The organism is Nocardioides conyzicola (genome assembly GCF_039543825.1).
GTDB classification, from domain to species: domain Bacteria; phylum Actinomycetota; class Actinomycetes; order Propionibacteriales; family Nocardioidaceae; genus Nocardioides; species Nocardioides conyzicola.
Genome location: NZ_BAABKM010000002.1, coordinates 2,989,441 through 3,045,423 on the forward strand (window position 1 = coordinate 2,989,441; position 55,983 = coordinate 3,045,423).

51 protein-coding genes (1 of these 51 only partly in view) are annotated in these 55,983 nt (G+C 69.2%); 28 read left to right on the forward strand and 23 right to left on the reverse strand.

Going from position 1 to position 55,983, the window contains the following annotated elements; translation table 11 throughout:
* On the reverse strand, nucleotides 1–542 hold the 5' portion of the coding sequence (locus ABEA34_RS17570; protein WP_345522703.1) for an NADPH-dependent F420 reductase. Its footprint begins 70 nt before the window's first position; the window shows 542 of its 612 coding nt (coding positions 1–542); it begins with the start codon at nucleotides 540–542; its stop codon lies off the left edge, out of view.
* A gap of 41 nt (nucleotides 543–583) precedes the next feature.
* The gene (locus tag ABEA34_RS17575; RefSeq protein WP_345522704.1) at nucleotides 584–2,104 is read right to left on the reverse strand and encodes an MFS transporter; all 1,521 of its coding nucleotides are present in this window, start codon (nucleotides 2,102–2,104) and stop codon (nucleotides 584–586) included.
* Between the two features lie 131 nt (nucleotides 2,105–2,235).
* On the opposite strand from ABEA34_RS17575, the gene ABEA34_RS17580 reads away from it, so the two are divergent.
* Nucleotides 2,236–2,898, forward strand: coding sequence for a TetR/AcrR family transcriptional regulator (locus ABEA34_RS17580; RefSeq protein WP_345522705.1), 663 nt, complete (start codon nucleotides 2,236–2,238; stop codon nucleotides 2,896–2,898).
* A gap of 27 nt (nucleotides 2,899–2,925) precedes the next feature.
* Here the strand turns inward: ABEA34_RS17580 and ABEA34_RS17585 are convergent, their stop codons facing one another.
* A complete protein-coding gene (locus ABEA34_RS17585) occupies nucleotides 2,926–4,002 on the reverse strand; it encodes a glycosyltransferase (protein ID WP_345522706.1) in 1,077 nt (358 codons plus the stop codon).
* A gap of 688 nt (nucleotides 4,003–4,690) precedes the next feature.
* Here ABEA34_RS17585 and ABEA34_RS17590 point away from each other — a divergent pair.
* Complete coding sequence (locus ABEA34_RS17590) at nucleotides 4,691–5,080, forward strand: hypothetical protein (protein ID WP_345522707.1); 390 nt, start codon at nucleotides 4,691–4,693, stop codon at nucleotides 5,078–5,080.
* Nucleotides 5,081–5,169: 89 nt separating this feature from the next.
* Here the strand turns inward: ABEA34_RS17590 and ABEA34_RS17595 are convergent, their stop codons facing one another.
* On the reverse strand, nucleotides 5,170–5,952 hold the full coding sequence (locus ABEA34_RS17595; RefSeq protein ID WP_345522708.1) for an alpha/beta fold hydrolase: 783 nt from the start codon (nucleotides 5,950–5,952) through the stop codon (nucleotides 5,170–5,172).
* A gap of 504 nt (nucleotides 5,953–6,456) precedes the next feature.
* Here ABEA34_RS17595 and ABEA34_RS17600 point away from each other — a divergent pair.
* The 3 genes from ABEA34_RS17600 to ABEA34_RS17610 are packed head-to-tail and all read left to right on the forward strand — an operon-like array spanning nucleotide 6,457 to nucleotide 9,897.
* A complete protein-coding gene (locus tag ABEA34_RS17600) occupies nucleotides 6,457–7,326 on the forward strand; it encodes a 5'-methylthioadenosine/S-adenosylhomocysteine nucleosidase family protein (RefSeq protein ID WP_345522709.1) in 870 nt (289 codons plus the stop codon).
* Complete coding sequence (locus ABEA34_RS17605) at nucleotides 7,323–9,191, forward strand: hypothetical protein (protein WP_345522710.1); 1,869 nt, start codon at nucleotides 7,323–7,325, stop codon at nucleotides 9,189–9,191. Before ABEA34_RS17600 ends, ABEA34_RS17605 begins: the two co-directional genes overlap by 4 nt.
* Nucleotides 9,192–9,249: 58 nt before the next feature.
* Nucleotides 9,250–9,897: a nucleotidyltransferase family protein gene (locus ABEA34_RS17610; RefSeq protein ID WP_345522711.1), complete on the forward strand. Its 648-nt coding sequence runs from the start codon at nucleotides 9,250–9,252 to the stop codon at nucleotides 9,895–9,897.
* Between the two features lie 439 nt (nucleotides 9,898–10,336).
* On the opposite strand, the gene ABEA34_RS17615 is transcribed toward ABEA34_RS17610, so the two are convergent.
* On the reverse strand, nucleotides 10,337–10,882 hold the full coding sequence (locus ABEA34_RS17615) for a hypothetical protein (protein ID WP_345522712.1): 546 nt from the start codon (nucleotides 10,880–10,882) through the stop codon (nucleotides 10,337–10,339).
* 6 nt (nucleotides 10,883–10,888) lie between these two features.
* Complete coding sequence (locus ABEA34_RS17620) at nucleotides 10,889–11,953, reverse strand: hypothetical protein (protein ID WP_345522713.1); 1,065 nt, start codon at nucleotides 11,951–11,953, stop codon at nucleotides 10,889–10,891.
* Nucleotides 11,954–12,340: 387 nt separating this feature from the next.
* Here ABEA34_RS17620 and ABEA34_RS17625 point away from each other — a divergent pair, with 387 nt between their 5' ends.
* Entirely contained in the window at nucleotides 12,341–14,068 is a 1,728-nt protein-coding gene (locus tag ABEA34_RS17625) for an ATP-dependent nuclease (protein WP_345522714.1), read from the forward strand.
* Nucleotides 14,069–14,484: 416 nt separating this feature from the next.
* Here ABEA34_RS17625 and ABEA34_RS17630 read toward each other — a convergent pair whose 3' ends face one another.
* On the reverse strand, nucleotides 14,485–15,669 hold the full coding sequence (locus ABEA34_RS17630; RefSeq protein ID WP_345522809.1) for an ROK family protein: 1,185 nt from the start codon (nucleotides 15,667–15,669) through the stop codon (nucleotides 14,485–14,487).
* 192 nt (nucleotides 15,670–15,861) lie between these two features.
* Between ABEA34_RS17630 and ABEA34_RS17635 the strand changes: the two genes are divergently transcribed.
* Nucleotides 15,862–18,924 carry a glycoside hydrolase family 3 C-terminal domain-containing protein gene (locus tag ABEA34_RS17635; RefSeq protein ID WP_345522715.1) on the forward strand — a complete coding sequence of 1,021 codons (3,063 nt, stop codon included), beginning with the start codon at nucleotides 15,862–15,864 and terminating at the stop codon, nucleotides 18,922–18,924.
* A 63-nt stretch (nucleotides 18,925–18,987) separates the two neighbouring features.
* Here the strand turns inward: ABEA34_RS17635 and ABEA34_RS17640 are convergent, their stop codons facing one another.
* The 4 genes from ABEA34_RS17640 to ABEA34_RS17655 all read right to left on the reverse strand — a co-directional run bounded on the left by ABEA34_RS17640 (nucleotide 18,988) and on the right by ABEA34_RS17655 (nucleotide 23,608).
* A complete protein-coding gene (locus ABEA34_RS17640; RefSeq protein ID WP_345522716.1) occupies nucleotides 18,988–19,731 on the reverse strand; it encodes a succinate dehydrogenase/fumarate reductase iron-sulfur subunit in 744 nt (247 codons plus the stop codon).
* Nucleotides 19,728–21,746, reverse strand: a complete 2,019-nt coding sequence (locus ABEA34_RS17645) for a fumarate reductase/succinate dehydrogenase flavoprotein subunit (RefSeq protein ID WP_345522810.1) — start codon at nucleotides 21,744–21,746, stop codon at nucleotides 19,728–19,730. The genes ABEA34_RS17640 and ABEA34_RS17645 overlap by 4 nt, the downstream gene beginning before the upstream one ends.
* A gap of 26 nt (nucleotides 21,747–21,772) precedes the next feature.
* Nucleotides 21,773–22,474, reverse strand: coding sequence for a succinate dehydrogenase cytochrome b subunit (locus tag ABEA34_RS17650; protein ID WP_345522717.1), 702 nt, complete (start codon nucleotides 22,472–22,474; stop codon nucleotides 21,773–21,775).
* A 63-nt stretch (nucleotides 22,475–22,537) separates the two neighbouring features.
* Complete coding sequence (locus tag ABEA34_RS17655) at nucleotides 22,538–23,608, reverse strand: glycosyltransferase (protein WP_345522718.1); 1,071 nt, start codon at nucleotides 23,606–23,608, stop codon at nucleotides 22,538–22,540.
* A gap of 217 nt (nucleotides 23,609–23,825) precedes the next feature.
* Here ABEA34_RS17655 and ABEA34_RS17660 point away from each other — a divergent pair, with 217 nt between their 5' ends.
* Genes ABEA34_RS17660 through ABEA34_RS17670 form a run of 3 tightly spaced genes read left to right on the forward strand, consistent with a single transcriptional unit; the run spans nucleotide 23,826 to nucleotide 27,249 of the window.
* Nucleotides 23,826–24,608, forward strand: a complete 783-nt coding sequence (locus tag ABEA34_RS17660; protein WP_345522719.1) for a hypothetical protein — start codon at nucleotides 23,826–23,828, stop codon at nucleotides 24,606–24,608.
* Nucleotides 24,608–26,461, forward strand: coding sequence for a fumarate reductase/succinate dehydrogenase flavoprotein subunit (locus ABEA34_RS17665; RefSeq protein WP_345522720.1), 1,854 nt, complete (start codon nucleotides 24,608–24,610; stop codon nucleotides 26,459–26,461). Before ABEA34_RS17660 ends, ABEA34_RS17665 begins: the two co-directional genes overlap by 1 nt.
* Before the next feature lie 11 nt (nucleotides 26,462–26,472).
* The gene (locus ABEA34_RS17670) at nucleotides 26,473–27,249 is read left to right on the forward strand and encodes a succinate dehydrogenase/fumarate reductase iron-sulfur subunit (RefSeq protein ID WP_345522721.1); all 777 of its coding nucleotides are present in this window, start codon (nucleotides 26,473–26,475) and stop codon (nucleotides 27,247–27,249) included.
* Here ABEA34_RS17670 and ABEA34_RS17675 read toward each other — a convergent pair.
* The gene (locus ABEA34_RS17675; protein WP_345522722.1) at nucleotides 27,246–27,662 is read right to left on the reverse strand and encodes a hypothetical protein; all 417 of its coding nucleotides are present in this window, start codon (nucleotides 27,660–27,662) and stop codon (nucleotides 27,246–27,248) included. The two genes, ABEA34_RS17670 and ABEA34_RS17675, sit on opposite strands and share 4 nt — an antisense overlap.
* 21 nt (nucleotides 27,663–27,683) lie before the next feature.
* On the reverse strand, nucleotides 27,684–27,833 hold the full coding sequence (locus ABEA34_RS17680; protein ID WP_345522723.1) for a hypothetical protein: 150 nt from the start codon (nucleotides 27,831–27,833) through the stop codon (nucleotides 27,684–27,686).
* A gap of 178 nt (nucleotides 27,834–28,011) precedes the next feature.
* Between ABEA34_RS17680 and ABEA34_RS17685 the strand changes: the two genes are divergently transcribed.
* From ABEA34_RS17685 to ABEA34_RS17740, 12 genes are all read left to right on the forward strand, one after another.
* Nucleotides 28,012–29,673, forward strand: a complete 1,662-nt coding sequence (locus tag ABEA34_RS17685) for a methylmalonyl-CoA mutase family protein (RefSeq protein ID WP_345522725.1) — start codon at nucleotides 28,012–28,014, stop codon at nucleotides 29,671–29,673.
* 53 nt (nucleotides 29,674–29,726) lie between these two features.
* The gene (gene scpA / locus ABEA34_RS17690; protein WP_345522811.1) at nucleotides 29,727–31,838 is read left to right on the forward strand and encodes a methylmalonyl-CoA mutase; all 2,112 of its coding nucleotides are present in this window, start codon (nucleotides 29,727–29,729) and stop codon (nucleotides 31,836–31,838) included.
* Nucleotides 31,839–31,840: 2 nt separating this feature from the next.
* A complete protein-coding gene (gene meaB / locus ABEA34_RS17695) occupies nucleotides 31,841–32,812 on the forward strand; it encodes a methylmalonyl Co-A mutase-associated GTPase MeaB (protein WP_345522726.1) in 972 nt (323 codons plus the stop codon).
* A 113-nt stretch (nucleotides 32,813–32,925) separates the two neighbouring features.
* Nucleotides 32,926–34,014, forward strand: coding sequence for a ScyD/ScyE family protein (locus ABEA34_RS17700; RefSeq protein WP_345522727.1), 1,089 nt, complete (start codon nucleotides 32,926–32,928; stop codon nucleotides 34,012–34,014).
* A gap of 74 nt (nucleotides 34,015–34,088) precedes the next feature.
* Nucleotides 34,089–35,297, forward strand: a complete 1,209-nt coding sequence (locus ABEA34_RS17705) for an amidohydrolase (protein ID WP_345522728.1) — start codon at nucleotides 34,089–34,091, stop codon at nucleotides 35,295–35,297.
* Between the two features lie 153 nt (nucleotides 35,298–35,450).
* Nucleotides 35,451–36,545: a BMP family lipoprotein gene (locus ABEA34_RS17710; RefSeq protein ID WP_345522729.1), complete on the forward strand. Its 1,095-nt coding sequence runs from the start codon at nucleotides 35,451–35,453 to the stop codon at nucleotides 36,543–36,545.
* A 103-nt stretch (nucleotides 36,546–36,648) separates the two neighbouring features.
* Nucleotides 36,649–38,202, forward strand: coding sequence for an ABC transporter ATP-binding protein (locus tag ABEA34_RS17715; RefSeq protein WP_345522730.1), 1,554 nt, complete (start codon nucleotides 36,649–36,651; stop codon nucleotides 38,200–38,202).
* Complete coding sequence (locus ABEA34_RS17720) at nucleotides 38,199–39,293, forward strand: ABC transporter permease (protein WP_345522731.1); 1,095 nt, start codon at nucleotides 38,199–38,201, stop codon at nucleotides 39,291–39,293. The genes ABEA34_RS17715 and ABEA34_RS17720 overlap by 4 nt, the downstream gene beginning before the upstream one ends.
* Nucleotides 39,290–40,549: an ABC transporter permease gene (locus ABEA34_RS17725; RefSeq protein ID WP_345522732.1), complete on the forward strand. Its 1,260-nt coding sequence runs from the start codon at nucleotides 39,290–39,292 to the stop codon at nucleotides 40,547–40,549. Before ABEA34_RS17720 ends, ABEA34_RS17725 begins: the two co-directional genes overlap by 4 nt.
* Nucleotides 40,549–40,941 (forward strand): cytidine deaminase, encoded by a 393-nt coding sequence (locus ABEA34_RS17730; RefSeq protein WP_345522733.1) that lies wholly within the window; start codon nucleotides 40,549–40,551, stop codon nucleotides 40,939–40,941. The genes ABEA34_RS17725 and ABEA34_RS17730 overlap by 1 nt, the downstream gene beginning before the upstream one ends.
* Entirely contained in the window at nucleotides 40,913–42,076 is a 1,164-nt protein-coding gene (locus ABEA34_RS17735) for a cytochrome P450 (protein WP_345522735.1), read from the forward strand. Before ABEA34_RS17730 ends, ABEA34_RS17735 begins: the two co-directional genes overlap by 29 nt.
* Nucleotides 42,069–43,355, forward strand: coding sequence for a thymidine phosphorylase (locus ABEA34_RS17740; protein ID WP_345522736.1), 1,287 nt, complete (start codon nucleotides 42,069–42,071; stop codon nucleotides 43,353–43,355). Before ABEA34_RS17735 ends, ABEA34_RS17740 begins: the two co-directional genes overlap by 8 nt.
* A 122-nt stretch (nucleotides 43,356–43,477) precedes the next feature.
* Here ABEA34_RS17740 and ABEA34_RS17745 read toward each other — a convergent pair whose 3' ends face one another.
* A complete protein-coding gene (locus tag ABEA34_RS17745; protein WP_345522737.1) occupies nucleotides 43,478–43,930 on the reverse strand; it encodes a MaoC family dehydratase in 453 nt (150 codons plus the stop codon).
* A gap of 35 nt (nucleotides 43,931–43,965) precedes the next feature.
* Here ABEA34_RS17745 and ABEA34_RS17750 point away from each other — a divergent pair, with 35 nt between their 5' ends.
* From ABEA34_RS17750 to ABEA34_RS17765, 4 genes are read left to right on the forward strand one after another with little or no spacing between them, the layout of a single operon-like run.
* A complete protein-coding gene (locus ABEA34_RS17750) occupies nucleotides 43,966–45,057 on the forward strand; it encodes an adenosine deaminase (RefSeq protein WP_345522738.1) in 1,092 nt (363 codons plus the stop codon).
* A complete protein-coding gene (locus tag ABEA34_RS17755; protein WP_345522739.1) occupies nucleotides 45,054–45,530 on the forward strand; it encodes a DUF3592 domain-containing protein in 477 nt (158 codons plus the stop codon). Before ABEA34_RS17750 ends, ABEA34_RS17755 begins: the two co-directional genes overlap by 4 nt.
* Nucleotides 45,531–45,533: 3 nt before the next feature.
* A complete protein-coding gene (locus ABEA34_RS17760; RefSeq protein ID WP_345522740.1) occupies nucleotides 45,534–46,745 on the forward strand; it encodes a cation:proton antiporter in 1,212 nt (403 codons plus the stop codon).
* A gap of 16 nt (nucleotides 46,746–46,761) precedes the next feature.
* Entirely contained in the window at nucleotides 46,762–47,145 is a 384-nt protein-coding gene (locus ABEA34_RS17765) for an SHOCT domain-containing protein (protein WP_345522741.1), read from the forward strand.
* A 7-nt stretch (nucleotides 47,146–47,152) separates the two neighbouring features.
* Here the strand turns inward: ABEA34_RS17765 and ABEA34_RS17770 are convergent, their stop codons facing one another.
* The 5 genes from ABEA34_RS17770 to deoC are packed head-to-tail and all read right to left on the reverse strand — an operon-like array spanning nucleotide 47,153 to nucleotide 51,548.
* Nucleotides 47,153–47,599: a hypothetical protein gene (locus ABEA34_RS17770; RefSeq protein ID WP_345522742.1), complete on the reverse strand. Its 447-nt coding sequence runs from the start codon at nucleotides 47,597–47,599 to the stop codon at nucleotides 47,153–47,155.
* A complete protein-coding gene (locus ABEA34_RS17775; protein ID WP_345522743.1) occupies nucleotides 47,596–48,207 on the reverse strand; it encodes an ATP-binding protein in 612 nt (203 codons plus the stop codon). Before ABEA34_RS17775 ends, ABEA34_RS17770 begins: the two co-directional genes overlap by 4 nt.
* Nucleotides 48,208–48,262: 55 nt before the next feature.
* Complete coding sequence (locus ABEA34_RS17780; RefSeq protein WP_345522744.1) at nucleotides 48,263–49,135, reverse strand: aldehyde dehydrogenase family protein; 873 nt, start codon at nucleotides 49,133–49,135, stop codon at nucleotides 48,263–48,265.
* Nucleotides 49,132–50,568, reverse strand: coding sequence for an aldehyde dehydrogenase family protein (locus ABEA34_RS17785; RefSeq protein WP_345522745.1), 1,437 nt, complete (start codon nucleotides 50,566–50,568; stop codon nucleotides 49,132–49,134). The genes ABEA34_RS17780 and ABEA34_RS17785 overlap by 4 nt, the downstream gene beginning before the upstream one ends.
* 5 nt (nucleotides 50,569–50,573) lie before the next feature.
* Nucleotides 50,574–51,548, reverse strand: a complete 975-nt coding sequence (deoC, locus tag ABEA34_RS17790; RefSeq protein ID WP_345522746.1) for a deoxyribose-phosphate aldolase — start codon at nucleotides 51,546–51,548, stop codon at nucleotides 50,574–50,576.
* Between the two features lie 62 nt (nucleotides 51,549–51,610).
* Here deoC and ABEA34_RS17795 point away from each other — a divergent pair, with 62 nt between their 5' ends.
* Nucleotides 51,611–52,237, forward strand: coding sequence for a hypothetical protein (locus ABEA34_RS17795; protein WP_345522747.1), 627 nt, complete (start codon nucleotides 51,611–51,613; stop codon nucleotides 52,235–52,237).
* On the opposite strand, the gene ABEA34_RS17800 is transcribed toward ABEA34_RS17795, so the two are convergent.
* On the reverse strand, nucleotides 52,234–53,886 hold the full coding sequence (locus tag ABEA34_RS17800; protein WP_345522748.1) for a phospho-sugar mutase: 1,653 nt from the start codon (nucleotides 53,884–53,886) through the stop codon (nucleotides 52,234–52,236). The two genes, ABEA34_RS17795 and ABEA34_RS17800, sit on opposite strands and share 4 nt — an antisense overlap.
* Nucleotides 53,887–53,904: 18 nt before the next feature.
* Between ABEA34_RS17800 and ABEA34_RS17805 the strand changes: the two genes are divergently transcribed.
* Nucleotides 53,905–54,336 (forward strand): SRPBCC family protein, encoded by a 432-nt coding sequence (locus ABEA34_RS17805; protein ID WP_345522749.1) that lies wholly within the window; start codon nucleotides 53,905–53,907, stop codon nucleotides 54,334–54,336.
* Here the strand turns inward: ABEA34_RS17805 and ABEA34_RS17810 are convergent.
* The 3 genes from ABEA34_RS17810 to ABEA34_RS17820 form a co-directional block, all read right to left on the reverse strand.
* Nucleotides 54,218–54,967, reverse strand: a complete 750-nt coding sequence (locus ABEA34_RS17810) for a lysoplasmalogenase (protein ID WP_345522750.1) — start codon at nucleotides 54,965–54,967, stop codon at nucleotides 54,218–54,220. The two genes, ABEA34_RS17805 and ABEA34_RS17810, sit on opposite strands and share 119 nt — an antisense overlap.
* 4 nt (nucleotides 54,968–54,971) lie before the next feature.
* Nucleotides 54,972–55,454: a GNAT family N-acetyltransferase gene (locus tag ABEA34_RS17815; RefSeq protein WP_345522751.1), complete on the reverse strand. Its 483-nt coding sequence runs from the start codon at nucleotides 55,452–55,454 to the stop codon at nucleotides 54,972–54,974.
* Nucleotides 55,455–55,530: 76 nt separating this feature from the next.
* Nucleotides 55,531–55,983, reverse strand: a 453-nt coding sequence (locus tag ABEA34_RS17820) for an HNH endonuclease signature motif containing protein (protein WP_345522752.1), incomplete at its 5' end; no start/stop codon positions are given.

Consider the following 55,983-nt stretch of genomic DNA (forward strand, 5'->3'; position numbering starts at 1 on the left):
CCGGCCTGCTCGAGCAGCGGGGCTGCCTGCAGGCCGCCGGCGTCGAGCGGCCGCAGCTCCAGGCTGTCCAGGAACGCCCCGAGGGTGGCCTTCGCCTCGGCGCTGTCGCCCGCGATGAACGCGTCCAGCGGAGTGCCCTTCGCCAGCACGTGGCCGAAGATCGTGTTCAGGGCCTTCACCACGTGGGCGCTGTCGGGGGCGACCGCGGCCATCTCGTGGGCCGCCGAGGTCGGGGTCACCAGGCCGCTGGCGTCGGCGTTGAACGGGTTGGAGATGTCGACGAGGATCTTGCCGGCCAGCGCGTCGCCGTACGTCGAGACCGCGTCGACCACGCCGTCGTACAGGACCGCGACGATGACGATCTCGCCCTTCGGTACGTCGCCGTAGGTGCCGACCGTGGTCCCGTTGCCGATCTGGTCGGCGAGGGCCCGGGCCTTGGTCGCGTTGCGGCCGAGGAGCTCGACGGTGTGGCCGTGGTTGACCGCCCGGGTGCCGATGGCGGTGGCCATGTTGCCCGAGCCGATGATGCTGATGGTGGTCATGATGGGTTCCTTTGTGGTGGTGGTTGTGGTGGTGCTGGTGGTCAGATGAGTCCGCCGACGATCTCGTCGAGGGGCTCGGGCTCGCCGTCCTCCTGGTGGAAGCGGGTGCCGCCACGGATCAGGACGCCGGTCAGGATCGCGCCCGCCCAGAAGGCGCCTGCGGCCCACCAGAAGCCGACGCTGAAGCCGTGGACGGCGGCGTCGACTGTGGCGGCGCTGCCGTGGTCGGCGAGGTAGCCGCTGGTGGCCGTGGCGACGAAGGTGCTGATCACGGCGATCCCGAGGGCGGCGCCGATCTGCTGGGCGACGTTGTTGATCGCGCCGGCGGCTCCGGCGTCACGCGGTTCGACGCCCATCTGGGAGAGAGCGACCGCCGAGACGATCGCCGATCCGATGCCTGCTCCGGCCAGGACCAGCCCGGGCAGCACCCAGGCCGCGTAGTGACTGTTCGCGTCGGCCCGGGTCAGCAGCGCTGCTCCGGCTCCGCCGACGGCCAGGCCGCCGGCGACGATGGCCCGCATGGTCAGGTGCTTGACCAGCACGCTCTGGGTCACCGTGGCGACGACGGCGACGGTCACCATCATCGGCAGGAACGCGAGCCCGGTCCTGAAGGGGGAGTAGCCCAGGACGCCCTGGAAGTAGTACGTCAGGAAGAGGAACAGGGCGAAGACCCCGGCCTGGCCCAGCAGGAGCGTCAGGAGGCCGGAGCCGCGGTTGCGGTCGGCGACGACGCGCAGCGGGACGAGCGGGTTGCGGTCGATCTTCTGGAAGGCGACGAAGACGACGAGGAGCAGGCCGCCGAGGATGAGGGACGTCAGGGTGACGGCCGCGCTCCAACCGTCGGTGGCTGCCTTCGATGCTCCGAAGACCAGCCCGAAGACCCCCGCCGTACCGAGGAGGGTGCTCGGCACCGACAGCCTGGGCTTGTCGGTCTCGGCGGTGTTGTGCAGCAGGGTGAGTGCGCCGAGGATCCCGACGGCCGCGAAGGCGACGTTGACGTACATGGTCCAGCGCCAGCTGGCGTAGTCGGTCAGGACGCCGCCCAGCATCAGGCCGATGGCCGAGGAGCTCCCGGCGACGGCACCGAAGATCGCGAACGCCTTGTTGAGCTCCTTCAGGTCCGTGAAGATGATCATGATCAGCGACAACGCCGCCGGCGCCATGACCGCGGCGAAGCCGCCCTGGACAGCACGAGCCGTGATGAGCGTCGCGATGTTCGGAGCCGCCCCGGCGACGGCCGAGGCGATCGCGAACCCGACGAGACCGACGACGAAGACGGTCTTGCGCCCGAACGCGTCGGCCAGCCGCCCGCCGAGGAGGAGCAGGCTGCCGAAGGCGAGCAGGTAGGCGGTGACCACCCACCCGCGGGCGTCGTCGGAGAAGCCGAGGTCGGCCTGCATCGAGGGCAGCGCCACGTTCACGATCGTGGCGTCGAGCAGCAGCATCATCTGCGCGATGAGGATGACGCCCAGGGCCCACCACCGTCGCTGGTGATGGGGATTGTCGGGAGCGGCTGGTTGCGCTCCGGCGGCCACGGCCGGCTCGCTGGTGTTGGTGCTCATCGTGTTCACTCCTGGTCGGGTCGATGCGGAGCGCCAAGTCGAGGCACCCCTCCGGTATGTGGAGGGGTAACCGGAGGCATGCCTCATTCTATTCCGGAGGGGTGCCTCCGTACGCCGGGTAGACTCCTCGCATGAGCCCGTCCGACGTCCAGCAGGCGCAGCGCCCGCTGCGTCGCGACGCCCGGGAGAGCCACGACAAGCTCATCGCGGCGGCGCAGGCGGAGTTCGCCGCCGTCGGCGTCGAGGCCTCCCTGGAGAAGATCGCGCGCGACGCCGGCGTCGCCATCGGCACCTTGTACCGGCACTTCCCGGCGCGCCTGGACCTGCTCATGGCTGCCCTGCGGCCACGGCTGCAGGAGTTCGTCGAGGGCGCCGACGAGGCCCTGGCGACCGACGACCCGTGGGATGCGTTCGTCGCCTACCTGGAGAACCTCTTCGCCGTGCAGGCGGGGGACCGGGGCTTCAACGACTTCCTGTCCCGCCGCTTCCCGGGCAACGCCGAGACCGAGCACATCCACGACGTGATGTGCGACCAGATCGACGACGTCCTCGCTCGGGCCCAGGAAGCCGGCAAGGCCCGCCCCGACATCACCCGGGCCGACATCGTCAACCTCATCTGGTCCAACGGCCGGATCATCGACGCCACCAGCGCCAAGGCCCCGACGGCCTGGCGCCGCCAGCTCCACCTCATGCTCGACGCCTACCGCGCCGAGGGCGCCCACGCGATCCCCGAGCCGCCGATGACCGACGAGCAGCTCTACGACGCCATGGTCCACCTCAGCAAGGTGAAGTAGCGCTGCACCGGCGGTCGACCAGTCACGTCAGAATGCGAGTCCAGCCCACGCGGCGTCGGCGTCGGGCATCGCGGCGATCTCGTCGCGGATTCGTTCGGCAGCAGCTCGAACGGTCGGGTCGCCCGTGACCGCCGCGACCGCGGCCTCGATCGACTCGACGCCGTAGTCCTCCGGGGCGACCAGCACTCCGGCTCCGGCACGGACCAGGAGCGCGGCGTTGTCGGGCTGATCGGTCCCGCGGGGCAGGGCGACCTGGGGAACGCCGTACACGAGCCCTCCGAGCATCGTGCCGGACCCGCTGTGCGAGACGAGCAGGTCGGCTCGCTCGAGCAGCGAGGCTTGGGGCACGAACTCGGCGACCACCGCGTTCGCGGGTATCGGCCCCAGCTCGTCGGGGTCGAGCCGACGTCCCGTGGTGGCCACCACCAAGCCGTCGTACCCCGCGAGTGCACGCAGTCCCGTTCTGAAGTCCGAGGCGTCGGCGTTCTTGATGGTGCCGAGGGTGAAGTAGGCGACGGGGCGGTCCGACGCGAGCGCGTCGGCCAGGTCGGGTGGAAGAGGCTGGCGTTCGCCGGCGCTCGGTCGCACCGTCGTGACCTGTGGCCAGGGCGGTGACGCATCGGGTTGCAGCGAGGGCGGGCAGAGGTCAACGGCCTGCTCGGTCGAGAGCTGCGCCCACAGCTGCGGCTCGCCGATGGCGGAGCCCGCGGCGCTGAGGAGGGGTGCGTAGAAGGGGAACATGGGTCCGATGCCGTGCACGACGCCCGGGATCGCAAGCCTGTGGGCCAACAGGGAACCGGCCTGCTCGAGGACCTCGTGGACGACGACATCGGGCCGCCACTGCGCGGCCATGGAGGTCAGGTCATCGAGTCGCTGGACCGCAGGTGTGCCGAACAGAGCGACGACCCCGTCCATCATCTTCTGGTCCTCGGGGAGGCCCGGGTCCGCCCACACCGCCTCGTGTGCGGACCACGCGAATGCCCAGCTCGGCCCCACGGCGTGGACGTCCAACCCGCGAGCAGCCAAGGGACTGATCAGGTCCGGGCCCGTCGCCACCCGCACGTCGTGGCCGCCGCGCTCTGCCGCCCGGATCAGGGGCAGCATCGGCAGTACGTGTCCGTACGCTGGGCACGAGGTGAACAGCACTCTGGCCACGCTCACCAATGTGACACGCGCACCCTCGGCCGTACAGCCACCGGGTTGGCCACCATCTAGATCGGTACGGCGACGGCGGGCGATGCTCTTCCGCGATCGAACCCTAGGGCCGCGCCCTCCTACATGCGCGTTCCCAGGCGCGCGGTGAAGCGCTACGGTTTTCTCGCCCCGCCGGTTCCATGGGCCTTGGATGCGAGTGAGCCGGGCACATCAGTGCACCCGCCGTCGTGTCGTTCGGACGTTGAGCCGAGGCGCCACTCCAATTGGCCACAACATTGGAGACGCCGTGTGCACCAAGATCCCGTACGCCAACCGCTGGGTTGCCTACCTGATGCTCAAGAAATTGGCGCAGCAGGGCCGAGCCGTTCGCTCGGTCCACCCCTGTTTCACCGATCATCCAGGCGCATGGCACGTCTCAAGCGCGCCGAACCACAGGTGGTGAGGATCGCAGGCAAAGAAGCACGCCGGTCGTCATCCGACGGCAGCCGAGAGGCGTGGCTCGTCGGCGACCGAGGCGAATACGCGGCTGAATGCCTCGCCTCTCCAGCAGCTGCTGTTGCCGGCCTGGTCTAAGCCAGCGTCAGGAGAATTATCAGTTCGACGATGACACGATCGTTAAGCCACGACCATTCGTCACATGTGCCCCGACCTCACGCTTGTTCCGCTCTTGAGCGCGACGATCCAAACCCAGGATCGGCTCATCTTCGGGGGGATCGCGTTGACAGTTGCCGTGTTGACCGCTGCCTTCTTCTTCACCAAGGACGGTTGGAGGAGCGCTCCTCCGTCGCGGGAGGCATCAGTCGTCTTCATGGCGGTGATTTTTAGCCTGGTCATTCTCGCTCTCGCCGTACCGTATTTCTTAAACACTCAGGCGACCGTGGCCCTCCTGGGAGCCGTAATCGGCTCCACGCTAACGACACTCAGCAAGACGGAACCACGAGCGAGCCTCGATAAGACCGACCAGGTTGCCGATGATTCGGAGGTCAACCCGCCGACTAGCGGCGGCAGCAGTAACTCCGCGCCCTGAGGCGGCGTTAAGACGCAGTTCGACCCGTTCCGAATGTCGATCCGGCTAGGGCGACAAGCGCCCTCGTCGGACGGGCAGCGCGATCGACCTCAACTGGTGCTGTCAATGATCAGTCGGGTCGCCTCATGCGGTGCGTCCCATTGTGGAAAGTGGCCACACCGCTCGAACCAGTGCAGCACCGCGTCCGGAAACAGTTCCGTGGCACGTGCGGCCTGCCTCGGTACGGTCACCAGGTCACGACGACCCCAACCGATCGTGACCCGGCCGGGCACAGTGCCGGCAGGCGCACCCTGCTGCTTGGGCCCCTTGGTCAGGGCGTCCAAGGCCGCGCCAGTCGACGGGGACTCAGCCAGCCCGCGCACATCTGGCAGCACGGTCTCGCGCGAGAGTGCCCAGGGCCGCGCAGACAACTGCGCCAACAGCAGCGTCCTTCCCGCGGGATTGCCCAGCAGTGCTGGCAGCTTGCCTCGCAGCGCCCGGACCAGAGCGATCGATGGCCGAAGCGTGGCCCCGAAGACGGCGACCTCGCGGTCGCTCCAGAAACCACCCGGGTCCAACGCCACGGTGTCGCCGCCGACGCCTCGCCGTGCGAGCTCAAGCACCATTCGGCCGCCCATCGACTGACCGACCGTCGACACCCCGTCCAGACCCTGTTCGCGGATGAATTCTGCGACGGAGTCGGTCAGGGTGGCGATCGAGACCTCGCCGGTCAAAGGAGGCGACTCGCCGAAACCCGGCAGGTCGATGGCGATGACCTCACGGCTCTCGGCCAGCTCGTCGATGATCGGGGACCAGGATCGCCATCCAGCGCCCAGACCGTGCACGAGCAACAACGGCCGACCGCTTCCGCGGTGCGCATGGTTCAGCGTCATTTCTTGAACGCTAGCCCACGCGGAAATCTGTGCATCGCCACCGCAAGCCGATCCGCAACGAAACACACTCATCCACACCTCCACCGCTGCTAGATCCGGACGTTCGAATGCGACCGGCGCTGAGCGCCCTGACTTGCCGGTCCATGCAGACCGGGCTGCGTCGGCTGTCTGGCCCGCGCCGACAAGCGGCAAAAAGACGCATCTCGTTCGATGGCATGGCCGCGAAATTGTCTCCGCTGACCTGTATGTGTCGTAGGCGATGGCGGCATCGGAGTCTTGAGTTTGATGTCTCGCTCCACGACAGAGGCGAGGATTAACCTACGGAAACGCTCGTCATGAGTCGCCTTTGCCTACGTCGATGGATCCAGAACGACTCCATGAACCGTCTCAGCGGGTCTGAATCTCCCCGCAGGCGTCCAACGCATATCCTGCTGCGATGCAGCCGACGCCGGGCAGTCATTGCGGACACCCGCAGTGTTGAGGGGGCGGCGAGGTCACGCGCGAGTGGTCGTCCTGACTGTGATCGAAGAAGAACTATCCGCGGTCCTCGAGGAGTTCGGTGCCACACACGAGATTTCAGGCTCGGGGTGCTGGGCGCGCGAGGCCAGCGACGAGTCAATGTTCCCCGTGATCGTCACCCAGTGCGTGGACAGGTCGAACCTTCCGGCGATGGAGAGCGTCCGTGACCTAATCGAAGATTGGCAACCTGAGTACGTCCTGCTCGTCGGGATCGCGGGCGGGATAGTCCGGTCCAAAGATGGTGAGAATCTCTCTGGCCCGTCGCCCGGAGACGTTGTACTCATCGAGTACGTGCACTACGGCGAGTACGTCAAGCGCGTCGATAGCCAACGACTCATGCGGTACTACGCCGTTTCGCATCCGTCTGCGGACCTGCTTCATAGACACGCGAAGCCCTTGGCGCGCACAGAGTGGTTCGTCGACCTGCCACTCGCGCGCCCGAGCGGGGACCATGGCGGCGAGCCGAGTCTCGTGGCAGGTGAGATCGTGGCGGTCGAGTTTCTTGCCGGCGACGCGACCGCGAGCGAGCAACGAGAGATTTTTGGACAGTACGACCATGCGCTTGCGGTTGACATGGAGTCTGCCGGCGTAGCTCGCGCCATGGATCGGGCCAGCAACTCCGTCCACTACCACCCTCGCTGGCTGGGTATCAGGGGCGTGAGCGATCGCACCGCCGCCGACGAGAAAGCAGAGTCATTGCTAGTTGACAACGACGCCGAACGGACTGCGTGGCGCGACTATGCGGCATGCGCCGCCGCGCGGGTTGCGCGCTTGACCGTCCAACGACTCTTGCATGACGCGCGACCTCCACAGGCGGAAGACCAAGGCGCCCCTGGGTGGGGGGTGGAGCAGTGATCACCCAAGCTGTCGGTGAACAGTGGCACGATGGTCGTGTGGTTGAAGAGGGCCCAGGGATACGAGCCACACTTCTGCACGCCGACTTCGAGGAACTTCTAGACGGCGGCGGCACAGGCCATGCCCTTCCGTTTGACGCTCTCGCGGATCTCGCGACATCACGCGGGCGGGTTCTGCTCCAGGCTCCCGCGGGTTCAGGAAAGACGAGCCTGCTTCTCGCCCTAGTGAAGGCGGAGAACGACGCGTGGCAAGGGCACTACTTGGACTTGGGCCGACTCGATGCCGGTGAACGTGAGTGGTTTCGGACTGCTGACACCGCCGAGGAATGGCTCTGGTCGCGGCTTTCGAAGAATCGCACGCGTCCAGCCTTCGTGTGTGTTGACAGTCTGGATGAAATCCCAATCGAGCAGGGACAAAACGTGCTGGATGCCATCGATTCGCTGACGAGCTCTCGACCGGACTGGTCTGTCATCGTCGCCGATCGCCCAGGTCGGCGCAGGATACGGCCCACGCGGTGGGCGCTGGTAACGCTGCCCGCGCTGGAAGTCTCAGAAGTAGAGAAGGCGACAGGCGTCCGTGACGCACCGCATTGGCTACAGCTGCCGTACTTCGTCAACCGCTGGCGCTACGGCGGCGGTACCAACCCAGCCCAAGTGATCGCTGTGTCGGCTCAGAGTGCTATGACCCCCGACGAAATGGACCGGGTTGGTCTCGGCGCCTTAAGGACATGGCAGTTGAGCGACAACAGTGACTGGATTCGAAAGGGGCTCAGTCCTGACCTTATCGATCGGATGATGAAGTCCGGCCTGATGTCGACGACTCAGGAAGGTCAGCCATTCCTTCATGTTCTTGTGCATGGTTACTTCGCGGCGCGTGCGGTATCGACGGACCGTGAGCTTTGGACAAAGCCAACATTCGAAGCCCTGACCTTCAAGGGGGCCACCTTTGATGCGCTCGGGATGCTCCTCACCATGATTCAAGACGAAGACGTTGATCGTCTCGTTCGTCAGGTGGATGACTGGAACTTCTATGCGGCAGCCTTTCTGCTTGCCGAAGATCACGATTCGGGGGAGCGGACAAGTGAATGGTTGAGTTCAGCCCTTCTGCTGTTGCTCGGAGTGCGTCGCCTTTCGCCTGTACCTAGCACCCGTTTGCAGGTCGAGGACTCGTTGCGACTTCACGCCGGGCCACTTGCCGCTGAAGTGCTACAAGCCGGCAACGAAGCGGATCTCGTTGGCTTGGCCCGGCAGTGCGCAATCAACAATGTCTGGTGGGATCGGTGGCTAAGCATCTACGAACGAATGGGAGATGACGTAGTCGATTACGAGCTAGATGCACTCAGCGACCAAGACAGCGTTCTTGCGTGGACGGCTGCCAACGTGCTTCTGCGGCAGAGCCTCGATGACGCTGCGCGTCGGCGCATCGCCGACCTCATGGATCGTGGCGCGGACGCCGCTTCACGATGGCGAGCAGTACATGTGCTTGGCGGAGGAGCGGACGTCGCGACGGCGTCCATGCTCTTGGAACGCTTTCACAAGGACCAATCGATCTGGGTCCAGACGGGAGCTTTGCGGTCCTTGATCTTGGTGGCGTCGCGACTTCCTGAATCCACGGAGCGAACGGAAATCTTCGCGGAACTGGCGGACAAAAGTCGTGAACTTCTTGCCAATCCGAAGTTCCTGCGTGAGGTTGAAAGGTCCACGCAAGTGAGTCCAGTTCCGGACGACTGGCCCGTGGCCGTCGGCGTGCTCATTGAGGAACTCTGGGCTCACAGCGCGACAATTGAAGAACAGGATCGATGGCGTCGGCTCAGCGCTGGCCTCAGGACTCGCTGGTCGGGCCTTTCTCACCTAGGGACACTGTGATGTCAGCTGCTGCACGACTGCACAACGGGTGGGGGCACGAAAAATGTTCGATCAGTTGGTGACGAACGCATTCCGTCAACACGAGCTGAGCGATGTGCTCAAGGCCTTGAGTCACCACCGGGGACGGTATTTTCTTGTTGGCGGCGCGGTACGCGACGGACTACTAGGAGAGCCTGCGAATGACTTAGATATCGCAGTGCCCAACGATGACGAATTCGCGCATCTGCTCTTTTCGACGATCTCCAGTGGTGCTCAGAACCGCCACGGGAACTGGCGATTCGAGCTTCCGTCGGGTCAGCACGTTGACCTCATTCAACCCCAGAATTTCTACAAGCCGTTTCGAACCGTGCTGTCGATGCTTGCGTTCTTCGACACGTCGGTGAACGCGATCGGGATAGATCTAGGTGATCCAGACCACATCCTTGATCCAATTGATGGAATCGATGGACTGCGAAGAGGGCAGTTGACCCTTCCTCATGAGAGGTGGACCACGCTCAATGACTTTGAGAGCGTTCATCTCGCGCTGCGGACGTTGCGGCTACTTGGTCGGCATCCGCTCACTCTGAGTAACCCCAGCCTGCTTAGAGCTCAGATCCCCAAGTTCGATCTCGTGGAGTGGAGTGATCTGTATCGACTCAATCGCATCAGTCGGGGGCAGGCCCGCGACCAGCTGCTGTCGATTTGCGATCGCCCCTTGGCCGCATAGCGACCATGAACTGTCCCCGTCAGCCGGCAAATACCGCTCCACGGATTGGCGACATCTGATCTGCGTCGACGGCGGTCGGCCAAGTCCGCTGAGCGGATCGGCTCTCGGGCCCGATCTCGAAGCGGCGTCTGACGCGGTGGAATGACTCAGATCGAATCACGCGGATACCCGGCGGCCCGAATGCGTCGGTTCATCGGGATTGTGACGTTCTCCTCGAAAAGTTCGGGCATTTATCCGACTCGACGTGCCGTCCTCGCGGGGAAGCAAACCTCGGCTGTTGCCGCGATCGATGACGGCCTGCTCGAGACCTGACGGGGCTGGATCCAGAGCCTCGGCAATTGGCGGCGCGTGCTTCTGTTGACGGTCTAACGAGGCTCACCTCATCGCGACTTGCGACCTGCTGCGTTCAAGTCATCGCGGACGGGTTGCTAGCCCACTCTTACTCGCTGTGCCCGCTGGCAGTTGTCTGCGCCTCAGCCACGCGTCTGAACTCGTCGAGGAGTGAGTCGAACTGCACGACCCGCCCCGATCCTGGCGAAGTATCTGAATCGACGCATTCAGCAATGATCTCGTCGAGAACGCGGCGAAGGGTCGCGGCGCTGCTTCGGACACCTTCGTCGGCGGAGAACATCACGTCTGCGTACGCCGTCGAGAGCTCGGCCCTGTCGGCGCCGGGAACGATGGGAGTAGGCATGTTGATGTGGTCGGATAGCGCGAAGAGGGCGCCCGAAATCTTGTCGCAGATCACCCAAAGCCGAAGGCATCGCGTCCGTTCCGCCTCTAGCTGCAGAGCTAGGGAGGCCTCGTCGACCCGGGCCGCCTCGTGCGCTGCTCGTGCCTCCTCGGCGTCGCGGAGATCTTTGCGTTCTGCGGCCTCGCGATCGTTGGACCGCTGATTCTGCTTATAGAGGAGCACGGCGGGCACGAGACCTACGGCTGCCGTCACTGCGCCCGTCACTATGGTTCGTACATTCTCCGGATCCATGCCGCCTCAGCTCTTGCGCGCCGCAGCGATGACACTCGCCAGTTCGACGATCTGTCCGACAGGCATGGCGTTTTCGCCGTCTCCACTGGCGAGGGGCGGGGCGCCAAGCACTCGGCGCCCGAACTCCTCGTAGACCCGCATACGGGCGTCGTCGCTATCGATGGCGCCTAGGAAGTCCTCGAACGTGTCGAGCTGTACCCGGACGGAGTTCGCCCAGTCGCCGGTGTTTCGGTGCACAGACGCGAGCCGAGCGGTGTATGCGGACGCGCCAGCGAAGATTGAGGCGAGCGCGAGGCGACCTACGACCTCGGCCCAACCGGACGCGCGCGGAGCCATAAGCGCGGCCAGTGCAGCGACTGCGACGAGGCCGTACGTCGCCCAACGCAACCATCGGCTTGACTTGTGCTCTCTCTCGGCCAATGACTTGAACTGCTTGGAAAGCTCACCTTGAGCCCGCTCGGCACGTGCCTGAACAAGTTCTGCCCGCAGCGCGTCAAGTTGCTTGCCCGCCTCCTCGGTCTCCGCCCTAGACTCCGCAATTGACTCGAGGACAGGCCTTGTTCGCTCCGTGAGCCCGTCGAGCAGACGCAACGCGCGCAGGCTTTCCTTCAGTACCGTCGACCTATTGCGCCAAGCCGTGAGGTAGGCCCGGACTTCCTCGGTGCTGCCGTCCTCGGTGAGCACTCGCAACTTCTGCGGTCCGCTGGCTTCACTCAACTGGACTTCGAGAGTGAGCACGGCATCGAGGGCCACTGTGTGCATCGCCGGTTGATCGTTCAGGTCTACCTCCCTGAACCGTCCGATGATCTCGTCGACCTTGCCCTGGTCGAATTGGTTGATGGCCGCCGCGGACGCAGCTTCAGCAATATCACCACGCGCACGAAGATCGCGTGGTGCTGCGTAACGTGAAACCGCGGTCAGCACTTCGGTCCAGAGTTGGATGCACTCGTCTAGCACGAGCGACGCGAGGTCCCCGGAGTCGTGGTCTTCTACCTCTCGATGAGCGCGGCCGAGCTGCGTCAATCGATTGCCGTCGCGCTCCCCGATCATGACCTGCACGTTGTCGCTCACATCTCGCAGGCTACGCAGGCCGAGCGGTCGGCGTGGCCAGAATCCCTAGGAGATCGAGCGGATGACTGCGACGGCTGCTGACAAGCGCGGTCGCCGCCCGGCCTACGGCGCAGATACTCGTCGTTTCACGCGGGGCGTGACCGAGCACCTTTTGCAGCGAGTTGGAATTGCGGTCCGCCAGTGACATCTTGCATCCTGTCACGGCAGAAAGACCCGGGTGTGAGATGGCGCTGACCTCGGGCACGAAGCGACGTTAATACCTTGGTCTTGCGCGCCGCGCACGCGGATACGAGTCTGTTACTGAGCATGTCTGCTCTCGACGTGCCGAGCCGAGGTTCGACACCGAGGACTCAACCGTTGCGTCGGGCGAATCGCTATCGTGCTCGCGTGAAGCCCAAGATCCGTTCTGTCCACCTGACCACTGCCGGGGAGGTTCTACATCCTAGCGAGCACGTCACGCTCGTCGTAGGTCCGAACAACGCCGGAAAGAGTGCGGTGATCTTCGGTGCTCTTAGCCAGTTGCAGCACGATCCGTCGGCGGAGCTGGTAAGCACGCCGGTGGCTTCAATCAGCGTTGAGATGCCCCCTGCTGAAGACTTCAGGAAACTGCTGGAGAACCGGGCGACCCTTCATCCGGCAGGTGTAATCCCTGGGCTAGGGCACTTCCGAGAACCCACGTGGATATTCCCTAATGGGACCCACCTTCCTGACAGTGGCATCGGCGCCATAGTGGCGAAGACAGATCGCTTCGGCCCAATTCACAGCGCCATAGCGCTCAGCATGAATCCCGAAAGTCGAGGACATGTTCTCGGCAGTGCGCAGACGCCGAATCTCATGGCGCCGGAGGCTCGTGCTCCGATCCAGCTTCTGTGGATGGATCGGGATCTCGAAGATCGTTTGTCACGAGACATGCAACGAGCATTCGGCAAGAACATCTTGGTCAACCGACACGCGGGCTCGATGGTTCATCTCCACATCGGAGATGTCGACATCGAAGAGCCGAGAGTTGGTGAGAAATCCGAGTACCTCGCTCGAGTTATGGGATTGCCGCTTCTGTCAGCGCAGGGAGCGGGAATGCAAGCGTTTATGGGGACCGTCCTTACGTTGGCTGCCGGAGGCATCGATCTCGTCTTCATGGATGAGCCGGAGACCTTCCTGCACCCGCCGCAGGCAAGGCTGCTTGGCGAGTTGGTCGCAGAAATGAGTAGAGCGACCGACACGCAGGTAATCGTCGCTACTCACAGCGACGACTTCGTGCAAGGCGTCATTACTGGCTCGAAGGAGGACGTCGACGTCTCGATCGTTCGGATCACAAGGCCATCGGACACCGAGAACAAACTCGCTCAGGTTGCGCCCGAGGCGATCAAGTCCATCTATAAGGACTCATTACTGAGGTTCTCGAACCTGCTCGATGGCATCTTTTACAAGGGTGTAGTGATATGTGAGGCAGAATCCGACTGCACTTACTACTCTGCAAGTCTCGCCAACGTTGAAGACACCGATGGTCTCGGTGCATCCGACCTGCTCTTTACCCATGTCGGCGGCAAGGACCGAATGGCGAGGGCGTACAGCGCCCTGAACGCTGCTGCTGTCCCGACGGCGGTCATTGCAGACGTCGACCTCTTGGCCGATAAGAACAAGTTCGAGGAGCTGTTTGAGACGATGGGAGGCGATTTTGGCGTTGTGAGCGCCAGTTACAACGTCCTCGACGCCTCAGTGCGCACGCTGAAGGTCGAGCCAATTCGCAACGACGTTCGTTCGAAGGTTGCGGAGATACTCGATCGCTCCCAGAACCCGATCATCGACAGGCGAGACCTTACGGAAATGCTGGACCTTCTAAAAGCCGAGAGCGGCTGGAAGCAGATCAAGCGAAAGGGTGCTGGCGCGATTGACACCGGCGACCCAACGGCCGCCTTCGCAAGCGTCATCGCTGCGTGTCGCGCCGTCGGACTGTTTATCCTGCCGGTAGGTGAACTTGAACGGTTTCATCCCAACGTCGGCGGCAACAAGCAAGCCTGGCTCCGCCAGGCGCTTGAGCATGAGCTGTTCAAGACGTCCGGAGAGTCACAAGATCTCGTTCGCTCTGTCCGGGCGTTCGTCGCCTCGCGGCAGTAGAGTGACCAATTCAAGGCACGTACGGGACGGGTGTAGACCCTGACCACGGTCTCCGCCACAACAGCGCTTGGGCCATCACTTTCCGCGGACGCGCCGATCTTGGAGGCACTCGACCCCTTTGAAATTGCAGCGAGTGCGCGAGCGGGGCTGCTGGGCCGGCCGAGTCGATCAGAGTGCGCCGAGTGGTTGAGACAATGGCCGACGATCCTCGGCAGATGCAGGTCCGCACAAGATCGTTCGTAAACTGATAGTGCGTCATAGTGGGCGGGATGCCTACATCGCTGATGACCGATCTCGGCTCGGTGCACCCAGCGCGACAGATCCGCGTGTCTGACGCCCGCGATGTGTGAGACGGGCGGCGGTCGAAGGTGCTCGCCTCACCGGCAGGCGCGGATCACGGCGTCGCGCCGATGAAATCAGCTGAGGTGCGTCCCTGCGGCGAGAACCATTCCAGACTTCGAGGCTGCGAGCAGGGCCGCTCCGAGGGCCTCGGCTCGTGCGCCGAGCTCGGCGCGGACGATCCGGATGTCGTGGTTGGCGACGGGCGGCAGGGCGAGGGCAAGGGCCTGGCGCGCGGCTTCGAGCAGGGTCTCGCTTGAGTGGGGGCGCGCGGTCAGGTCCCCGCCGATCACGACCAGGCTCGGGTCGGTGATGGTGCACACGCCGGCCAAGGCGTTGCCCAGGACCTGGCCGGCGTCGGCGAGCAGACGAAGAGCGCCGCGGTCGCCGGCGTCCGCGAGGTCGAGCAGGTCGCCGACCCTGGCCTCAGGTCCCACGGTGTGAGCCAGGGCCGTGAGCAGGGCACGTTTGCTGACGACCGTCTCGAGACACCCTCGAGCCCCGCAGCGACAGATCTTGCCGTCGGCGACCACAGGAAGGTGGCCGAGCTCCCCGGCGGTGCCCGACGCTCCGGTGTGCACCCGGCCTCCCAGCACCAGGCCGCAACCGACACCCTCACCGAGCATCACGTAGACGAGGTCGTCGACCGCCGTCCCGGCGCCGAGGCGCCACTCGGCGAGCGCTCCCAGGGTCGCGTCGTTGCCCAGGTACACGGGCAGTCCGGTCCGCTCGCCCAGGATGCCGGCGATGTCGACACCGCCCCAGTCCAGCAGCATCGGCGGGGACGCCAGCGCGCGTGAGTCGACCACCGGCGCGGAGACGGCGACGCCGACGGCGAGCACCCCGTCGCGGGGGACCTCGCTCGCCTCCAGCAGGTCAGCGGTACTGCGAGCGAGGTGATCGAGGGAGGCCGCCGGCTCGTGGTCGACGTCGAGGAAGTGGCGCTGCTGCCTGAGGACGGTGCCGTCCAGCGAGGTGAGGACGACCCTGAGGTCGGCGTGGCCCAGGTGGATCCCGATCAGGGACCCGGCCCGAGGTGCGAGCCCGAGGGCCGTGGCCGGTCGCCCGCCCGCCACTGCCGGCTTGACGCCCAGCTCGACCAGCACTCCCGCGTCGATCAGGTTGGCGACCAGGATGGACACAGCGGAGGTGGACAGGCCGGTCAACCGGGCCACGTCAGCCCGACTGCACCGCGGTCGCGCCTGGACGGCAGCGACCACCGCGCGGCCATTGCGGCTCCGCAGCGACTCCAGACCGGTCATGCTCACGGCAGCAGCCTAGGCGACTCGGTTCATCCAGATATGGACAAATCTTCGAAATATTCCATCCTCTTTGTCCTTGACGTGGACAATATCGGACGCCTACGGTCTGAGAGCCACGTCACATCCCTCTCGGGCGGGACCTGGCTCCCCACTCGGCGCGCACTCGGGTGCGCACTATCTCGGAGCACTCACATGGTCAGCAGCAATCGCCGACGCCTCGGCACCATCCTCGGCCTCTCCCTCGCGGGGAGCGCTCTCGCCGCGACCGGGGTCGCGGCCACTCCAGCGGCCGGATCACCATCCGCATCGCCGGCCTCGGCCAGGGCGGCGTCCCGTACGTCGTCTCCGGTCTACCTCGACCGCTCGTACTCCCCAGCCGAGCGCGCAGCGGACCTGGTCTCCCGGATGTCGCTGGGGGAGAAGGCCCAGCAGATGAACAGCAGCCAGGCCCCGGCGCTGCCGCGTCTCGGGATCGCCGCCTGGGGCTGGTGGAACGAGTCCAACCACGGGGTCAATGCCTCCACCATCACGCCGACCGGCAACGCCACGACGCTCACCAACACCACGTCGTACCCCTCGGACCTGTCGATGGGCAGCACCTGGGACCCGGAGCTCGTCTACCGCGAGGCCTCCCTGATCGGTGACGAGGCCCGCGACACGGCGCCCGACAACCGGCTCAACCTCGACTTCTATGCGCCGACGGTCAACCTCGCCCGCGACCCCCGGTGGGGGCGCAACGACGAGGCCTGGAGCGAGGACCCGACGCTGACCGCCCGGCTGGCCGGTCAGTACGTCAACGGCCTCCAGGGGCAGACCACCGACGGCACCCTGCCGGACTCCGCCCACGGCTACTACAAGGCGATCGCCACGCTGAAGCACTACGCGGCCAACAACAGCGAGGTCAACCGGCGCAACGGCTCGTCCGACATGGACCAGCGCACGCTGCGTGAGTACTACACCAAGCAGTTCGCCGACATCGTGAAGTCGGCCCACCCCGGCTCGATCATGAGCTCCTACAACGAGGTCAACGGCGTGCCGGCCGCTGCGAGCGTGCAGCTGATGAGCGACCTGGCGCGCGACACCTACGGGTTCGACGGCTACTTCACCTCGGACTGCGACGCGGTCTACGAGATCCAGGCCGGGCACCACTGGCAGCCGCCGGGTGCCAGCGCACCCCTCGACCAGTACTCCCGCTCGGCGTGGGCCATCGCCGCAGGCGAGGATCTCGACTGCAACTGGGGCTACCACGACCAGTACAGCTACGGGAACACCGTGCCCACGGCGATCGCGCAGAAGATCAAGACCGAGACCGACACCTTCAACGTCGGGGACGTCGACACCTCGCTGACCCGCCTGTTCACCGCTCGGATCGAGACCGGCGAGTTCGACAAGGAGAACCAGGTCCCGTGGGTCCGCGCGGCCCGCAAGCGTCTCGGCGGGGCCACCTGGACCACCTCCCCGGACAACAACGCGGTCACGGAGACGCCCGAGCGGCTCGCGCAGGCGCAGCAGAGCGCCGAGCAGGCCCTCGTGCTGCTCAAGAACGACAAGGTCGCCGGCACCTCCCTGCTGCCGCTGAGCGTCCCGAAGAAGAAGGCCTTCAAGCTCGCCGTGGTCGGCTACTTCGCGCACCCGGCGCAGCTCTTCACCGGCGGCTACTCCAGCCGCCAGGTCAACGCCGGTGCCGCCAACAACGTCGACGCCTACACCGGCATCAAGGAAGCCGTGGAGGCGAGGAACCCGAACGCCCAGGTCGACTTCCTGCCCGGTGTCACCGGCGGCACCAACGCGTCGCGGCTCACCACCGTCGACCCCGACACCCTCGCCAAGGTCGGCGGGTACGACGCGGTCGTGGTCGTCGCCGGCACCGACGGGAGCACCGCCTCGGAGGACCACGACCGTACGACGACCGCGCTGCCCGGCGCCCAGGCCGCGATGATCAGCCAGGTCGAGGCCGCCAACCCGCGCACGGTCGTCTACCTCCAGACCGTCGGCTCGGTCGACGTGCGCAGCTTCGAGCAGACCAGCCCCGCCCTCCTGTGGAGCTCCTACCTCGGGCAGCGCCAGGGTCCGGCGATCGCCGATGTCCTGCTCGGCACGACCAACCCCAGTGGGCACCTGCCCTTCACCTGGTACACCGACGACAGCCAGCTGCCGGCGATCACCGACTACGCGATCCGTCCCAGCCAGTCGGCCCCCGGTCGCACGTACATGTACTACACGGGCAAGCCGAGCTTCGCGTTCGGTCACGGCCTCGGCTACAGCAGCTTCCGGTTCTCGGACCTGAAGGTCGCCGGCGGGTCCGTCGACGCCTCGGGCACCGTCACGGCCACCGCCAAGGTCACCAACACCGGCGACGTCGCCGGCGCGGCGACCCCGCAGCTGTACGTGACGACCCCCTTCGCCTCGGCCGCTGCTGAGCGACCGGCCAAGCGGCTGCTCGCCTTCGACCGGGTCGTGGTCAAGCCGGGCAAGACCGTGAAGGTCCACTTCTCGGCGCCAGCCTCGCAGCTCGCGTTCCTCGACGAGGACAACGAGACCATGAAGGTCGACCAGGGGACCTACGGTCTGCAGCTGGCGGGCGCGGTCGACGACGTCAGGCAGCGTGCCTCCGTCCGGGTGACCGGTCGGCTCGGGAAGGTGCCCACGACGGTCTCGGTGCGACCGGTGCAGTCGGGGGACGTGGCGGCCGACGTCGCCCAGCGGGTCGCCTTCGACGCCGGTGCCCTGATCGATCCCCAGGTCACCCTCGCCACGGACGACGAGGCGCTGCACGGCTACATCAGCAAGGGACGCAGCACCCCGCTCCCGGCGGGCACCAAGATCCGGTACCACTCCAACCGGCGTGACGTGGTCGCCGTCGCGCAGGGCGGCACGGTGCTTCGCGCCGTCGGATCGGGCGTGGCGACCGTGACGGTCGACGCGAAGCTGCACGGCACCACGGTGAGCACGACGTTCGTGGTGAACGTGGCTCCGCTGCAGATCACCTCGGCGCCGACGGCGGCGTTCACCGCCGGCACGGCAGGCACCTTCACCATCGCCACGGCGACCACGCAGTCGCCCACGGCGCAGGAGGTGCCGAGCCTCTCGGTGAAGGGCAAGCTGCCGGCGGGGCTGGCGTTCGTCGACAACGGCGACGGCACCGGGACGATCTCCGGGACCCCGACCGCCGCGGGCACCATCGTGGTGCGGGTGCGCGCCACCAACGAGGTCAGTCCGCAGGCCACCCACGACCTCACGGTCACGGTGGGCTGAGACGGCGAAACCCGCGCCGACTGCGTGCTCACTGACCGTTCCCCGAGCAATCTCGGGGAACGGTCAGTGGCCGTGGCGCATGGCCTGGTGCAGGTCCCAGTTGAGGCGGGAGATCACGTCGAGCGGGATCTCCTTGGGGCAGGCGGCGGTGCACTCGCCGATGTTCGTGCAGCCACCGAAGCCCTCGGCGTCGTGCTGGGCGACCATGTCGACGACGCGGGAGTCCCGCTCCGGCTGGCCCTGGGGGAGCTCGCCGAGGTGGGTGATCTTGGCGCCCATGAAGAGGGAGGCGGAGCCGTTGGGGCAGGCGGCGACGCAGGCGCCGCAGCCGATGCAGGTGGCCACGTTGAAGGCGCGTACGGCGTCCTCGCGGGGGACCGGCACGGAGTGGGCCTCGGGGGCGGAGCCGGTGTTGACGGAGATGTAGCCGCCGGCCTGGATGATCCGGTCGAAGGCGCCGCGGTCGACGACGAGGTCCTTGACGACCGGGAAGGCGTCGGCGCGCCAGGGCTCGATGACGATCTCGTCGCCGTCCTTGAAGGACCGCATGTGCAGCTGGCAGGTCGTGGTGACCTCGGGGCCGTGGGCCTCGCCGTTGATCATCAGGCCGCACATGCCGCAGATGCCCTCGCGACAGTCGGAGTCGAACGCGACCGGGTCCTCGCCCTTGCCGTTGAGCTCCTCGTTGAGGACGTCGAGCATCTCGAGGAAGGACATGTCCTCCGAGACGCCGTCGAGCTCGTAGGTGTGCATCGCGCCCTTCGACGCGGCGTCCGGCTGGCGCCAGATCTTGAGGGTGACCTTCACTTGTAGCTCCGCTGCTTCATCTCGATGGCCGTGTAGACGAGGTCTTCCTTGTGCAGCACCGGCGGCTCGCCGTCACCGGCGAACTCCCAGGCGGCGACGTACGCGAACTGGTCGTCGTGGCGCAGGGCCTCGCCGTCCTCGGTCTGCGACTCGGCCCGGAAGTGGCCGCCGCAGGACTCGCGGCGGTTGAGGGCGTCGATGCACATCAGCTCGCCGAGCTCGATGAAGTCGGCGACGCGGCCGGCGCGCTCGAGCGACTGGTTGAGGCTCTCGGCCGTGCCGAGCACCTTCACGTTGCGCCAGAAGTCGTCCTTGAGGGTGCGGATGAGGTCGATCGCCTTCTTCAGGCCGTCCTCGGACCGCTCCATGCCGCAGTACTCCCACATGATGTTGCCGAGCTCGCGGTGGTAGGAGTCGACGCTGCGGGTGCCCTTGGTGGTGAGGAAGTGGTCGACCCGGTCCTGGACCGACTTCCTGGCCTCGACCACGGCGGGGTGGTCCTCGGCGACCTTCTCGAACGGACCGTCCGCGAGGTAGTCGCGGATGGTGTGCGGGAGCACGAAGTAGCCGTCGGCCAGGCCCTGCATCAGCGCCGAGGCGCCGAGGCGGTTGGCACCGTGGTCGGAGAAGTTGGCCTCGCCGGTGACGAACAGGCCCTTGATCGAGGACTGCAGGTCGTAGTCGACCCACAGGCCGCCCATGACGTAGTGCACGGCCGGGTAGATCCGCATCGGGGTCTCGTACGGGTTCTCGCCGGTGATCCGGGCGTACATGTCGAAGAGGTTGTCGTACTTCTCCTCGATGCCGTCGCGGCCGAGGCGCTCGATCGCCGAGGCGAAGTCGAGGTAGACGCCGCGGCGTACGCCCTCGACGGCCGGGCCGACGCCGCGGCCCTCGTCGCAGACGTTCTTGGCAGCACGCGAGGCGATGTCGCGGGGGACCAGGTTGCCGAAGGACGGGTAGATCCGCTCCAGGTAGTAGTCGCGGTCCTCCTCCGGGATGTCGCGCGGGTCCTTCTCGCAGTCGGCCTTGCTCTTGGGCACCCAGATCCGGCCGTCGTTGCGCAGCGACTCGGACATCAGGGTGAGCTTGGACTGGTGGGTGCCGGTCACCGGGATGCAGGTGGGGTGGATCTGCGTGTAGCAGGGGTTGGCCATGTAGGCGCCCTTGCGGTGCGCGCGCCACGCCGCCGTGACGTTGGAGCCCATCGCGTTGGTGGAGAGGAAGAAGACGTTGCCGTAGCCGCCGCTCGCGAGCACGACGACGTCGGCCAGGTGGGTCTCGATCTCGCCGGTGACGAGGTCGCGGGCGATGATGCCGCGCGCCTTGCCGTCGACGACGATCACCTCGAGCATCTCGTGGCGGGTGAACTGCTCGACCGTGCCGGCCGCGACCTGACGCTCCATGGCCTGGTAGGCGCCGATCAGCAGCTGCTGACCGGTCTGGCCGCGGGCGTAGAACGTGCGGGACACCTGGACGCCGCCGAACGAGCGGTTGTCGAGGAGTCCGCCGTACTCACGGGCGAAGGGGACGCCCTGCGCGACGCACTGGTCGATGATGTTGGTGCTGACCTCGGCCAGGCGGTAGACGTTGGACTCGCGCGAGCGGTAGTCGCCGCCCTTGACCGTGTCGTAGAAGAGGCGGTGGACGGAGTCGCCGTCCTCCTTGTAGTTCTTGGCCGCGTTGATGCCGCCCTGGGCCGCGATCGAGTGGGCCCGGCGGGGGGAGTCCTGGTAGCAGAAGGACTTCACGTTGTAGCCGGCCTCGCCGAGCGTGGCAGCGGCCGCGCCGCCGGCCAGGCCGGTGCCGACGATGATCACGTCGAGCTTGCGGCGGTTGGACGGGTTGACCAGGCGGGCCTCGAACTTGCGCGTCTGCCAGCGCTCGTCGATGGGGCCGCCGGGCGCCTTGGTGTCCGCGATCGGCTCGCCCGGCGTGTAGTAGCCCGCGGCGTCGTCGCCGTGGTCGCCGGGCTCGTCGTGGGACGGGTCGGACGTGAGGGTGGTGTCCGGCATGTCGGTCATGTGCGGGAGACCCCTGTCTACTTGGTGATGACGCCGGCGAGGACGAAGATCGGCACGAGCGAGAAGCCACCGGCGATGACGATGGCGACGATCCAGCCGAGGCTCTTCGCGTTGCGTCGGGCGCGGGCGTTGTTGGTGAGGCCGAGGGTCTGCGCCGAGCTCCACACCCCGTGGTGCAGGTGCATCGCGAGGGTCAGCATCGCGGCGAGGTAGATGAGCGTCATCCACCAGGTGTCGAAGGTGTCGACGAGCAGGTTGTACGGGTCGTTGGTCGACCCGCCCTGCACGTTGACCTTGCCGATCGTGAAGTTGATCAGGTGCCAGATGATGAAGAGCAGCAGCGTGAGCCCGCCCCAGCGCATGGTCCGCGAGGACAGGCTGGAGGCCTTGTTCTTCTTCACGACGTACTGCGTGCTGCGGGCGCGCTTGGCGCGCTTCCACAGCGCGGCCGCCGAGGCGACGTGCACGACCAGCGACACGATCAGGACCGACCGGATGATCCAGAGGGCGCCCTCGCGGGGCACCATCGGCTCGCCGAGGATCCGGAGGTGCTCGGCGTACTCGTTGTAGGCGTCGTGGCCGGAGAAGGCCTTGAGGTTGCCGTACATGTGCAGGAGCACGAACCCGATGAAGATGATGCCGCTGCCGGCCATCAGGAGCTTGAGGGTGATGGTCGAACGCGATGCGCGCGCTCCCCTGACCAGCGTCGTCGTTGCCACGAACGACCACGCTACCCGCCGCGTTCCCTGCTGGGGACCACGGGGGATGTGACTTACATCCGGTTAGCCGACCCTGGCTTCGCGCGCGAGCAACGGCCGGTAGTGGTAGTCGACCAGCTCGTCGACGGCGTCGGTCCACGACCGGGTCGAGAGCTCGCGCGCCCGCGCACCGAGCAGGCCACGGCTGCGGTCCGCGGCGAGCGCGTCGACGGCGTCGCGGAGCCCGTGCCGGCGCCCGTCGTCGTAGAGCAGGCCCGTCTCGAGGTGGCGTACGACGTCGGGCGCACCGCCCGAGCGCGGAGCGACGACCGGTACGCCGGCGGCGCCCGCCTCGCGCAGCGCGTGGCAGCAGGTCTCGCGGGTGCCGGGGTGCACGAGCAGGTCGAAGGAGGGCAGCACGGCGGTCAGGTCGCCGGTGCCGAGGGTGCCGGTGAAGACCGCGCCGGGCAGCCGGGTCCGCAGCCAGTCGCGCTGCGGCCCGTCGCCGACGATCACCGGACGGATCCCGCGGACCTGGGCCAGGTCCACGAGCCGGCGCACGTCGTGCCGGTTGCGCAGGCTGCCGACGTACCCGACCACGGCCAGGGGCCTGGCGAGCGAGCGGGCGCGGGACCAGCGGTCGTGCAGCCAGGTGTCGCGCAGCGCGGGCGTGAAGGCGGCGGTGTCGACGCCCGGTGCCCACAGCTTCGGCTCGTCGCCGGGCCCCTCGCTCAGGTCGCCGACCCGGCCGACCATCCACCGGGAGGTGACCAGGAGCGTCGCGGCGCGCTCGGCGACCCGGGAGCGCCAGTAGTCGGCGGTCACGTCGAGCACCGGCGACTGCTCGACCACGACGGCCGGCACCCCGAGGCGGGAGGCGTGCTTGAGCGCCTTGCGGCCGACGGTCCGCGGCGACGTCACGTGCACGAGGTCGGGGCGGAAGGAGTCGAGGGCGTCCCGCACCTGTCCACCGGGCTTGTCCAGCGGCCGGATCCGGGCCACCGGGCAGCCGCCGTAGGTCGTCAGGCCGGGTCCGGGAGCGATCAGCTGCACCTCGTGACCGGTGTCGACGAGCCGGTCCACGACCGCCTTCACCGTCGTGGTGGTGCCGTCGACTGCCGGGAAGAACGTCTCGGTCACGAGGGTGATCCGCATGCCGCCAGGGTGACCGGGTCAGGTGGCCGAACCACGGCGTACAGGTAGATGTCGCGTGAACCCGTCGACTACCACGGGATGAGAACACGTTCTCGCAATCTCGGTGTGGGCCCTTTCACATCGGGCCCGGAGTGTGCAGACTCACCTAGCACCCGACCCACCGGAGGTGGCGATGGCGTCGACAGACGCACGCGAGACGGCAGCAGGCTCGACCGGCGTGAACGGCCCGACCAGGGCCCGCATCGGAGTCAGGACCCTCCGTGCCGACCGCTGGTGGCTGACCCCGGCGGTGACCTTCACGGTCTTCTCGCTCTTCATCGTGTACTCGACGTGGCGCGCCTTCTCCGGCGCCAACTACTTCGCGGAGCCCTACCTCTCGCCGTTCTACTCGCCGTGCCTGAGCAACGAGTGCGTCCCGGGCTCGTCGGACTTCGGCCAGCCGTTCGGCGGCTTCCCGCTCTCGCCGGCGCTGCTGATCCTGGTCTTCCCGCTCGGCTTCCGGCTGACCTGCTACTACTACCGCAAGGCCTACTACCGGGCGTTCTGGCTCTCGCCCCCGGCCTGCGCGGTCGCGGAGCCGCACGGCTCGTACTCCGGTGAGACGCGCTTCCCGCTGCTCGCCCAGAACGTCCACCGCTGGTTCTGGTACGCCGCGGTCCTCGTCGCGCTGGTCCTGACCTACGACGTGCTGCTCGCGTTCGGGCCGGCCGAGGGCGAGTCCGACGGCATCCACATGGGCCTCGGCACGCTGATCATGCTGGTCAACGTCGTCTTCATCTGGCTCTACACGCTGGGCTGCCACTCGTGCCGGCACATCATGGGCGGCCGGCTGCGCCACTTCTCCAAGCACCCGGTCCGCTACAAGCTCTGGGGCTGGGTCTCCAAGCTCAACGGCCAGCACGCCCGGTGGGCGTGGTTCTCGCTCTTCTCCGTCGCCCTGACCGACTTCTACATCTACCTGCTGGCCACCGGCGCCTTCGACGACCCGAGGTTCTTCTGATGACCGAGTCCACCCGACACCCGATGACGGGGAACGAGATGTCAGGGGCCAGCGAGGGCGGCATGGAGCGGCACACGTACGACGTCGTCGTGGTCGGCGCCGGCGGTGCGGGCCTGCGGGCCGCGATCGCCGCGCACGAGGCCGGCGCCCGCACGGCCGTGGTCTGCAAGTCCCTGCTCGGCAAGGCGCACACGGTGATGGCCGAGGGCGGCATCGCCGCGGCCATGGGCAACCGCTGGCCCGAGGACAACTGGGAGGTGCACTTCCGCGACACCATGCGTGGCGGGAAGATGCTCAACAACTGGCGGATGGCCCAGCTCCACGCCCAGGAGGCGCCCGAGCGGGTGCAGGAGCTCGAGGACTGGGGCGCGCTCTTCGACCGCACCGACGACGGGCTGATCTCGCAGCGCGACTTCGGCGGCCACAAGTACGCCCGCCTCGCCCACGTCGGCGACCGCACCGGCCTCGAGATGATCCGCACGCTGCAGCAGCGCACGGTGCAGCTCGGCATCGACGTCTTCATGGAGTGCACCGTCACCGACCTGTTGAAGGACGACGGCAAGATCGCCGGCGCCATCGGCTACTGGCGCGAGTCCGGCCGCTTCATCACCTTCGACGCCCCGACCGTGATCCTCGCGACCGGCGGCATCGGCAAGTCGTTCAAGGTCACCTCGAACTCGTGGGAGTACACGGGCGACGGCCACGCGCTCGCGATGCGGGCCGGGGCCGCGCTCATCAACATGGAGTTCGTGCAGTTCCACCCGACCGGCATGGTCTGGCCGCCGTCGGTGAAGGGGCTGCTGGTCACGGAGTCGGTGCGCGGCGACGGCGGCGTCCTCAAGAACTCCGAGGGCAAGCGGTTCATGTTCGACTACATCCCGGAGTTCTTCAAGAGCGAGACGGCCGACACGATCGAGGAGGCCGACCGGTGGTACGACGACAAGAAGAACAACCGTCGTCCACCCGAGCTGCTGCCGCGTGACGAGGTCGCCCGGGCGATCAACTCCGAGATCAAGGCCGGCCGCGGGACGCCCCACGGCGGCATCTACCTGGACATCGCGTCGCGCCGTACGCCGGAGTTCATCCGCAAGCGGCTGCCGTCGATGTACCACCAGTTCAAGGAGCTGGCGGACGTCGACATCACGGCCGAGCCGATGGAGATCGGCCCGACCTGCCACTACGTGATGGGCGGCGTCGAGGTCGACGCGGACACGCAGGAGAGCGCGGTCACCGGCCTGTACGCCGTCGGCGAGTGCTCCGGCGGCATGCATGGCTCCAACCGGCTCGGCGGCAACTCGCTCGGCGACCTGCTGGTCTTCGGCAAGCGCGCCGGCGAGGCGGCCTCGGCGTACGCCGCCTCCCTGGGCGACGCCCGGCCCGTGGTCGACGAGGCGGACGTGAAGGCGGCGCAGGCGAGCGCGCTGGCGCCGTTCGAGGTCGAGGGCGGCGAGAACCCGTACACGATCCAGCACGACCTGCAGCAGTCGATGAACGACCTGGTCGGGATCATCCGCACCGGGTCCGAGCTGGAGGAGTCGCTGCGCGAGATCGAGGTCTTCAAGGAACGGGCGAAGACGATGGTCGTGGAGGGGCACCGGCAGTACAACCCCGGCTGGCACCTCGCGATCGACCTGCGCAACATGCTGATCGTCTCCGAGGCCATCGCCAAGGCCGCGCTCGCCCGTGAGGAGTCGCGCGGCGGTCACACCCGCGACGACTTCCCCACGACGGACGCCGAGGTGTGGGGCAAGAAGAACCTCGTCGTCACCCTCAACACCGACGGCACCGGCGTCGACCTGCACGAGAAGCCGCTCCCGGTCATGCCGGACGAGCTCAAGAAGTACTTCGACTGAGAGGCACGGACATGGGCTACGACCTGAAGATGCGCGTCTGGCGCGGCGACCAGGACGGCGGCGACCTCGCCGACTACACCGTCGAGGTGTCCGAGGGCGAGGTCGTCCTCGACGCGCTCCACCGGCTCCAGGCCACGCAGACCGGCGACCTGGCGATCCGGTGGAACTGCAAGGCCGGCAAGTGCGGCTCCTGCTCGGCCGAGATCAACGGCCGGCCCAAGCTGCTGTGCATGACCCGGCTGTCCGACTTCGAGCCGACCGAGACGATCACGGTCACCCCGATGCGGGCGTTCCCGGTCATACGCGACCTCGTCACGGACGTCTCGTTCAACTACGAGAAGGCCAAGGAGCTGCCGTACGCCGAGCTCCCGCCGCGCGACGCCGACGGCAAGCGGCGGATGGCGCAGATCGACGTCGAGCGGAGCCAGGAGTTCCGCAAGTGCATCGAGTGCTTCCTGTGCCAGGACACCTGCCACGTCGTCCGCGACCACGAGGACAACAAGCCCGCCTTCGCCGGACCGCGCTTCTTCCTGCGGTACGCCGAGCTCGACATGCACCCCCTCGACACCCACGACCGACGGGCGCTCGCCCAGGGCGCCGCCGGCCTCGGGATGTGCAACATCACCAAGTGCTGCACCGAGGTGTGCCCCGAGGGCATCAAGATCACCGACAACGCGATCATCCCGATGAAGGAGCGCGTGGTCGACCGCAAGTACGACCCGCTGGTCTGGCTGGGCAGCAAGATCGGGCTGCGCAACAAGGACAACGACGGGCGGACCGAGGTCTAGCCTCCGTCGACCAGCGTCGCCGGAGGGAGCTCGCCGCGGCGGATCGCGTCGGCCGTCGCGTGGATCCGCAGGCCGCTCTCCTGCCAGTCGCCGGCCAGCGTCTCCCAGTAGGGCCGCCACCCGCGGCGTACCTCCACGGTCCAGTGGCGCCCGAACAGCGCGCGGCCGAGGACGGCGAAGGGCAGCACGACCAGCACCAGCAGGAACTCCACCCCGGCGACCAGCGCCAGCACGACGAACGGCAGCGCGATGACCAGCAGCACGATCCCGATGACCGCGCTGACCGGGTCGTCCCCGAGGTGCCCGATCCCGAGGTCGGGGACCGAGTCCATGGCGCCCTTCAGCCGGCGACGCCACGGCACCCATCGGCGGCTGACCCGCCACACCTGACCGTCCGGCGACCGCACCTTCACGGTCGTCAGGGTAGGAGGTGGTCAGCTGATGATGCCGACGAACGCGCGGGACGCGACGTACGTCGCCCCGCCGAGCGCCGCCGCCACGAGCGCGGTGACCAGCACGATGGTGAGGAACGCGCGCAGCGCCGCGCCCCGCCTGGTCGGCTCGCCGATCTCCCTGACTGACATGTGACCATCTCCTCCCGAGTGTCCTGACACCCCTATGACGCGGTGGTAGGCGGCCACGTTGCCCTCGGTCGGTCACGACCTGGTCACGGTTGTCGGTGGTGGACCCGGCTCGAAACCAGAACGCCGAAAAGGTCACACTCTGTAGCCGACGTCACGTCGCGCTCCTATCGTTCGCTGCATGACTGTCGAGGGTGGGCTGGACGAGCCCGGTGAGCTGGAGCCTGCGCAGGGCTCGCTCCACCTGGCGGCCCCGGAGGACGCGTGGACGGTGGCCGACTGGGAGCGGGAGGCGGCCGCGGTGCTCCGCAAGGGGCGCCGGCTGGGCGCGGACGACGCCGACGACCTGGTCTGGGCCAAGCTGACGCGGACGACGCTCGACGGCATCGGGGTGACCCCGCTCGGCATCCCGGCAGACCTCGACGACCTCGAGACCAGCGGCCGGCCGACCCGGCAGGGTGACTGGGACGTCCGGGCGTACGTCGACGGGCGTGACGCCGAGCTGGCCAACGAGGAGTCCCTCCTCGACCTCGACGGCGGCGTGACCAGCCTGTGGCTGCGCGTGGACCCCGACACCGACCTCGCCGTCCTGCTCAAGGGCGTGCTGCTCGACCTGGCCCCCGTCGTGCTCGATGGCGCCGACCCGGCCGCCGCCGCGGCGTACCTCACCGGACGCGAGCTCCACCCCGAGACCAACCTCGGCGTCCCCGCGGCCGCCGCCACCGCCGAGATCGCGGCGGCGGCCCGCAAGCTCGAGATCCGCGGGTTCGTCGTCGACGCCACCCGGGTCCACGACCGCGGCGCCTCGGACGCCCAGGAGCTCGGCTGGTCGATGGCCGCCGGCGCGGCGTACCTCCGCACCCTGGCGGACGCCGGCCTCAGCGTCGACGAGGCCGCGAGCCTGGTCGAGTTCCGCTACGCCGTGACCGACGAGCAGTTCCCCTCGATCGCCAAGCTCCGCGCCGCCCGCCGCCTCTGGTCCCGCGTCCTCGAGATCAGCCAGGCGGAGCCTCGCGAGATGCGCCTCCACGCCGTCACCAGCCGCCCGATGATGAGCAAGTACGACCCGTGGGTCAACATGCTCCGCACGACGGTCGCGGCGTTCGCCGCCGGCGTCGGGGGAGCGGACAGCGTCACCGTGGTGCCCTTCGACAGCCCGCTCGGCCGGCCCGACGCCCTCGGCCGCCGGATCGCGCGCAACACCTCCCACCTGCTCATCGACGAGTCGCACGTCGCGCACGTGGCCGACCCGGCCGGTGGGTCGTACGCCGTCGAGAAGCTCACCGACGACCTGGCCCGCGCGGCGTGGGACGTCTTCGGCCGGCTCGACGACGGGGCCGACCTGGACGTCGAGATCGCCGCGGCGGTCAAGCGGCGCGAGGCCGAGATCGCCCGGCGGGAGCGCCCGATCACCGGCCTGACCGAGTTCCCCCACCTCGACGAGGTGCTGCCCGAGCGCACCCCCACCGACGAGTGGGACGGCGTCCGCCGCTACGGCGCCAGCTTCGAGGCGCTCCGCGACGAGCCGCCGGCGAGCGCGGTCTTCCTGGCCACGCTCGGCACCGTCGCTCAGCACACCGCCCGCGCGACCTTCGCCACCAACCTGCTGGCGGCCGGGGGCATCCGCGCCGCGACGGGGGAGCACGACGGCCAGCGGGTCGTCTGCCTCGCCGGCACCGACGCGGCGTACGACGAGCAGGGTGCCGACACCGCGGCCCGGCTGCGGAGCAACGGCGCCGAGTGGGTCATCGTGGCCGGCAAGCCTCGCGACTGGGCCGACGACAACTGCGCGATGGGCGTCGACGCCCTGGACTTCCTGACCCGGACGAGGGAGAAGCTGTGAGCATCCCGAGGAGCTTCAACGGCCTCCCGTTGAGCGACCCGTCGAGGTGGACGATGGGCTGGCCCGACAACAAGCCGTGGACCTCGCCCGAGGGGATCGAGATCCAGTCCTTCTACAACGACGGGCACCTCGAGGGCCTCGACGCGCTCGACACCCTGCCCGGCCTGAGCCCGTTCCTGCGCGGGCCCTACCCGACGATGTACACGACCCAGCCGTGGACGATCCGGCAGTACGCCGGGTTCTCGACCGCCGAGGAGTCCAACGCCTTCTACCGCCGCAACCTCGCGGCCGGGCAGAAGGGGCTCAGCGTCGCCTTCGACCTCGCGACCCACCGCGGCTACGACTCCGACCACCCGCGGGTGCGCGGTGACGTCGGCATGGCCGGCGTGGCGATCGACTCGATCTACGACACCCGCACCCTCTTCGACGGCATCCCGCTCGACGAGATGTCGGTGTCGATGACCATGAACGGCGCCGTGCTGCCCGTGCTCGCCCTCTACATCGCGGCGGCCGAGGAGCAGGGGGTGAAGCCGGAGCAGCTCGCGGGGACGATCCAGAACGACATCCTCAAGGAGTTCATGGTCCGCAACACCTACATCTACCCGCCGGCGCCGAGCATGCGGATCATCTCCGACATCTTCAGCTACACCTCCGCGAAGATGCCGCGCTTCAACTCGATCTCGATCTCGGGCTACCACATCCAGGAGGCCGGGGCGACGGCCGACCTGGAGCTCGCGTACACGCTTGCCGACGGTGTCGAGTACATCCGCGCCGGGCTCGCGACCGGCATGACGATCGACCAGTTCGCGCCGCGGCTGTCCTTCTTCTGGGCGATCGGCATGAACTTCTTCATGGAGATCGCCAAGATGCGCGCCGCCCGCGCCCTGTGGGCCAGGCTCGTGCGCGAGTTCGAGCCGCAGAACCCCAAGTCGCTCAGCCTGCGCACCCACAGCCAGACCTCCGGCTGGTCGCTGACCGCGCAGGACGTCTTCAACAACGTCCAGCGCACCGCGATCGAGGCGATGGCCGCGACCCAGGGCCACACCCAGTCGCTGCACACCAACGCCCTCGACGAGGCGATCGCGCTGCCCACGGACTTCTCGGCCCGGATCGCGCGCAACACCCAGCTCCTGCTGCAGCAGGAGAGCGGCACGACGGGCACGATCGACCCCTGGGCCGGCTCCTACTACGTGGAGCGGCTGACGCACGACCTCGCCGAGCGCGCCTGGGCGCACATCCAGGAGGCCGAGCAGGCCGGCGGCATGGCCGCCGCCATCGAGCAGGGCATCCCCAAGATGCGCATCGAGGAGGCGGCCGCCCGCACCCAGGCCCGGATCGACTCCGGCGCCCAGAAGGTGATCGGCGTCAACACCTACCGCCTCGCCGCCGAGGACAAGCTGGATGTGCTCCGGGTCGACAACGACGACGTCTACCGCCAGCAGATCGCCAAGCTCGAGCGGCTGCGCGCCGAGCGCAACGACGACGACGTACGCCGCGCCCTCGAGGCCCTGACCGGCTCGGCCGAGCGGGGTCCCGACGGGGGCCCCGGGCTCGACGGCAACCTGCTCGCGCTCGCGGTCGACGCCGCCCGGGCCAAGGCCACCGTCGGCGAGATCTCCGACGCGCTGGAGAAGGTCTACGGCCGGCACCAGGCCGTGATCCGTACGATCAGCGGCGTGTACAGGGACGAGTCGAGCCACGGCGACGGCTCCCTGCTCCAGCAGGTCCTGGACGCGACCGAGGAGTTCGAGGAGGCCGAGGGGCGCCGCCCGCGCATCCTGGTCGCCAAGATGGGCCAGGACGGCCACGACCGCGGCCAGAAGGTGATCGTCAGCGCCTTCGCCGACATGGGCTTCGACGTCGACGTGGGCCCGCTCTTCTCGACGCCCGAGGAGGTCGCCCAGCAGGCGGTGGACGCCGACGTGCACATCGTCGGGGTCTCGTCGCTGGCGGCCGGCCACCTGGCGCTGCTGCCTGCCCTCAAGCAGGCGCTCGCCGACCAGGGCCGTCCCGACATCATGGTCGTCATCGGCGGCGTGATCCCGCCCGACGACGTGCCCACGCTGCAGGAGATGGGCGCCGCCGCGGTCTTCCTGCCCGGCACGGTCATCGCCGAGTCCGCGCTCGACCTCCTGGCCAAGCTGCGCGACCAGCTCGACCACTAGGCATGCCCACCGTCGAGGCGCTCGTCGCGGGGATCCGGGAGGGCCGCCGTGCGGCCGTCTCGCAGGCGATCACGCTGGTCGAGTCGACCAGCCGCCGGCACCGGGACCAGGCACGGGAGCTGCTGACCGAGCTCGCGTCCGCCCCGGGCGAGTCGGTGCGGGTCGGCATCTCCGGCGTGCCCGGGGTCGGGAAGTCCACGTTCATCGAGGCCCTCGGCTCCCGCCTCACCGCCGCCGGCCACCGCGTCGGCGTGCTGGCCGTGGACCCGTCCAGCGTCCGCACCGGCGGGTCCGTGCTCGGCGACAAGACCCGGATGGCGCGGCTGGCCACCGACCCGCACGCCTTCATCCGGCCCTCGCCCAGCGCCGGCACGCTCGGCGGCGTCGCGCGCGCGACCGTGCAGGCGATGGCGGTGCTCGAGGCCGCGTCGTACGACGTCGTGCTGGTCGAGACCGTCGGCGTCGGCCAGTCCGAGGTGACCGTGGCCGGGATGGTCGACACGTTCCTCTTCCTGACCCTGGCCCGCACCGGCGACCAGCTCCAGGGCATCAAGAAGGGCATCCTCGAGATCGCCGACGTGATCGCGGTCAACAAGGCCGACGGCGACCGGCAGCAGGAGGCCAAGGTCGCCGCGCGCGACCTCGCCGGCGCGCTGCGCCTCGTGCGCGGACACGGCGAGTGGGCGCCTCCGGTGATCACCTGCTCGGCGCTCGAGGACAGCGGGGTCGACGACGTCTGGGAGCGGATCGGGTCGCACCGCGAGCACCTCGGCGCGACCGGGCTCGCCGACAAGCGCGCCCACCAGCAGCTCGACTTCACTTGGGCGCTGGTCCGCGACGAGCTCGACCAGCGGCTGCGGCACTCGGTCGGCGTACGCGCCATGCGCGACGAGGTGCGCGCCGCCGTGCTGGCCGGCGAGCTCCCCGCCACCGTCGCGGCCGATCGGATCCTCGCGGCGTACGACCGGAACTGACCCTCTCGGCCCATCTGGCGCGCCAGCGATATAGGCCATATTGACCATGCGCCGGGCGTCTGTGGCGGGCGACACTCGGTCGGTCCCACTCCATTCGTCTCCGGAGGCAGTACATGCGCATCAACCGGATCGCCGCGGTGTCGGCGACGCTCGCACTCGCAGCCACGACGGCTGCGGTCCTGCCGGCCGGCCAGGCCGCGGCGCCCCAGCCCAAGACTCTCGCCAAGCACCTCGTCGCCCCGCTCAGCGCGGCGGTCGACGACGACGGCACGGCGTACGTCACCCAGAACTTCGCGGGCCTGCTCACCAAGGTCCGCCCGGGCAAGAAGGCCACGACCGTCTATGCCAGCAAGGGTGGCAACGAGGTCGGCGGCGTCTCCGTCTTCCACGGCAAGCTGGTCTTCACCGAGACCGCCAGCGACGCGAAGGGCAACCCCTCGAAGTCGTGGGTGAAGTGGATCGCCCCGTCGGGCAAGGTGCGCACCCTCGCCAACGTCCGTAGGTACGAGAACGACAAGAACCCCGATGGCAAGGTCACCTACGGCGTCCGCACCATCGACGAGACGTGCGCCGGCCAGTGGCCGGCCGAGGCCGGGCCGCCGAAGTACGACGGGGCGAAGGACTCGCACCCGTACGCCACGCTCCAGACCGACGAGGGCACGACCTTCGTCGCCGACGCCGGCATGAACGCGGTGATCACGATCTCGCCGCGCGGCAAGATCCGCACGCTCGCGGTCCTGCCCGCGGTTCCGGTCACGATCACCGCCGAGGTGGCCGGCGCCATGGGCCTGCCCGAGTGTGCCGTCGGCCAGACCTACTACGGCGAGCCCGTGCCGACCGACGTCGCGCTCGACGACGGCAAGCTCGTCGTGACCACGGAGGGCGGCGGCCTCGGTGAGCAGATGCCGCTGGGGTCGGTCTACCGCGTGGGCCTCAAGAGCGGGAAGGTGAAGAAGGTCGTCGGCGGCCTGTTCGCGCCGGTCGGCGTCGCCGTCGGCAGGAACGGCGACCTCTTCGTCTCGCAGCTCTTCGGCGGCGAGATCTCTCGCATCAAGCACGGGACCACGAAGGTCCGCACGTACGCCGAGGCGGGCCTCCCCGCGGCCGTCGAGTGGACGTCGCGCGGGCTCTACGCCACCGTCGACGCGGTGCCGCCGGAGGAAGGCGCGCCGAACGGCAAGCTGGTGCGCTTCCGGCGCTGAGCCACGAGCGGGGGAGCAGGTCCCGGGTGAGCGCCCGGGGCCCGCTCTCTCTGCGCTCCGGTAGCCTCGTGCCGATGTCCATCGCCAGTCCCAGCCCCGCAGAGACGCCCGCCGACGCCGTGATCGACGATGTCGTCGCGGGTCTCGAGGACGAGCTGGTCGCCTTCCGGCGCGACCTGCACGCCCACCCGGAGCTCTCCTGGCGGGAGGTGCGGACCACCTCGCTGGTCGCGGCCCGGATCGCCCAGGCGGGCTGGCGGGTCACCGAGCTGCCGCGCACGGGCCTGGTGGCCGAGATCGGCACCGACGGGCCGGTGGTCGCCCTGCGGGCCGACCTCGACGCGCTCCCGGTCCCGGACCTGACCGGCGACCCGTGGGCCAGCACCGTCGAGGGCGTGACCCACGCCTGCGGCCACGACGTCCACACCGCGGCCCTGGTCGGTGCCGCGGTCGCGCTCGGCCGCGTCCACGAGCAGGGGCTGCTGCCGGGGCGGGTCCGGCTGCTCTTCCAGCCGGCCGAGGAGGTGATGCCCGGCGGAGCGCTCTCGCTGATCGAGCTGGGCGCCCTCGACGACGTCGACCGGGTCTTCGGGCTGCACTGCGACCCCACGCTCGACGTCGGCAGCGTCGGCCTCCGCGAGGGCCCGATCACCGGCGCCGCGGACCACCTCGACGTGACCCTCAGCGGCTCGGGCGGCCACACCTCCCGGCCCCACCTGACCGAGGACCTCACCTACGCGCTCGGGAAGGTCGTCACCGAGCTCCCGTCGATCCTGTCGCGGCGCCTCGACCCCCGCGCCGGCGTGAGCGTGGTCTGGGGCATCGTCCACGCCGGCAGCGCCCACAACGTCATCCCGGCGAGCGGCCGGGTGGGCGGCACGGTGCGGATGCTCGACGCCGTCGCCTGGTCCGAGGCCGAGAAGCTGGTGCCGCTGCTCGTGGAGCAGATCGTGGCGCCGTACGGCGTGCACGCGCAGGTCGACTACCAGCGCGGGGTGCCGCCGGTGGTCAACGACCTGGCCGCCATCACGCTGCTCGCCGGAGCCGTCGAGCGGGTGCTCGGGCACGATGGGCACGTTCCCACCCAGCAGAGCCTCGGCGGCGAGGACTTCGGCTGGTACCTCGACCGCGTGCCCGGCGCCATGGGCCGCCTCGGCACGCGCGCACCGGGCGGTCCGACGTACGACCTGCACCAGGGCAACCTGCGCGTCGACGACCGGGCCGTGGGCATCGGCGCCCGCGTGCTGGCACAGGTGGCGGTCGCGTTCCACGGCGTTCTTTGACGAAATTCGGGTCCTCGGGGTGAGTATGTCCGCCCAGTCCGCATCGACTCGATAACAACTTCGTGAACGGCCCTTGCGGGCACTACGAAGGCCCTAGGGTTTCGTCTGTTTTCACGCCCGTCCCGGGCGGTCACGGACCATGAAGGAGGCGTCTTGCGACGCACCACGAAGTTTGCAGCCCTGCTGTCGGTCAGCGTGCTGGCCCTCGGGGCCTGCGGCAGCAGCGACAGTGACGGCGGCAACAAGGCCAGCGACGGCGGTTCCTCCGCTGCGGCCAGTGCCGACGTCTGCAAGGACGCCAAGGGCGACGGACCCAAGATCGGCCTCGCGTACGACGTGGGCGGCCGCGGCGACCAGTCCTTCAACGACTCCGCCTACGAGGGTCTCTCGAAGGCCGTCAAGGACTTCGACGCCACCTGCATCGAGGGTGAGGCACAGGACGGCGAGGCCGAGTCGGCCCGCGAGGACCGCCTCCGCCAGATGGCCGACGCCGGCGCGACCGCCATCATCGGTGTCGGCTTCGCCTACAGCGACTCGGTCAACGCCGTGGCCCCGGACTACCCGGACGTCAACTTCGGCGTCGTCGACGGCTTCGACCCCGACGACAAGGCCAACGACAACGTCGCGTACTTCTCCTTCGCTGCCAACGAGGCGTCCTTCCTCGTGGGTGTGGCTGCTGCTGAGAAGACCCAGTCCAAGCAGGTCGGCTTCGTCGGCGGCGTGCACAACGACCTGATCAAGGGCTTCGAGGCCGGCTTCACCGCTGGTGTCAAGGCCGTCGACCCGAGCATCAAGGTCGACGTCGCCTACATCGAGGAGAGCGACCTCGCCGGCTTCGGCGACCCGGCCGGTGGCAAGACCGCCGCCGCAGGTGAGTTCGACAAGGGTGCCGACGTGGTCTACCACGCCTCCGGCGCCTCGGGCAGCGGTGTCTTCGACGCCGCGGTCGAGGCCGGCGACGGCAAGTGGGCGATCGGTGTCGACTCCGACCAGTACCTCACCGCGACCAAGGAGCAGCAGCCGCACATCCTGACCTCGGCGCTCAAGCGCGTCGACGTCGCGACGTACGACTTCATCAAGTCGGTCAACGACGGGTCTGCGAAGACCAGCTACGTCACGTACGACCTGAAGAACGACGGCGTCGGCTACGCCACCTCCGGTGGCTTCGTCGACGACATCAAGGCCGACATCGACGGCTTCGCCGACAAGATCAAGGCTGGCACCATCACGGTTCCCACCGCCCCGTGACGGGTCGGCGAATCTTCGTCTGAACTAACGTACGGGCCCGGGAGTAGTTTGCTCCCGGGCCCGTACGTCTCTTTTTGCTCGCTCCCGACTTTCGGAGGTCACCTTGCCCGCAGCGCCTCCCGCACCCGGCGCCAGCGCGACCGAAGCGGTCGTCCAGGCTCCCGAGGTCCGGCTGACCGGCATCGGCAAGCGCTTTCCCGGCGTGATCGCCAACCACGACGTCGAGCTCACGATCCGGCCGGCGACGGTCCATGCGCTGATCGGTGAGAATGGCGCCGGCAAGTCCACGCTGATGAAGATCCTGTACGGCGTGCAGAAGCCCGACGACGGCACCATCGAGGTCGGCGGCACCGAGCGGACCTTCCGCACGCCCACCGACGCGATCCAGGTCGGCATCGGCATGGTCTTCCAGCACTTCATGCTGGCCGACAACCTGACCGCGCTCGAGAACGCCGTCCTCGGCGCCGAGCGCCTCTTCGGCATCGGTGACAAGGCCCGTGCGGAGTTCGAGTCGATCTCCGAGCGCTACGGCTTCGGCCTGCGGCCCGACGTCCTGGTCGAGACCCTCGGCGTCGCCGACCGCCAGCGGCTGGAGATCCTCAAGGTCCTCTTCCGCGGGGCGAAGGTCCTGATCCTCGACGAGCCGACGGCCGTACTGGTGCCGCAGGAGGTCGACGCGCTGTTCGCCAACCTCCGGGACCTGCGGGCGCACGGCCACTCCGTGCTCTTCATCTCCCACAAGCTCGACGAGGTCCTCGCGATCGCCGACGACATCACGGTCATGCGGCGCGGCACCACCGTCGGGTCCGCCGTGCCCGGCGAGGTGACCAAGCAGGAGCTCGCCGAGATGATGGTCGGCTCCGAGCTCCCGTCACCGGAGACCTCCGAGTCCACCGTGACCGACGTCGTCCAGCTCTCGCTGGTCGACGTGACGCTCACCGACGACGCCGGCCGCGACCTCCTCCGCGACATCAGCTTCGACATCCACCGCGGCGAGATCCTCGGCATCGCGGGCGTCGAGGGCAACGGCCAGGCCGAGCTCGTCGAGACCGTGATGGGCATGCGCAAGCTCACCTCGGGACGGATCCTCCTCGGCGAGGAGGACGTCACCTCCTGGGACACCCGCAGGCTCCGCGAGTCGGGCGTCGGCTACATCCCCGAGGACCGGCACCGGCACGGCCTGCTGCTGGACTCCCCGCTGTGGGAGAACCGGATCCTCGGCCACCAGACCCGCCCGCCCAGCGCGAAGGGCCTGTGGATCAACCGCTCCGCGGCCCGCAAGGACACCCGCCGGATCGTGGACGAGTACGACGTACGCGCGCCGGGGATCGACACCGTCGCCCGGGCGCTCTCCGGCGGCAACCAGCAGAAGCTGATCATCGGGCGCGAGATGAGCGGCGACCCGGTCCTGCTCATCGCGTCCCACCCCACGCGAGGGGTGGACGTCGGCGCCCAGGCCGCCATCTGGGGCCACATCAAGCAGGCCCGCCGCAACGGCCTCGCCGTGCTCCTGATCTCGGCCGACCTCGACGAGCTGATCGGCCTCTCCGACCGGATCGAGGTCATCTTGCGTGGACAGCTCGTCGGCACCTTCGACCCGTCGGCGGTGACGCCCAAGGACCTCGGGGCGGCCATGACGGGAGGTGGGGAGGCATGAGCTTCGTCAGGCGCTTCGGCTTCGCCCTGCTCGCACCGGTGATCGCGGTGCTGATCGCGATGCTCGCGACCAGCGTGGTGATCTCGCTGTCGGGCAGTGACTCCACCGTCGGCGACTTCTGGTCGATCATCCTGGCCAAGCCCCAGGACCGGATCATGGTCAACATCGTCAACCAGACGTCGATGATCTATCTGTCGGCCGTGGCCGCGGCGATCGGCTTCCGGATGGGGCTCTTCAACATCGGTGTCGAGGGCCAGTACCTGCTGGCGTCGTACACCGCGGCCACCTTCGCCGGTGCCGCCCTGCTCCCCGGGGCCGTCAACGTCCTCGCCACGCTGGTCATCGCGATGGCGGTCGGTGCCGTCTGGTCCGGCATCGCCGGCATCCTGCGCACGACCCGAGGCGTCAGCGAGGTCATCTCGACGATCATGCTCAACTCGATCGCCGCGATCCTGGTCGGCTACCTGCTCGACAAGTACGGCCTCCACGGTGGCAACCAGGTCCGCACCAAGGCGCTGCCGGAGTCCAGCCAGCTGTCCGGCTGGCTCCCGTTCGAGCGGCCCGACGGCCCGATCTGGACGCTGGGCCTGCTCGCCGTGCTCGTCGGGGTCGGCTTCTGGGTGCTGCTCAACAAGACCCGCTTCGGCTTCGACCTGCGTGCCACCGGCCTGTCGCAGACCGCGGCGGTCGCGAGCGGCATCAAGGTCAACCGCATGGTGCTCATCTCGATGCTGCTCTCCGGAGCCGTCGCCGGGCTGATCTGGATGCCGGCGTACTTCGGCGCCGCGCACACCTACGGCACCACCTTCCAGGCGGGGCTCGGGTTCACCGGCATCGCGGTCGCGCTGCTCGGCCGCAACCAGCCGGTCGGCATGATCTTCGGCGCCGTGCTCTTCGCCTTCCTGACGGCCCAGTCCAACTCGTTGACCCTGCAGACCGACATCTCGCCGAGCATCGTCCAGATCACCCAGGGCGTCGCGGTGCTCGCCGTCGTGATCGCCTACGAGCTCGTCCGCCGCTACCGGATCAGGCTCGAGCAACGCACGGTGGCCGCGGCGCGCACCGCTCCCGCCCAGGAGGTGACCGCATGAGCACGACGACCGAGGTCGACCGCAGCGCGCCGTCGGACCGCGCCCGCAAGATCGGGGGCATGTACCGCACCTACTGGCTGGTCCTGCTCGTCGCCTTCGTCGGGCTGTCGCTGGTGCGGATCGCCACCGGCGCCGACGACATCACCGCGGCCAACACGCTGCGGGCCGCGATCCTGTCCGCGTGCCCGATCCTGCTCGCCGGCATGGGCGGGCTGTGGTCCGAGCGGGCCGGCATCGTCAACATCGGGCTCGAGGGCCAGATGCTGCTCGGCACCTGGGGCGCGGCGTACTTCACCTACAACTACGGCCCGTGGGTCGGGTTGCTCGGCGCCGCCGCCCTGGGCGCACTCGGCGGCCTGCTGCACGGGCTCGCCACGATCACCTTCGGGGTCGACCACATCGTCTCCGGTGTCGCGATCAACATCATCGGTCTCGGCGCGACGACGTTCCTCGCCGAGGCGATCTTCACCGACTACCAGTACGGCGGCCCGCGCCAGCTGACCGGCCTCGACTCGCTGCCGTTCGTGACGGTGCCCGGGATCTCGGACGGCCTGAACTCGCTCAACGACAAGGGCTGGTTCGTGGTCTCGGACCTGGCGGGCTTCCTCGCCGCGCTGACGACCAAAATCTCGGTCGTCACGATCCTGATCGCGGTGATCGTCGTCCTGACCGCCTGGATCCTGTGGCGCACGTCGTTCGGGCTGCGACTGCGCTCCTGCGGTGAGAACCCCGCGGCGGCCGAGTCCCTCGGCGTCAACGTCTACCTCTACAAGTACGTCGCGGTGCTCGTCTCCGGTGGCCTCGCCGGCCTCGGCGGTGCGTTCCTGGCGCTCGTCGCGGCGAGCGGCTTCACCACCAACCAGAGCGGCGGTCGTGGCTACATCGGCCTCGCGGCCATGATCTTCGGCAACTGGAACCCCTTCGGCACCCTCGGGGCGTCGCTGCTCTTCGGCTACACCGACGCGCTGCGGCTGCGGTCGCCGTCGGCGGTGCACGCGCTCCTGCTGCTGGTCGCGGTCGCGCTGCTCGCGTTCGCCGCGTGGCGCGCCTACCGCGGCGCCCGGACCTCCGCGATCGTGCTCGGCCTCCTGGGGGCCGGCTTCCTGGCGTGGTTCCTCCTCACCGACACGGTCCCGCGCGAGTTCACCGGCATGACGCCGTACGTCGTCACCCTGCTGGTCCTCGCCCTGGCGAGCCAACGGCTGCGGCCGCCGGCCGCCGACGGTCAGGTCTACCGCAAGGGGAGTGCCGGATAGTGACCGCGGAGTTCGACTGGGACGCGCTCCAGGCCGTCGCGGAGGAGGCGATGACGCACGCCTACGCGCCGTACTCCCACTTCGCGGTGGGTGCCGCCGCGACCGTCGACGACGGCCGGGTGGTGAGCGGCTGCAACGTCGAGAACGCCGCGTACGGCGTGGCGCTGTGCGCCGAGTGCGGGCTGGTCAGCCAGCTGCACCTCACCGGTGGTGGGCGGCTGACGCACTTCGTGTGCGTCAACGGCAGGCGCGAGGTGATCATGCCGTGCGGGCGCTGCCGGCAGCTGCTGTACGAGAACGGCGGGCCCACCCTGCTGCTCAAGACCATTTCCGGTGTGAAGACGATGGACGAGGTGCTGCCCGATGCGTTCGGTCCCGACGACCTCGATTGACCTGACCGACCCCGACGTCGTCGCCGATCCCTACCCCTCCTTCGCGCGCGAGCGCGAGCAGCACGCGGTGGCGTGGCACGAGGCGTCGGGGATGTACCTCACGTTCGCGCACGCGACCGTCGGGCAGGTGCAGCGCGACCGGCGGCTGGGACGGCTCTTCTCGCCGCGGGAGCCGCTCGACTACCTCGAGCCCTTCAACCTGCTGCACCGCAACCAGATGATGGAGAACGAGCCGCCGGTGCACACGCGCCTGCGGCGGCCGGTCGCGAAGGCGTTCGCCCGCGGCCACATCGAGCGGCTCCGGCCGCGGGTCCGTGAGATCGCGGCCGAGCTGCTCGCCGACCTCGACCCTGCCGGCTTCGACGCCATCGCGGGGTACGCCGAACCCCTGCCGGTGCTGGTGATCGCCGACCTGCTCGGTGTCCCACGCTCCTACGCGCACGACCTCCGCGACTGGTCCCAGGCCATCGTGCGGATGTACGAGGTCGCGCCGTCGCAGCAGACGGTCGACGACGCCGTACGCGCGGCCACGGACTTCGCGGGGCTGGTGCGCGAGCTGGTCGCGGAGCGGCGTACGACGCCCGCCGACGACCTGATCACCGACCTGGTGGCGACCGAGCTGACCGAGGACGAGGTCGTCGCGGCCGTCGTGCTGCTGCTCAACGCCGGCCACGAGGCCTCGGTCAACGTCTTCGGCAACGGCCTGGCCGCGATGCTGCGCCGCGGTCTGCGACCCGGCGCCGACGTACCGGCGACCGTCGAGGAGATGCTGCGCTTCGACTCCGCCCTGCAGCTCTTCGAGCGCACCGCCATGGAGGACGTCGAGGTGGGCGACATCGTCGTCGAGAAGGGCCAGAAGATCGCGGCCCTGCTCGGTGCGGCCAACCGCGACCCCGAGGTCTTCGACCAGCCCGACGAGTTCCGGGTGGACCGAGACCCCAACAACCACTTGGCTTTCGGCGTCGGCGTGCACTTCTGCCTGGGCGCCCCGCTCGCGCGGATGGAGCTCGCCGAGTCGCTGCCCGCCCTGTTCGACACCTTCCCCGACCTGAGCCTGGCCGACGAGCCGGAGAGCCGGGGCACCTTCGTGCTGCGGGGCTACCGCACACTGCCTGTGAGAGGAACCCATGCCTGAGCACGATGCCGTCGAGGTCATCTCGGCCAAGCGCGACCAGCACGAGCTGAGCGACAGCCAGATCGACTGGGTGATCGACGCCTACACGCGTGGCGACGTGGCCGACGAGCAGATGTCGTCGCTCGCGATGGCGATCCTGCTCAACGGCATGAACCGCCGCGAGATCGCCCGCTGGACCGCGGCGATGATCGCGTCCGGCGAGCGCATGGACTTCTCGGCGCTCTCGCGTCCGACCGCCGACAAGCACTCGACCGGCGGCGTCGGCGACAAGATCACGCTCCCGCTCGCTCCGCTGGTCGCGGCGTGCGGCGTCGCCGTACCCCAGCTCTCCGGGCGGGGCCTCGGCCACACCGGCGGCACGCTCGACAAGCTGGAGTCGATCCCCGGCTGGCGGGCGGCGCTGTCCAACGAGGAGATGTTCGCGCAGCTGGAGTCGATGGGCGCGGTCATCTGCGCCGCCGGCGACGGGCTCGCCCCGGCCGACAAGAAGCTCTACGCGCTGCGCGACGTCACCGGGACCGTCGAGGCGATCCCGCTGATCGCGTCGTCGATCATGTCGAAGAAGATCGCGGAGGGCACCGGCGCGCTGGTGCTGGACGTGAAGGTCGGCACCGGTGCCTTCATGAAGGACGTCGCCTCCGCCCGCGAGCTCGCCGAGACGATGGTCGCGCTCGGCCAGGACGCGGGCGTGCACACCGTGGCGCTGCTGACCGACATGTCGACGCCGCTCGGCCTGACCGCCGGCAACGCGATCGAGGTGCAGGAGTCGGTCGACGTGCTCGCCGGTGGCGGCCCGGCCGACGTGGTCGAGCTGACGCTCGCGCTGGCCCGCGAGATGCTGATCGGCGCCGGACGCGGTGACATCGACCCGGCCGAGGTGCTCGCGTCCGGTCGCGCAATGGATGCGTGGAAGCAGATGATCCGGGCGCAGGACGGCGACCCCGACGCCGCGCTGCCGGTGGCCCGGGAGTCGCACGTCGTCGCGGCCCCCGCCTCCGGCGTGCTCACCCGCCTCGACGCGATGGCCGTCGGGCTCGCCGCCTGGCGCCTCGGCGCCGGCCGGGCCCGCAAGGAGGACCCGGTGCAGGCCGGCGCCGGCGTCGTCTGGCACGCCCGCCCGGGCGACACCGTCACCGCCGGGGACCCGCTCTTCACGCTGCTCACCGACGACGAGCACCGCTTCGAGCGGGCCCTGGCCTCGCTGGAGGGTGGCTACGACATCGCGGCCGCGGGCACGCCGTACGAACCCTCGCCGCTGGTCATCGACCGCGTGGGTTGAGTCGGGACCTCTGACGGTTCATTCGCCAGATTCGACCGTCATATCTCCCGACTCGACCGTCATATCTCCCGACTCGACCGTCATATCTCCCGACTCGACCGTCAGAACTCACGACTCAACGGTCAGGGGAGCAGGAGGACGACGGTCTCAGCGACGCAGGCGGGCTTGGTCTCGCCCTCGATCTCGATCGTGTAGCGGAGGGTCGCCTGCTTGCCCTTGGGCAGGTCGGCGACGTCGGCCAGGGCCACGTGGGCGCGGATCCGCTTGCCGACCAGGACGGGATGGGGGAAGCGCACCTTGTTGGCGCCGTAGTTGAGCTTGGCGCCGGGCGTCTCGAAGCTCACGACCTGGCCGCCGAGGTAGGGGACCAGCGACAGCGTCAGGTAGCCGTGGGCGATGGTGCCGCCGAACGGTCCGTCCTTCGACCGCTCGACGTCGACGTGGATCCACTGGTGGTCACCGGTGGCGTCCGCGAACCGGTCGACCCGGTCCTGGTCGATCTCCAGCCAGTCGGAGGTGCCGAGCTCCTCGCCGGTCGCAGCGGACACTTCATCAAGAGTCGAGAACACGCGCATGCCCCCAACCTATCCAGTCTGATTGGATCGTCTCCATGACGCCCACTCGCGAGCAGGTCCGACGGGCACCCAAGGTGCTCCTCCACGATCACCTCGACGGCGGGCTGCGACCACAGACGATCATCGACCTGGCCGCGGACAACGGGCACCAGCTGCCCGACGTCGGCGGTGAGCTGACGGCCGAGTCGCTCGGACGGTGGTTCGCCGAGGCGGCCGACTCCGGGTCGCTCGAGCGCTACCTCGAGACCTTCGACCACACGGTCGGCGTGATGCAGACCGGTCCCGCGATCACGCGGGTCGCCCGCGAGTGCGTCGAGGACCTCGCCGCCGACGGGGTCGTGTACGCCGAGATCCGCTACGCGCCCGAGCAGCACGTCGAGACCGGCCTCACGCTCGACGAGGTGGTCGCGGCGGTCCAGGAGGGCTTCGACCAGGCGGTCGTCGCGAGCGGCAACCGGATCGTCGTACGCCAGCTGCTGACGGCGATGCGGCACCAGGCCCGGTCGATGGAGATCGCCGAGCTGGCGGTCGCGTGGCGCGACCGCGGGGTGGCGGGCTTCGACATCGCCGGCGCCGAGGCGGGCTACCCGCCAACCCGGCACCTCGACGCGTTCGAGTACCTCCAGCGCGAGAACTTCCACTTCACCATCCACGCCGGCGAGGCCTTCGGGCTGCCGTCGATCTGGCAGGCGATCCAGTGGTGCGGCGCCGACCGGCTGGGGCACGGCGTACGGATCATCGACGACATCACCGTGCACGACGACGGCTCGGTCGAGCTCGGCCTGCTCGCGGCGTACGTCCGGGACAAGCGGATCCCGCTCGAGATGTGCCCGTGGTCCAACATCCAGACCGGGGCCGCCGCCTCGATCGCCGAGCACCCGATCGGGCTGCTCAAGAGGCTGCGCTTCCGGGTCACGGTCAACACCGACAACCGGCTGATGAGCCAGACCTCGATGACCCACGAGATGACCTCGCTCGTCGAGGCGTTCGGCTACGGGCTCAGCGACCTCGAGTGGTTCACGATCAACGCGATGAAGTCGGCCTTCCTGCCGTTCGACGAGCGGTTCGCGCTCATCTCCGACGTGATCAAGCCGGCGTACGCCGCGCTCCGTGGGGAGGTCGCATGAGGATCCACTACGTGCCGACCGTGCTGCTGCTCGGGTCTGCGGTGCTCATCCTCCTGATCGGGGCCGGCCTGCTGCTCAAGGGGCGCGCCGTACGCCGGACCGCGGAGCGGTTCCGCAGCCGCGCGGTCGCGGCCACGGCGACCGTGGTCTCGCTGGAGGCCAAGGACCTCAGCTTCGGGGCCGAGCCGGACACCCGCTACTTCCCGGTGGTGAGCTTCGTGCCGGACGGTGCGACCGAGGCCGTCGAGGCCCAGACGCTCACCGACGTGCCCTCGCCACCGCCGCGGGTCGGCGACTCCATCGAGGTCGCCTACGACCCCGAGCGCCCGGACCACGTCGACGTGGCCGTGACCGAGGGCACCGCGGAAGGAGCGGGTCGCACGTACGCCGTGCTCGGGTCGCTCGTCCTGCTCCTCGCCCTGGGCGTCGCCGCCGCGTGGCTCGTGCTGCTCCTGGTCGTCTGGACCCACTAGCCCATGCCCTCGCCGGCGGAGTCGATCTTCTGGATCGCGGTCTGCGCCGTCCTGGCGCCGCTCCTCGCGGCGCTGCTGCTGCGGGGCCGGGTGCCCGAGGTCGTGCTCCTCCTGGTGCTCGGTGTCGTCATCGGCCCGAACGCCCTCGACCTCGCGGTGACGGGTGAGGGCGTCGAGATGCTCCGCGAGCTCGGCCTCGGGATGCTCTTCCTGCTGGCCGGCTACGAGATCGAGGTCGACGAGCTCGTCGGGAAGGGCGGCCGGCGAGCCCTCGCCACCTGGGTGGCGTGCTTCGTCGTGGCGCTCGGGGTGATCGGGCTGGTCGGGCTGACGGACGCCGTCCACGCCGAGGTCGCGGTCGCCATCGCGCTGACGTCGACCGCTCTCGGGACGTTGCTGCCGATCCTCAAGGACAGCGGGGTCCTCGGCACCAGGTTCGGGCGCACGCTGATGAACCACGGGGCGTACGGCGAGCTCGCGCCGATCGTCGCGATGGCGGTGCTGCTCGGCAGTCGCGGGTACGTCGCCTCGGTGGTGGTGCTCGTCGGCTTCTTCCTGCTCGCGCTGGTCGTGCACCGCTTCTCCGCCCGGATCAGCCGGGAGGGCTCGGCCGTGCTCGGCGTCGTCCGACGTGGGGCGGACTCCTCCGGCCAGCCGCAGGTGCGGCTCGTCGTGCTGCTGCTGGTCACGCTCGGCGTGGCGGCCGCGGTCTTCGACCTCGACGTCGTCCTGGGTGCCTTCGCGGCCGGCTTCGTGCTGCGTGGACTGCTGCCCGACGGCCACGAGAGCCTGGAGCACAAGCTCGAGGGCCTCGCCTTCGGGCTGCTGATCCCGGTCTTCTTCATCACCTCGGGCATGGCCATCGACCCGCAGGCGGTGATCGACGAGCCCATCACGCTGGTCGTGTTCGTCGCGCTGATCCTGCTGGTCCGCGGTGGCCTCGTGCTGGTCTCGACCCGGCTCACCCGGGAGGACGGCCGGCCGGCGTTCGACCGCAACGAGGCCCTGGCCATGGGGCTCTTCGCGGCCACCGGGCTGCCGATCATCGTGGCCGTCACCTCGGTCGCGGTACGCGCCGGGGAGATGGCCGACACCAACGCCTCGGTGCTCGTCGCCGGTGGCGCCGTGACGGTGCTCATCTGTCCGCTGCTGGCCCAGCGGCTCCTCGCCGGGTCGCGCTCACCCGGATCGGGTGAGCACGCGGGGGCGTCGTAGTCCCTACGGTCCCGTCATGGACTCTTTCTGGGACTTCTTCTGGTTCATCATCTCGTTCTTCCTGCTCATGGCATATCTCGTGGTGCTGTTCCAGATCCTCACGGACCTCTTCCGCGACCACCAGACGAGCGGCTGGCTGAAGGCCGTCTGGGTGTTCTTCCTGATCATCTTCCCGCTGATCACCTCGCTGGTGTACCTGATCGCCCGCGGCCAGGGCATGGCGGAGCGCAACATCGCCGCTGTGAAGCAGGCGCAGGCGAGCCAGGAGGAGTACATCCGCTCCGTCTCGGGCTCGGCCGCCTCACCGACCGAGGAGATCCACCGGGCGAAGGCGCTGCTCGACTCGGGCGCCATCTCGCAGGCCGAGTTCGACGCACTGAAGGCGAAGGCGCTGGCCTGACCCGCCGTCAGCGCGGCAGGACCGCCCACCAGCGGCGCTTCCACCGCGACGACGACAGCGGTACGACGGCGCCCACCGCCGGGTTGTAGACCAGGGGCTCCCCGTCGCGCTCGTCGAGGACGAGGACGACGTGACGGGGGAGCCACCGGGTGCCCAGGAAGACCGGGACCGGGGTCGGCAGCGCCGCCAGCACCTCGGCCTGCCGGTAGCGACGAGCCCGCCCGCCCAGCTCTCGTGCCACCGCCCACGGCGGCGTGCCGAGCATCCGTGGCCACGGCAGCTGCAGCCGCCCGTGGCGGTCGCGCACGCCGGTGAGCCGGCGGTGCATGGCCAGCACGTCCCGCTCGAAGTCCGGCCACGGCCCGTGGCCCCCGCCGGCGAGCAGCGCCTCGGCGACCACGACGGAGGACGGCCCGCAGGTGCGGGAGTCCGGCTGCCGTGGCCAGTCGGTCATGGGGAGACGTCTCGCTTCGCCATCAGCCCGATCGCGGCGTACGCCTCGTCAGGCGTGACCGGGGTACAGCCCCGCTCCACCGCGTGGGAGACGACGCGGCGCTGGTCGCGCATCAGCGCCAGGCCGCGGCGGACCAGCACGAGCGGGGGCTTGCGGTGCTCGCGCAGGTCGCGGGTCAGGCGACGCCAGAACGTCACCATCGGATGCTGCCGCACGCAGTACGCCGCCGCAAGCAGGCCGGCGTCGTCGCACCGCGCGGCCACCTCCTGCGCGAAGATCCCCTCCGCGATGAAGAGGTGGTGGTCGCCGAGGTCGAGGGTCCGCTGCCCGCAGCGGCCGTTCTGGGCGATCTCGTAGATCGGCACCTCGGCACGCCCGCTCCGGCACAGCTCCTCGAGCGCGGCCATCGCGTCGTCGAGCAGCCACGACTCCGGGACGTCCCAGTCGACGATGCCGGCGTTGGCGCCCTCGGTGATCAGCGGCAGCGTGGGGTCGCCCGCGCTCTTGTAGAAGTCGTCGAGCCGGAGCACCGGCAGCCCGGTGCGTTCGGCGAGCCGCGACTTCCCGGACCCGGAGGGACCGGCCAGGACGATCACCCGCGCGCGCACCGAGCCATTCTGCACGGTGTGGCGCGGCCTCACTGCATCGGTTGCTGCTGGCGGGTCAGACCCCGATCGGGTGCCAGACGGTCTTGATCTCCAGGAACGTCGTCATCGGCTCGAGCCCCGGGTCGGTCGTCCAGTCCGGCTCGGCCGCCGGAGCCCGGCGTACGCGCTTGAGGTTGTCGGCGGCCGCGACCTCGAGGTCGGTGGCCAGCCCGGCGTCCCCGGCGATGCCGGTCAGGTCGATGGCGTTGACGTCCATGTGCGCGGCCAGCCACGGTGCGATCGTCGCGGCCGACCCGGTCAGGATGTTGACGACGCCACCGGGCACGTCGGAGGTGGCGAGCACCTCGGCGAGGTTGACCGCCGGCAGCGGCCGGTCGTACGACGACACGACCACGACGGTGTTGCCGGTGACGATGACCGGCGCGACGACGCTGACGAGGCCGAGCAGGCTCGACTCCTGGGGCGCGAGCACGGTGACGACACCGGTCGGCTCCGGCGTGGAGAGGTTGAAGAACGGCCCGGCGACCGGGTTGGCGTTGCCGACGACCTGGGTGATCTTGTCGGCCCAGCCGGCGTACCAGACCAGCCGGTCGATGGCGGCGTCGACGACCTTCTCGGCCTTGGTGGGAGAGAGCCCCTCGGACTGGACGACGGCCTGCACGAACTGCGGGCGGCGGTCCTCCATCACCTCGGCGATCCGGTAGAGGATCTGTGCGCGGTTGTAGGCGGTCTTGCCCGACCACGAGCCGAACGCCTTGCGGGCGGCGATGACGGCGTCGCGGGCGTCCTTGCGCGAGGCGAGGGCGGCGTTGGCCACGAACTTCCCCTTGCTGTCCTTGACCTCGTAGGAGTACGCCGACTCCGAGCGCGGGAACGCGCCACCGATGTAGAGCTTGTACGTCTTGCGGACGTCGATGCGGTCGCTCACTTGAGATACGCCTCCAGACCGTGGCGGCCGCCCTCGCGGCCGTAGCCCGACTCCTTGAACCCGCCGAACGGGCTGGTGGGGTCGAACTTGTTGAACGTGTTGGCCCAGACGACTCCCGCACGCAGCTGGTTGGCCATGTGCAGGATCAGGGAGCCCTTCTCGGTCCAGACCCCGGCGGAGAGGCCGTACGGCGTGTTGTTGGCCTTCTCGACCGCCTCGGCCGGCGTCCGGAAGGTGAGCACGGACAGCACCGGGCCGAAGATCTCCTCGCGGGCGATCCGGTGCGCCTGGGTGACGCCGGTGAAGAGCGTCGGCGGGAACCAGAAGCCGTGCGACGGGAGCTCGCACTCCGGCGACCAGCGACCGGCACCCTCGGCCTCGCCGATGTCGGAGAGCTCGCGGATCCGGGCCAGCTGCTCCGCGGAGTTGATCGCGCCGATGTCGGTGTTCTTGTCGAGCGGGTCGCCGATGCGCAGCGTCGACATCCGGCGCTTGAGCTTGGCGAGCAGCTCGTCGGCGATCGACTCCTGGACCAGCAGGCGCGAGCCCGCGCAGCAGACGTGGCCCTGGTTGAAGAAGATGCCGGTGACGATGCCCTCGACGGCCTGGTCGAGCGGGGCGTCGTCGAAGACGATGTTGGCCGCCTTGCCGCCGAGCTCGAGGGTGACCTTCTTGTCCGTGCCCGCGACGGTCCGGGCGATCGCCTTGCCGACGTCGGTCGAGCCGGTGAAGGCGACCTTGTCGATGCCGGGGTGACCGACCAGCGCCTGGCCGGTCCCGCCCGCGCCGGTGATGATGTTGACGACGCCCGGCGGCAGGTCGGCCTGCTGGCAGATCTCCGCGAAGAGCAGCGCGGTCAGCGGGGTGGTCTCGGCCGGCTTCAGCACGACCGTGTTGCCGCAGGCGAGGGCCGGCGCGATCTTCCACGCGAGCATCAGCAGCGGGAAGTTCCACGGGATGATCTGGCCGGCCACGCCCAGCGGCTGCGGGTCGGTGCCGCGGCCGGCGTACTCCAGCTTGTCGGCCCAGCCGGCGTAGTAGAAGAAGTGCGCGGCGACGATCGGGATGTCGACGTCGCGCGACTCCTTGATCGGCTTGCCGTTGTCGATGGACTCCAGGACGGCGAGCTCGCGGCTGCGCTCCTGGATGATCCGGGCGATCCGGTAGAGGTACTTGGCGCGCTCGCGGCCGGGCATCCTCGACCAGACCTTGTCGTAGGCCTTGCGGGCGGCCCTCACCGCGGCGTCGACGTCGGCCTCGTCGGCCTCCGCGATCTCCGCGAGGACCTCCTCGGTGGACGGGCTGATCGTCTTGAACGACTTGCCGTGGCCGTCGACGAACTCGCCGTTGACGAACAGGCCGTACGACGGCTTGATGTCGACGATGCTGCGCGACTCGGGGGCCGGGGCGTACTCGAAGGGTGTCGTGGCCATCTGCATCAGTCCAACGTGAAGTAGTCGGGACCGGAGTAGCGGCCGGTCTTCATCTTGGTGCGCTGCATCAGCAGGTCGTTGAGCAGCGTGGAGGCGCCGAAGCGGAACCAGTGGGGGTCGAGCCAGTCCTGGCCGGCGACCTCGTTGACCATGACCAGGTACTTGATCGCGTCCTTGCTGGTCCGGATGCCACCGGCGGGCTTCACACCGACCATCTGGCCGGTCAGCTCGCGGAAGTCGCGAACCGCCTCGACCATGATCATCGTGACCGGGAGGGTCGCGGCGGGCTGCACCTTGCCGGTGGACGTCTTGATGAAGTCGGCGCCGGCCATCATGGCCAGCCAGCTCGCGCGGCGCACGTTGTCGTAGGTCTGCAGCTCGCCGGTCTCGAAGATCACCTTCAGGTGCGCGTCGTTGCCGTCGGGGCGGCCGCAGGCGGCCTTGGTGGCGACGATCTCGTCGTACACCTGCTGGTAGCGGCCGGAGAGGAACGCGCCCCGGTCGATGACCATGTCGATCTCGTCGGCGCCGGCCTCGACCGCGTCGGCGGTGTCGGCGAGCTTGATGTCGAGGGCGGCGCGGCCGCTGGGGAAGGCGGTCGCGACCGCGGCGACGTGGACGCCGGAGCTGCCCAGCGTCTCCTTCACGGTGGCCACCATGTCGGGGTAGACGCAGACGGCGGCGACCGACGGGCAGTCGGGGTCCGCGGGGTCGGGCCGCATCGCCTTCGAGGCGAGGGCGCGCACCTTGCCCGGGGTGTCCGCACCCTCGAGCGTCGTCAGGTCGACCATCCGGATCGCGAGGTCGAGCGCGAACTCCTTCGCGGTGGTCTTGATCGAGCGGGTGCCGAGCCCGGCGGCGCGGGCCTCCGCGCCGACCTGGTCGACGCCCGGCAGCCCGTGGAGGAACCGCCGCAGCGAGGCCTCCGACCGGGTGACGTCGTCGAGCCCCGCGCCGAGGACGGTGGAAGTGGGAGTCACCGACCCAGCATAGGGTTGGCCGCGTCCAGCGCCACAACCCTGCGACCTCTCCGGAGAGCACCGTGACCGACCCAGCCCACGCACCAGACGACACGACAGTCGTGGAGCGGTTCACGCCCACGAGCGGTCGGGTCAGCGGGATCGTCGGGCTGATCACGGCGGGCGTGGTGCTGGTCGTGGCGGTGGTCGACTGGGACGCCGGTACGCCGCTCGGCGTCGCCATCCTCTCGCTTCTGGGCGCCCTGCTGGTGTGGTCGGCGCTGCTGCGGCCGGCGGTGTGGGTGACGTCGCGCGACCTGGTGCTGCGCGGCATGTTCAGCACGACCCGGGTGCCGCTCGCGGCGATCGACAGCGTGATCGTCACGCAGGTGCTGGCCGTGAAGGTCGGCGAGCACCGCTACGTCTCCCCGGTGATCGGCTACACCGTCCGTCAGACCATGAAGGCGAAGGTGCGCGAGGGCCAGAGCCCGACCAGCTCGTCGCCGGGTCCCGCCGCGGACCACCAGGCCTTCGTCGAGGCCCGGATCGCGCACATGGCGCAGGACACCCGCGACCGGCTCGGGATCCGCAAGGGCTCGCCGGAGCAGCAGGCACTGGCCGCGCAGGTACGCCGTACCTGCGCGGTGCCCGAGCTCGCCGCCGGAGCCGTGGTGGTGCTGGCGTTCCTCGTCTGGTTGGTCGTCGGCTAGATGCCGGCGGCGGCCTTGATGCCGTTGCGGAGCGCGTCCAGACGGCCGACGGCCGCGATCCGGGCGGCGTCCACACCGTCGGCCGGGTCGACCGGCACGACGACCTCGAGGTAGCACTTGATCTTGGGCTCGGTGCCGCTCGGGCGCACGATGACCCGGGCGCCGTCGGCGAGGTGGTAGCGCAGCCCGTCGGTCGGCGGCAGCTCGGGGCTCCCCAGGTCGAGGTCGTCGACGGACTCGACCGCGAGGCCGCCGAGCTCGGTCGGGGGAGTGGCCCGCAGCCGCGCCATGGCGGCGGCGATCTCCGAGAGGTCGGTGACTCGCGCCGAGAGCTGGTCGGTGGCGTGCAGGCCGTGGGCGAGCGCGATGTCGTCGAGGATGTCGACCAGCGTCCTCCCGGCGGCCTTCGCCTCGGCCGCGAGCTCGCAGAGGAGGAGGAGGGCCGAGATGCCGTCCTTGTCCTTCACGTTGGCGGGGTCGACGCAGTAGCCGAGCGCTTCCTCGTAGCCGAAGGCCAGGCCCTCGACCTTGCTGATCCACTTGAAGCCGGTCAGCGTCTCGGCGTACGGCTGGCCGGCCGCGGCCGCCAGCTTCCCGAGCAGGCTCGAGGAGACGATGCTGCAGGCGTAGGTGCCCTCGGTGCCCTTCGCGATGAGGGCGTGGGCGAGCAGCGCGCCGACCTCGTCGCCGCGCAGCATCCGCCAGCCGTGCGGCCCGGGCACGGCGGCGGCGCACCGGTCCGCGTCGGGGTCGTTGGCGACCACGAGGTCGGCGCCGTGGCGCTCGGCCAGCGCCATCGCCAGGTCCATCGCGCCCGGCTCCTCCGGGTTGGGGAAGGCGACGGTCGGGAAGTCCGGGTCCGGCTGCTCCTGCTGCTCCACCACCGAGGGAGCGTCGAAGCCGGCCGCCTCCAGCACCCGCTCGACCGGCACGCCGCCGACGCCGTGCAGCGGGGTGTAGACGATCTCGAGGTCGCGCGGTCCGTCGGCGACGAGGCCGGCGACCGTGTCGAGGTAGCTGTCGACGAGCTCCTCCTGGAGCACGGTGCCGGCGCGGCCGCGGGGGACGTCGGCGATCGGACCGACGGCGGCGATGTGGGCGGCGATCTCCGCGTCGGCCGGCGGCACGATCTGGCTGCCGTCGCCGAGGTAGACCTTGTAGCCGTTGTCGCGCGGCGGGTTGTGGCTGGCCGTGACCATCACGCCCGCCGCGCAGCCGAGCTCGCGGATCGCGAACGCGAGGATCGGGGTCGGCAGCGGTCGCGGCAGGACGTACGCCGTGAACCCGGCGCCCGTCATCACCTCCGCGGTGTCGCGGGCGAAGACGTCGGAGTTGTGGCGGGCGTCGTACCCGATCACGACGGCGCGACCACGCGGGCCGGCCTCGGGGTCGCTGTGCTCCTGGAGGTACGCCGCGAGCCCGGCGGCAGCGCGGGTGACGACGACCCGGTTCATCCGGTTGGGGCCGGCGCCGAGCTCGCCGCGCAGGCCCGCCGTACCGAACTCGAGGGTGCCGTCGAACCGGTCGGCCAGGTCGGCGTCGTCCCCGCCGGCCTCGACCGCGGCGATCACGGCCTCGAGCTCGGTGCGGGTCTGGTCGTCGGGGTCCTCGGCGGCCCAGGCGTGGGCGGCGGCGAGCAGGTCGGTCATGGCAGGCACGATACGAGGGTGAGCCGCGTCTTCGCCTTCCGGGACAGCTGGGAGGTCCCTGCTGTGCCTGCGGACGTGCACGGCGTGCTGGTCGACCTCGAGCGCTACCCGTCGTGGTGGCCCGAGGTGCTCGCCGTCGCGTCGCTCGGGCCGGACGACGCCCGGGTGCTCTGCCGGTCGGCGCTGCCCTACACGCTCGACCTCGTCCTGCACGCCGTGAACCGCTCGCCCGGGGTGCTCGAGGTCGCGGTCTCCGGCGACCTGGTCGGATCGGTGCGCTACGACCTGTCGCCCGTCCCTGGTGGCACCCGCCTGGACTTCGCCCAGGAGGTCAGGGTGGCGGGCCTGCTGGGCCTGGCGTCGTACGTCGCGGGTCCGCTGATGCGCTGGAACCACGACCGGATGATGCGGGGCTGCCGTCAGGGGCTCGCCGCTCGTCTCGCCGGATGACGCCGAGCACGAGCAGCAGCTGCGCGACGACGTACGTCGCCATGACGCTGACGTCGTGCGCCGGCAGGTCGAGGCCGGAGAACGCGTCGATCGCGATCAGCCCGTCCGACACGAGGAAGAAGGCGCCGCCCACCCACGCCAGCCGATCGACGCCCGTTGCCAGCACGGCCATCGTGCCGAGGCACAGGCCGTAGACGAGCACCGCCGGCGCCAGCACTCCCGCGCCCGGGAGGCAGACCGCGACCAGCCCGACCACCACCACGCCGTACGCCGTCAGCCAGGCGCGGCTCCGCCGGACGACGCTCTGGGCGAGGTACGGGCGGAAGGCCGCGATGTAGCAGACCTGCGCGACCAGGAAGCAGCCCACCATCGTCAGGAACGCCAGGTCGCCGTCGAGCAACCGCGGCCCCGTGTCGCCGAGCCAGGACCCGCCGAGTGCCGCGAGGGACAGCGTGACCAGGCGGCTCCGTGGACTGGCGGTCCTGGCCAGCAAGGCCAGGGCCAGCACCGGCATCAGCAGCACCTGGGTGAGTCCCGCGAACCAGCCCGGCCCGGTTGCCTGGGCGACCACCTGGACGACCCCGAGCACGCCGTACGCCGTGAGGACGGCGCGGGCCCTCGGGTTCAGCACGCGGTCACGCTAGTGGGTGTCCGGGCTGCTCCAGCCGATACGTCACGAAGTCGATGTCCTGCGGTCCGGGTCGCGTCCTGTCGGTCGGCACCCATCCGCGTCGCTCGTAGAAGGTGATGGCGCGACGGTTGCCCGCCCACACCTCCAGGACCCCGGCACGATCGTTGCCGCGCTCGCGGTCGAACACGTCGTGGAGTCGTCCGCCGATCCCTCGGCCGTAGAGGTCCGGCAGCACGTACAACGCAGTCAGCTCCAGCGCGGCTTCGGGACCGGGCAGCCGGTGCGCGGAAATGAAGGCAACGACCGACCCCGCTCTCTCGCTCAGGTAGGTCGTCCGGTCCGGCTGCGCGACCAGGTGCACCCACATGGCCTCCCGGTCGTCCTCGGCGGGCGGCTCGCCGTAGTAGTCCGCACGGGACTGGCGATGCACCTGAGCGATCTGCCCAGCGTCCGCCGGCGTCGCCGGTCGCAGGGAGATGTCGGCCACGAGGTGAGCAAACCACGTCCTTCGGGCGAGGTCGCGGCGCGGGTTCAGCCCCGCCGGCGGTGTCGGCGGGGTCGGGTCAGCGGATATGTCGCCCGGACGGGCTGGTCCAGACGAACGTGGTGGGTCCGGTGCGGGTGTAGCTCCAGCCGCTGTGGGTCTTGAGGCGGTGGTGGCCTCGGCACAGGGGCGCGAGGTTGGCGGTCGTGGTGGGGCCGAGGGGCCAGGGGATGATGTGGTCGAGGTCGCAGTTGCGTGATGGTCGGGTGCAGGCGGGGAAGACGCAGGTGGGGTTGAGCAGGATGGCTTGCTCGTGCTGGGCTGGCGTCGGCGTGTAGCCGCAGGTGGTGAGGTCGGCGGCGAGGTCGATGACCGGCTTGAGGGTGACGTGGGCGCCGGGGAGGCTGCACCATTCGATGAGTTCGTCGGTGGTGACGATCGAGCGGGTGTTGTCGACGTCGACGAGGTCGTGGGCGTCGGGCCGGGTGTGGGCGTGGAGCACGATCTCGGTCGGGTTGTCGGTGCTGCCGAG

Bases quoted from the DNA above. Each gene is read 5' to 3' on its own strand.
- ABEA34_RS17680 (WP_345522723.1), bottom strand. From the start codon at position 27,833: ATGTCAGTCAGGGAGATCGGCGAGCCGACCAGGCGGGGCGCGGCGCTG.
- ABEA34_RS17770 (WP_345522742.1), bottom strand. From the start codon at position 47,599: ATGACCGACTGGCCACGGCAGCCGGACTCCCGCACCTGCGGGCCGTCC.
- ABEA34_RS17590 (WP_345522707.1), top strand. From the start codon at position 4,691: ATGTGCCCCGACCTCACGCTTGTTCCGCTCTTGAGCGCGACGATCCAA.
- ABEA34_RS17685 (WP_345522725.1), top strand. From the start codon at position 28,012: ATGACTGTCGAGGGTGGGCTGGACGAGCCCGGTGAGCTGGAGCCTGCG.
- ABEA34_RS17720 (WP_345522731.1), top strand. From the start codon at position 38,199: ATGAGCTTCGTCAGGCGCTTCGGCTTCGCCCTGCTCGCACCGGTGATC.
- ABEA34_RS17655 (WP_345522718.1), bottom strand. From the start codon at position 23,608: ATGCGGATCACCCTCGTGACCGAGACGTTCTTCCCGGCAGTCGACGGC.
- scpA (WP_345522811.1), top strand. From the start codon at position 29,727: ATGGGCTGGCCCGACAACAAGCCGTGGACCTCGCCCGAGGGGATCGAG.
- ABEA34_RS17745 (WP_345522737.1), bottom strand. From the start codon at position 43,930: ATGCGCGTGTTCTCGACTCTTGATGAAGTGTCCGCTGCGACCGGCGAG.
- ABEA34_RS17585 (WP_345522706.1), bottom strand. From the start codon at position 4,002: ATGCTGCCCCTGATCCGGGCGGCAGAGCGCGGCGGCCACGACGTGCGG.
- ABEA34_RS17700 (WP_345522727.1), top strand. From the start codon at position 32,926: ATGCGCATCAACCGGATCGCCGCGGTGTCGGCGACGCTCGCACTCGCA.
- ABEA34_RS17760 (WP_345522740.1), top strand. From the start codon at position 45,534: ATGCCCTCGCCGGCGGAGTCGATCTTCTGGATCGCGGTCTGCGCCGTC.
- ABEA34_RS17705 (WP_345522728.1), top strand. From the start codon at position 34,089: ATGTCCATCGCCAGTCCCAGCCCCGCAGAGACGCCCGCCGACGCCGTG.
- ABEA34_RS17580 (WP_345522705.1), top strand. From the start codon at position 2,236: ATGAGCCCGTCCGACGTCCAGCAGGCGCAGCGCCCGCTGCGTCGCGAC.
- ABEA34_RS17595 (WP_345522708.1), bottom strand. From the start codon at position 5,952: ATGACGCTGAACCATGCGCACCGCGGAAGCGGTCGGCCGTTGTTGCTC.
- meaB (WP_345522726.1), top strand. From the start codon at position 31,841: ATGCCCACCGTCGAGGCGCTCGTCGCGGGGATCCGGGAGGGCCGCCGT.
- ABEA34_RS17615 (WP_345522712.1), bottom strand. From the start codon at position 10,882: ATGGATCCGGAGAATGTACGAACCATAGTGACGGGCGCAGTGACGGCA.
- ABEA34_RS17800 (WP_345522748.1), bottom strand. From the start codon at position 53,886: ATGACCGACCTGCTCGCCGCCGCCCACGCCTGGGCCGCCGAGGACCCC.
- ABEA34_RS17645 (WP_345522810.1), bottom strand. From the start codon at position 21,746: ATGCCGGACACCACCCTCACGTCCGACCCGTCCCACGACGAGCCCGGC.
- ABEA34_RS17725 (WP_345522732.1), top strand. From the start codon at position 39,290: ATGAGCACGACGACCGAGGTCGACCGCAGCGCGCCGTCGGACCGCGCC.
- ABEA34_RS17635 (WP_345522715.1), top strand. From the start codon at position 15,862: ATGGTCAGCAGCAATCGCCGACGCCTCGGCACCATCCTCGGCCTCTCC.
- ABEA34_RS17575 (WP_345522704.1), bottom strand. From the start codon at position 2,104: ATGAGCACCAACACCAGCGAGCCGGCCGTGGCCGCCGGAGCGCAACCA.
- ABEA34_RS17665 (WP_345522720.1), top strand. From the start codon at position 24,608: ATGACCGAGTCCACCCGACACCCGATGACGGGGAACGAGATGTCAGGG.
- ABEA34_RS17750 (WP_345522738.1), top strand. From the start codon at position 43,966: ATGACGCCCACTCGCGAGCAGGTCCGACGGGCACCCAAGGTGCTCCTC.
- ABEA34_RS17670 (WP_345522721.1), top strand. From the start codon at position 26,473: ATGGGCTACGACCTGAAGATGCGCGTCTGGCGCGGCGACCAGGACGGC.
- ABEA34_RS17630 (WP_345522809.1), bottom strand. From the start codon at position 15,669: ATGACCGGTCTGGAGTCGCTGCGGAGCCGCAATGGCCGCGCGGTGGTC.
- ABEA34_RS17755 (WP_345522739.1), top strand. From the start codon at position 45,054: ATGAGGATCCACTACGTGCCGACCGTGCTGCTGCTCGGGTCTGCGGTG.
- ABEA34_RS17785 (WP_345522745.1), bottom strand. From the start codon at position 50,568: ATGGCCACGACACCCTTCGAGTACGCCCCGGCCCCCGAGTCGCGCAGC.
- ABEA34_RS17735 (WP_345522735.1), top strand. From the start codon at position 40,913: ATGCGTTCGGTCCCGACGACCTCGATTGACCTGACCGACCCCGACGTC.
- ABEA34_RS17740 (WP_345522736.1), top strand. From the start codon at position 42,069: ATGCCTGAGCACGATGCCGTCGAGGTCATCTCGGCCAAGCGCGACCAG.
- ABEA34_RS17765 (WP_345522741.1), top strand. From the start codon at position 46,762: ATGGACTCTTTCTGGGACTTCTTCTGGTTCATCATCTCGTTCTTCCTG.